The organism is Methanoculleus sediminis, from assembly GCF_001017125.1.
Classification (GTDB): Archaea; Halobacteriota; Methanomicrobia; order Methanomicrobiales; family Methanoculleaceae; genus Methanoculleus; species Methanoculleus sediminis.
This window is the reverse complement of the sequence record NZ_JXOJ01000007.1, coordinates 1-54,898: the sequence shown is the minus strand read 5'-3', so window position 1 is coordinate 54,898 and position 54,898 is coordinate 1. Positions and strand designations below refer to the sequence as shown.

The following is a 54,898-nucleotide window of genomic DNA, read 5'->3' as shown; positions in this document are numbered from 1 at the left end:
CGTTCCTCCATACCATCGGGATGAACGTCGCGCAGATAGCGGACGTGTTCGCGCGGGCTCCCGACTTCGACCCGGACATGACGATGTACCAGGTGGAGCACATCTCCGGCCGGGGCGGCACCGAGTATACCCCGCCGTCGTGCGCCACCATGCGCACGTTCGGGCTCTGCGCCAACCGGGACAGGGACTGCGAACGGGTCAACCACCCGCTGAGTTACTACCGGCTCAAGAAAAATATCAAGAAGAAGCGGAGTTAAGCGGCCTTTTTATCGATCAGGTAGCCGGCGATACTGAGCACGGCGATGAAGACGACCAGTGCGACGACGTATGCAAGCCCTTCCATCCCATTCATAAGTTCGGGCAGCGCCACCAGCAGCACGACAAACAGTGCGAGGCACCCGAATGCGGCCAGCACCTCAAGAACCCGTAGATTCATGTAAACAGGTGGGGTACGTGCAGGTATATCTCTATCCATAGGGCGGTGGCGACCCACACGCTTATCCGGGACGACCGACAATTCCACACACATGGAGAGAGACGAGGCACCGGCTCTGCTCCGGCGTTATGTGACATCGCCGTCCCACATCATTCAAGTCGCACCTGCGGTGCTGCTGCTACGGCCCTTCGCACCTAACGGTGCTCACGTTCCCGCCCTTCGGCCGGTCGCGTTCGGCCCGACGCACAGCCATGCCACGGCCGCCATCATGAGGAAGGTTGCGGAGCATCTCGGCGAGGATGCCGGGACGTGGGAGATCATCGGGCTTCTGCACGACATCGACTACGACATCGTCTGCGGGGATATGGAGCGGCACGGTGTCGAAGGTTACCGGATTCTCATCGAGAACGGTGTCTCTGAAGAGATCGCGGATATCGTCAGGCGCCACAACCACCTGCTCTTTGGGGACTACGTCCGGCCGGTCGAGGTTGCGCTCCAGGCGGCGGACAGCGTCTCGGGCCTGATCATCGCCTGCGCCCTGGTGAAGGGCGGGGCGATCGACGAGGTCAGCCCCCGCACGGTGAAGAAGAAGTTCAAGGAGAAGTCGTTTGCCGCCGGTTGCGAGCGCGAGAGGATCCGGATGATCGAATCCCTGATGGACATGGAGACGTTCTACCGCCTCGCGATCGAGGGGCTCGCGGAAGCCCGCGGCGATCTCGGTCTCGGCTGAGCGCAACCCATATATGGCTCCCTGACCGAGGATAGAAGGCATGATGCAAGAGCGCGGGAAGGTGATCGATCGCGTGGAAGAGGCCGTAGGGCTTCTCGTCGAGCGGATGGACGCCCGGCTCATCCCGGAGGTCGGGATGAACATCGTCTACGCCCTGCCCGATGCGCGGAGCAAAGACGACGTGGCGGGAGTCCCCGGCCGGATCGTCAGGCTCGCAGATAAGGTGCACCCCGTCGGGGGGATCGCGTTCGGGGCAAGCGACCACGTGGCCCGGATCGTCATTACGGCCATGCGTTTCGACCCGCGGATCAGGAGCGCGGCGAACATCCGCTTCTCGGAAGCAATCCTCCCGGAACTCGAGAACCTTCTCTTCGAGGTCTGCTCGTTCGACCGGGAGAACGAACCGGTGGGCATGCAGACGATGGACTGGGGCGTCGCCTCCTGCTGCAGGGAGGGCGTGCCCGACGTCATCTACGACCGGGGGGCCGTGGGGAAAGAGCCGATGATCCGGGTTCTCGGGGAAGATCCGGTTACGGTCGCACAAAATATTCTTAAACTGTCAAATCGCATTACCTATGCACAATTGTAAGGGTAGGTCCACATGGGAATCAAACCGTCATATATCAAGAACCTCGGCGAAGAACTCATCGTCAAGCACCGCAGCAGGTTCAGTGGAGACTTTGAAGAGAATAAGCACGCTGTCGCCGAAGTCGCCATGATCGACAGCAAGGCCGTCAGGAACCGGGTTGCCGGGTACATCTCAAGAAAGATAAATACAAAGAAGCGGTAAACCAAACTGTATGTTTGAGGGAATCCTTCCGGCGATCATTACCCCTTTTTACCGGGACTCGAGAGCGAGTCTCGATATTGAAGGATTACAGTCCAACATAGAATCACTCCTGCAGCGCGGGGTTCACGGCATCGTGCCCTGCGGGTCGACCGGCGAGTCCGCGACGCTCACGTTCGAGGAGCACGAACAGGTGATCGGCAAGACCGTCGAGGTCGTCGACGGACGGGTGCCGGTGCTTGCCGGGACGGGATCGAACAACACGGAGGAGGCCGTTCGCCTGACCCGGTCCGCGAAGGACGCGGGTGCGGACGGCGCGCTCGTCATCAGCCCGTACTACAACAAGCCGAACCGTTCCGGACTCGTCAAGCACTTCACGAAACTTGCCGACCTCGATATTCCGATCGTCCTCTACAACGTCCCCGGCCGGACGGGGCAGAACCTCCAGCCCGACCTGGTGGCCGAGCTCGCGAGGCACCCGAACATCGTCGGGATCAAGGAGGCAAGCGGCGACATCACCCAGATCTCCCGCATCATCGAGGAGACACGGGACGAGGAGTTCAGCGTGATCTCCGGGGACGACGCAATGACCCTCCCCGTCCTCGCCGTAGGGGGTGCTGGCGTGATATCGGTAGCGGCAAACGTCGACCCCGGCCGGATGGTCGGGATGTACGAGGCTTTCCGGGCCGGCGACCTTGCCCGCGCACGGGTTCTGCACTACGAACTTGCTGTGCTCATGCGGGCGATGTTCATCGACACGAACCCCATCCCCGTGAAGAAGGCGGTGGAACTCCTCGGGATGGCTGCGGGACCGGTCAGGCTGCCGCTCGACGAGCTCGACGAAGCAAAGACGGAACAACTGAGGAAGGTGCTGGTAAATCATGGTTAAGGTAGTCGTATCCGGTGCCCTGGGACGTATGGGAACCAATATCGGCCGGATCGTCGACGAGGCCCCCGACATGGAACTGGTCGGCGGCATCGACGTGCGGGAGGGGACGCTTTTTAAGACCGAGGTCGTCCCGGCGGCGAAGATCGACGCGTTCCTGAACGAGAAGAAGCCCGACGTCCTGATCGACTTCACCGTCGCGGCCGCTGCGGTCGAGAACATCAAAGCAGCCGCCCGAAACGATGTGGCGCTCATCGTCGGGACGACGGGGTTCTCCCCCGAGCAGCGGGAGACGATCGCGAGCGCCGTCGAAGGAACCGTCCCGGCGGTGATCTCGAGCAACTTTTCCGTCGGCGTCAACATCTTCTGGAAACTCGTGCGGGAAGCGGCACGCGAGCTCGGCGACTACGATATCGAGGTCACCGAAGCCCATCACCGCTACAAGAAGGATGCCCCGAGCGGCACGGCGAAGACCATCCTCGAGATCCTGGACCGGGAACTCGGGGGCCGCGAGAAGGTCTACGGCCGTGTCGGCGAGACCGAGCGGAAAGGCGAGATCGGTGTCCACGTCATCCGCGGCGGCGATATCGTCGGCGATCACTCCGTTCTCTTTGCCGGGAACTTCGAGTGCATCGAGGTCTCTCACCGGGCCTACGACCGGGCGGTCTTCGCCCAGGGCGCCGTCCGGGCCGCACGCTGGGTCGTCGGCAGGGAGCCGCGCATCTACGGGATGCAGGATGTCCTCGGGCTGTGATAGGGAAAGCGAAATTTATTTTTGGTGCAGTCATAAACTATGTACGTTCGGAGGAACCAAATTGGCAGCAGTTGTTGATATTGAGAAGTGTACCGGCTGTGAAACCTGTGTGGACGTCTGCCCGGCTTCCGCCATCACCATGGAAGACGGCAAGGCAAAAGTCGACGTTGACCTCTGTGTTGATTGCGAAACCTGCGTCGACGAGTGCCCGTCGGAAGCAATCTCCATGGAATAAAGAAACCAACTCTTTTAATACCACCTACACTACAGATATTTTTGTCTATGATAAACGTAGGAGTGCTTGGTGCCACAGGAGCGGTGGGACAGCGCTTCGTCCAGTTGCTGGCGGATCATCCCTGGTTTAATCTCCAGACCCTGACCGCATCTGAGCGGAGTGCGGGAAAACCGTACGGCAAGGTGGTCAACTGGCGCCTCGATGCGCCGTACCCGGACAACGTCAGTGATATCGTCGTCACTCCCACAACCGTCGAGAGCCTGAAGGACTGCGATCTTGTCTTCTCGGCACTGCCCGCCGAAGTGGCGACGTCCCTTGAGACGGAGATCGCCGAAGCGGGTATCGGTGTCTGCAGCAACGCCCGCTCGCACCGCATGGACGCGGATGTTCCGCTGGTGATCCCGGAAGTCAACCCGGATCACCTCGGCCTGATCGACGTCCAGCGGGATCTTGGACGTGAGGGATTCATCGTGACGAACCCGAACTGCTCGACGATCGTCCTTGCGCTGGCCCTTGCACCCCTCCGGTCGTTCGAGTTCCATGACGTCCGCGTGGCGACCATGCAGGCAATCTCGGGAGGCGGATTTGCCGGCGTCTCCGCCATGGACATCTACGACAATGTCGTCCCCTACATCGGCTCCGAAGAGGAGAAGATGGAGAGCGAGACGCTGAAGATCATGGGGTCGTTCGACGGTTCCGCGGTAACTCCGGCTCCGTTCAGCGTGAGCGCAAGCTGTCACCGGGTCCCCGTCATCGACGGGCACACCATTGCGGTCTGGGTCGACGTAAAGGAGCCGGTTGCCGAGGTGAAAAAAGTTTACGCAAACTTTAAGTCCCCCTTAAGCAATCTACCCTTACAGCCGGAGAAGGCCGTTGAGCTCCTCGACCCGTCCGACCGTCCGCAGCCACGGCTCGACCGTAACCGCGGGCGGGGCATGACTGTCTCCGTCGGGAGGATCCGCGAAGGATTACGGTTTGTTGCGCTCGGCCACAACACCATCCGTGGGGCCGCAGGCGCATCCGTCCTCAACGCAGAACTGATATGCTCGAGGAAGTACCTTTAGACGAGGTGGGCTAATGATAAAGGACAACACAGTATTCGTGGGAAACAAACCGGTCATGAACTACGTGCTTGCGGTGGTCACCCAGTTCAATAACGGAGCGGAGGAAGTCGCGATTAAGGCCCGGGGGAAGGCAATTTCACGTGCGGTCGATACGGCGGAGATCGCACTCAACCGGTTCCTTGCAAACGTGGACAAAAAAGAGATCTTCACGTCGACCGAGATGATCGACACCGATACCGGGAAGACGAACGTATCAAGCATCGAGATTGTCCTCGCTCATGCGAAGTGAGATCCCGAAGCACTTTTTTGATACCGGTCAATAGAGCGTAGCGGCTGGCTGTCGGCGGAACTCCTCCGTTCGAACGGCTTTTCTCGTGGCGGCGTTCCTGCACGGTGCGCCGGAGATCTTCGGCGCTCCGGAAAAATCTGTCTGGCGCGCCCTATCCGTCAGACGGTCGCGTATACGGCCGGTTTGGCGCGGCTCGACCATAAAGGCTTTAAGAACCGCACCATATACGCTATACTATGAAACGGTTGGCGGTCGGCATGGCGCTGATGCTGGTTGCTGCTCTCATTGCTCCCGCGATGGCGGCGGGCGAGGAGCGGTACAGTTACATCACCGTCAAAGACGTCACCGTCCGGCTGGAGAAGGCGGATGCCGTCGTCACCATGAACTATACGATAGACGACGGCATCGGGTTCCTCGTTCTCCTCCTTGGGAAATCCGATCTGAGGCAGAAGGCACTCGATATACTGAACTTCGACAACGTCAGCGTTCGGCACCTCGACCTCGAGCGTATCGAGGTGCGCGTGAAGGACGCGTCGAACGACTACGGGCAGGGATCGTACTGGTTCCCCGCGCACGGCTTCGGCGTGGTGGTGCCCTCGCTCACCGTCATCACCCCCCAGGACGTCAAACACTACGAGAACGTCAGCGAGTTCCCCGAAGGACTCGGCTATTTTGCGTAACCGCCGGTAAGCCGGATGCGGTGCCGATCTTTAGACGCTACCTGCAGGTCTTCCGGGTACGGTGCTACGGCCGCCGCCCGATCTCCGCCAGGGCACGGCGGGTATGGCGGGCGAAATCGGATCCTTTCGAGGATGCCGCTACCTCGCGGCAGAGGCGATCCAGGTCGGCCGCCGTGTCGACGTCGTACCAGGGCTCGAGCAGGGAGACCGAGAGATCCAGGCGCTCGGCGATCCTGACCGTCCGTTGCGTCACGCGGGCCGAACTCCAGGGAATGCCCTCAAAGAGGCGGGGGACATGCTTCCGCATCCCGATCAGGTAGTAGCCGCCGTCGTCGCACGGCCCGATGACGACATCGGCTTCATCGAGCCTGCCAAATGCTTCCTCGAGGCACCGGCCGGGAAGGGTCGGGCTGTCGCTGTCGCAGAGCACGGCCGCCGTTGCCCCCCGCGAAAAGAGTGTGGCCGTAACGTTGTCAAGGCGCTCGCCGAGATCCTTTCCTGCCTGGGGAAGGATGGAGAACCCGGGAGGAACGATCCCGGAGAAAAAGCCGTCCGCACCATGAGGCGTGTAGGCCACGAACGGACGGATCCCCTCGAGGGAGGCGAGGAGCCCGATCGTGTCCCGCAGGAATCCGGCATACAGCCGTGCCGCCTCCGCTGGCGTGAGCGGCGGGACGAGCCGTGTCTTCACCTCTCCCGGAACCGGCATCCGGGCCATAACGGCAGCCGCCCGCATCACGACTTCCGGCCCACGAACCGGCCTCTCCCTACCTTCCCCTCGTCGGCGGCTTCTACCCAGAGGCCGATGCCGCGTTCCATAGCCCGGAAGGTATCCGTCCCGAAACGTTCGACGATCCGGCCCTTCAGGCCGCCGGCGAGGGCATCCCGGTAGCGGTGCATCTGCGACGCGAAATCCTCGCTGATATCCTCGCACTCCCTCACGGCAAACCCGTGCCGCCGGAGCAGGGTCTCATACCCTCCCATGGTCTCCAGGTACGGGAAGAGCATGAAGGCGTTGAGATTGCAGCGTTCTTCAGCGCTCATGGCTCCGGTCTCTATCCAGTCGGTGAAGGCGATCGTGCCGCCGGGCATCGCCACGCGGCGGCATTCGCGTATCAGCCGGTCCTTATCGGTGACGTAGCACCAGGAGTCCTGTCCCCAGACGACGTCGAAGATCCCCGATCTGAAGGGCATATCGAGAGCGTTACCGGGCCGGAAGGTGACGCGATCGTGAAGACCGGCGCGCTTTGTGCGCAATACCGCCTCATTCACCATCCGCTCCGTCGCGTCGAGACCCGTCACCGTCGCGCCGTAAGTGCGTGCAAGGTGCCGTGCCGGGCCTCCGAGACCGGAGAGGACGTCCAGCACCCGTGTGCCTGCGCCCACACCCGCTAACTCCGCGAGGATATCGGTCTCCCGCTCGCCGCCGACGTGGATCTGCTCCCCCATCAGCATCTCCCAGATGACGCCGACCGCCCCTTCGTAGGCGGCCGTGACGTCGCCGATGTTTATGTCGAGCATACTTGCTTCACCTCTCCGGCGCCGCCCGCCAGCACTTCGGGTCGGGGCCCAGGAGGTCTCCGGTCTCGTAGTATGCCGTCGCCCGGCACCCCCAGCAGACGGCGTTCTGCCCGCACCGGGTGCAGGAGGACGGGCCCGGCTGCCGCATCCCCGAAAAGAGCAGCTCGTTCCGGTGCTTCTCGACGATCTCAGAGAGCGGCTGCTCCCTGATGTTCCCGAACCCCTTCCTGATGACCGAACAGGGCGTAACGTCGCCGTTCGCCGTCAGGCAGATCATGCTGCCGCAGTAGAACTTGTTGACGTCCATCGTCCCGAACGAGCAGGAGGAACCCGGATAACAGATCGCGTCCCGTGCCCGGCAGGCGTCCCGGATCTCCCCGGGTGCCGGCACCCATTCCGGATGGCGGCATGCCCTGCCGACCGTGCAGATCTGCGTCAGGCAGATCCCCATCCCGACCTCCTCGCAGAAGTACCGCATCGTCTTAATAAGGTCTTCCCCGGCCAGCGGCCGCGTGAACGTGATGCAGTTGACGAGTTCGCCCGCAGGTTTGCCGAGGGCGACAAGGTTCTCGATGCCGCGGAGGATGGCCCGGATCTTTTCTCCGGCATCCCCGTCGTGGAGTCGGGCGTAAACGGCCGGGTCGAGGGTGTCCAGGTGCACGGAGATGAAACCCCCTTCCGCTATGGCGACGGCGCGCTCCGCGACTCCCGGGTCGGCAAGCGGGATGCCGCTCGACCAGATGTTGTTGACGAAACCGAGGTCGCGGGCGTGTTCTGCGAGATCGTACCAGCCCTTGCGGATCAGCGGGTCGCCCCCCAGCCAGTCGACGGCTTTCACGTCCATATCCGCCGCAGAGGAGAGAGCGGCGGCGATATCTTCGGCGGGGAGCTCCCCGGCCCCGGCGGCATCGGCCGGAGCGTAGCAGTAGCGGCATCCCTGCGGGCAGGCAAGGGTCGACTCTACCTGCAGCGAGTAGACCCGCTCCTCATCGAAATACCGCACCGCCTCATCCGTAGCAGGATGAAGGCAGCCCCGGGCGATGACCGTATTGAGATTTTGTCCTCCCGCATCCATGGCAGCGGCCCCAGCACAGCCTACCATAAGCATCATCATATAAGTGGGTGACGGAGATGCGGTCTTTGTGAGAGGAGGTTTTCGCGCATGCTCTCGATCATCACGCCGGTGCTCAACGAAGAAGAGAACATTCCTGCGTTTCTGGCGCATATCGATGATCTCGCGGGTCCGCTCGAGTTAATCGTCGTCGACGGCGGGAGCACGGACGGCACGTGCAGAGCACTCGAAGCGGGAGCGGGATCGTTCTCTCACAGACTCGCCGTGCTCTCCTCGCCGCGAGGGCGGGGCGTTCAGATGAACGCCGGAGCCCGGCATGCCATGGGAACTGCTCTGCTCTTTCTCCACGCCGACTGCAGGATACCTCCGGATGCCCCGGGCGCGATCGGCCGGGCACTGGAGCGTGAGGGGGTCATCGGCGGGGGCTTTTTACACACGTTCGCGAGCCGCGACCCCCTGCTCTCCCTGACGAGCAGGTTCGGGAACCTGCTGGCGGCGAGAACGCAGACATTCTTCGGGGATTTCGGTATATTCGTGGGAAGAGAAGCCTTCTTTGAGATCGGCGGATACGAGCCGCTCCCCTACCTGGAGGACGTGGAATTCTCGCGGGCGGCACGCCGGCACGGGAGGCTTGTCCAGCTCGACCTCCCCATCGTTGTATCGCCGCGGCGATACCTTCTGATGGGGAAATACCGCCTGAGTGCCGTTTATATCCTGGTTATGCTCCTCAATACGGTCGGCATCAGGCCGAAACGCTTCATCCGCTACGTCGTCGAGAAGTGAGAGTGGCCCTGCGAGACGGCCCCGCCTCGGAAGGGCGCCTCTACGCCTCCCTCTTCAGTGCGACCGGTTCCCGCTCGTCGACCCACCGGCCCAGGAACGACTGGAGGTAAACGCCGAAAAAGGCACAGAAGAGGCCTCCGATTATCGCGAAGACGATATACAGCGCACCGCCCGTACTCGTTACGGGGAACCCGGAGATCTCGCTGCTGATCGAGAGGATGTAGGTGCTTGCCCCGTAGGCGATGGCCCCGATCGCCAGGACAAAGAACGGCAGGGCGACCACCCGCTGGATCGTCTCGCGCTCGTTTAAGAAGACGTCGATGATCTTTCCCACCGATGCGACGAGGGCGGCGGCGGTGAACCAGGCGACGGCACCGTAGATGAACGCGAGCATCTGGATGACGATGCCGAACGGGGAGTAGTATTCGAGGAGGCTTATGAGCCCGAGGATAATTCCGACGATACCGAGCAGTATCGCTGCGATGTAGGATACGAACGTGAACCTCCCGCCGTGGAGCGATGTTTTCAGCGAGGAGATCAGGTAACCGAAGACCTCGTCTATCCCGACGCCCTTGAAGAGCAGGTAGGTGCCGATGACGCCGACGACGACGATGGTCGCGCCCTCGGGGTACCCGAGCAGGTATCCCACGGCATAGAGGAGCATCGCGAGACCGAGCGGGACGAGCACGATCTTCGAGACCTTCGGGTCGTCGAGAAGGCGTCGTAAGATGTAGTACGTCCCTTCGAGGTTCGGCATCTGGTTGACCACGACCCGCCGCACGCTGCTGACCGGCACCCGGGACTGGATGATAGGGAGGACATACTCGTCCTCGGCACCGTCCGTCACGATGATGCAGGATGTAGAACCCGTTGCGGAGAGAATTGCATCGAGACCGGACGCTACCCGCCGATCGCCTTCGAGCAGATTCATGTGGTTGCCGCAGATGACGGCGACGGCGACCTCTTCCCCTTTTTTGGTGAGTTCGTCGTAGAGCCGGATCGTCTCGAAGATCGCGTTGACGTCGGAGTCCTCGGGATCGATCAGGGCGAGCGCGGTCGCCGCGTGGAGGCATGCCTCTCTGCCCACGGTGGGACCATCGATCCCGGCCTTGAACCCGAGATCGTCATCGCGATCGACACAGAGGACGAGCGTCCGCTCTTTTGCCATTCAATAGAACATCGCCTCTGATCTATTAAATGATTTGCAGCGCGGTAAAAAAGTATTAGATGAGTTTTGCACGCTGAAGCAGGAGCAGATCGTCGGTGGTGATCTTCTCGCCGTCACGGAACTGCTGGAAGACACGTTCCGCCTCTTTCCGGACGGCCTTCTGCTCTTTGGTGACTTTGGTCTTCTTGGTCTTCTTCCGGAGACCCGAGATAACCTTGTCGTAGTCGCGGAGTTCCTTCTGGCAGGCGATGAACTGCTTGTGCTCCTCGTCCGCAGCCTCCTGGGCTTCGACGAACTGCTGGTGGGACTGATCGGCCTCCTCGCGGGACTTGTCGGCCTTCCTGTAGGACTCCACCATCAGGTCGTGGTGCTGCTGTGCGGCCTCGGCCTTCTCGGTTACGTCCTTGTGGATCTCGGACGCCAGCCGGCGAAACTCGCGGGCATCGGTGAGTTTCGTCCGCATCTCCTTGTTCTGCTCGAGCTCGGCCTCCTGGTCCTTTGCCGCCGCCTTGAGCTGCTTGATCTTCTCGATCAGTTCGCGCTCCTTATCGGTGCTGTAGACCTCGGTCTGCTGCTTGAACTCCAGGTGCTCGATCTGCTTCTGCAGTTCCTTGATGCCCCGGTTCTGGAGGTTGCCGTGCTCTCTCTTGAAGGACTCGATCTCTTCGAAGAGCGCGTTTGCCTTGTCGTTATATTCGTTCCTCTGGTCTTTCAGCGCCTGGACTTCCTCGTTGATCTTATCCCGCTGCTCCTTGTGCTGCTGCGCCTCCTCGACGAACTCGCGGGTCTGGGCATTCAACGTGTTGCGTTCCCGGGCGTTTTTGCTGGCAAGCGCGTTCAACTCGTTGCGCCGGTCTTTGTGCTGTTCAGACTCCGCAAGGACTTTTTTTCTCTTTTCAATCAGATCGTTCAGCATTCTTTACCAATCCTCGACATTCGGTACCTGTCTCATATCCCCGCCAGCAAAAGGCCGCTCCCGTGTGCTGCAGGATGCCGGAGGCTCGTGTAGCGGCTACACCACAAGAAAAGACGTTTCCGGACTCGGCAATCGAGACCGTCGTTCATCTGTCTGCTCATGTGTTCAACCCCGGTACTCTGGCAATCGCAGACCCGTTGGATCTGTGCCCTGCACAATACACCCCGTGCTGGAGGGATTATACAAGAACGTCTATAATTCAAACGTCATCTGTACTCTTAAGTATTTCGTAGGAGCACGGAGCACGCCTCCGCGGAACGATTCCGATTTAAAAAAGGTATGAAAGAGGGTAGAGGATTTCAGAGGAAGTCGATGAGGTGCCCGCTCGGCGAGTCCCCTGCTATGCGCCTGCCGGCAGGTGCACCGGACCGCTGCGTTGCCGGTTCGTAGGTGCGGTGGCTTCCGAGGATCTGTGCGCTTTTTACGCCGGTCATGACCGCCATGACGCGAACTCTTCCTTCGTACTCGCTGTTCACCCGCGCTCCCCAGATGACGTCCGCGTGGGGGTCGAGTTCGTAAGTCAGGGAGCTTGCGATCTCCTCGGCGTCCTGGAGGGTCAGGTCGTTCCCGCCCGTGATGTGGATGAGGCTTCCCGTGGCTCCGCGGTAGTCGATGTCCAGCAGGGGGTGGTTGAGACACTCGTGAACGACGCTCTCGGCCTTGTTCTGCTGTTTGCTCTCGCCGACGAGCATAACGGCGACGCCGCCCTTGCTCATGATGGCACGCACGTCGGCGTAGTCGATGTTGATGAGCGAAGGCTCCGTGATCGTCTCGCTGATGCCCTTGACGGTCTCCGCGATGAGCTGATCCATGACCGAGAACGCCTGGCCGAGCGGGAGGTTCGGCACGTACTTGATGAGGCGGTTGTTATCGAGCACGATCACCGAGTCGGCGGAGGCCGAGAGCTGTTCAAGCCCTTCTTCCGCACGGAGGAGCCGGGCCTTTTCGACCTGGAAGGGGTAGCTGACCATGCCGACGACGATAGCGCCCTGCTCCTTTGCGATCTGCGCGACGACCGGGGCGGTGCCCGTACCGGTGCCTCCGCCCATGCCGGCGGTGATGAAGACAAGGTCGGCGTCGCAGAGGAGGCTCTCCAGGGTCGGCCGGGCCATCTCGGCTGCACGCCTGCCGACGTCGGGGAATCCGCCGGCTCCAAGGCCTTTGGTGAGCGACTTGCCGACAAGAACTCTCTTGTCGGCCTGGATCATGTCCAGGTGCTGCTTGTCCGTGTTGATCGCGATCGTTTCCGCACCGCTGACCTGCATGTGGTACAGCCGGTTGACGGTGTTGTTGCCCGCACCGCCGCATCCTACGATGACAATGCGCGGCTGGCCGATGATGTCGTCTTCGCCGTCGGCCATGTCCGTCTTTACGTACTTCTCACGTTCCGCGTGTTTTAACGCCTCGTTGATGATCGTCTGCATCAATAATACCTCCTAAACTTTGAATGAAATCTGGTCGGCCTCACGTAAAACACGGTTTCCATGCCTTTCAAGAAGCGCCCTGACCGAATACCGCACGGCCTCCGATACCGTGGGGAATTCGCCAGCCTCCACCAGCTTCTCGAGCATCTCGACCTGTTGCCGTGGCAATCTGATTGTAATCCGATCCATCATTTCAATCACTCATATCTGACATGTGGCTGCCCCTTGTCGGCCATTTGTCAGACAATCATAACCTTTTCGTCTGACTGCATCAGATAAGGCATAATAATATTCGGATGGTATATATACCTGTCGATATGCAATCCTGCCCGACATAACGGTTTTATGGATAGCAGCCGACAACGTATCCTCAAAGAGTTGCCACGAATATGAGAGATAATCTCCCTAAAAGGGCGGAACATGGCGGTCGGGTGCGCTGGCACCGCACCCGGAAGAGGGGCGAGGTGCTTGATTTCAGTGCCAACGTGAATCCGTATCCTCCGGCGTTCCCCTGGATTCCGGACGCTTCGGCGCTGAAAGATTACCCGGACGACCGTTATGAGACGCTCAAAGAGGAAATCGGCAGAACATTCGGGCGCGATGCCGCAGAAGTCGCCGTCGGCAACGGATCCGTCGAGTTGATCCGCGCGTTCTGTTCTGCCGTGCTCGGGCCCGGCGATACCGCCCGTATCGAGTCGCCGACGTTCGCCGAGTACGGGATGGCGGTGAGACTTGCCGGTGCCCGGTGCACCGCCGGTGACGGCAGGGCTGCCGTCCGGTTCCTCTGCAATCCGAACAACCCCACCGGGAAACTCTATTCCCGCGAGGAAGTCCTCCGGGTGCTTGATGCGGCCGCCGGACAGGGGACGTGCCTCTTCCTCGACGAAGCGTTCATCGAACTCTCCGACCCGCGCGAGAGCGTTGTCGACGTCTCGGACGAGAACCTCTTTCTGCTGCGTTCCCTGACAAAGAGCTTCGCCGTGCCGGGCATCCGGTTCGGCTACGCCTTCGGCACGCCCGAGCTCATCGAGAAGGTCGAGACGGTGCGCCTTCCCTGGACGGTGAACACGTTCGCCGAATCCTTCGCGATCGAGGCTTTCCGGCACTACGATCTGCTCGAGGAGTCGCGGGAGCGGATTGCCCGTGAGCGGGCCTGGCTCTGCAGCCGTCTGGACGCTCTCGGTCTCGTCTATGCGCCCCCGTCCGCGAACTATATCCTTATCGAAGTCCCGGTGGAGGCGGAAGTGCTCGTTGAGCGGCTCCTCTCCCGCGGCATCCTGGTGCGGGACTGCCGGTCTTTCGGGCTTCCCCGTCACATCCGCGTGGCCGTGCGGACGCATGAAGAGAACAGGCAACTCATCGAGGCGCTCGAAGCATGCTTGCCCTGATCATGGCCGGGGGAGAGGGTACCCGTCTCCGCCTGGGTGAGAAGCCCCTGGTCACCATCTGCGGACGGCCGATGCTCTCCTACGTCACCGGCGCCTTCACGGCCGCCGGCCACGAGGTGGTCGTGGTCGCCTCGCACAAAACGCCGTTCACCAAGAACTGGTGCCGGGCGCAGGGGGTCGCCCTGTACGAAGCGGAAGGGCTCGGCTACGTCGAGGATATCAACGCCGCTGCGGCGGACCTGAAGGAAGAAGGCACACCCTTCTTCACCTGCGTATCCGACCTCCCCTGCCTTGCACCCGACATCGTCGCCGATATAGAGGACGCCTGGCGCCGGGCGGGAACACCGGCATGCTCGACGTGGGTGCCCCGCGACCTCTGCGAGGAGCACGGCTGCCGCACGCGGTACACGGAAGAAGTCGACGGCGTCCCGGCCTGCCCTGCCGGGATCAACATCCTGACGGCGGGCGGTTCCGGTGCGGCCCAGGACGAGCTGCAACTTCTCCTGCACGACAGGCGGCTTGCCTTCAACGTCAACACCCGCGAGGAACTGGCGCTGGTGCAGGAATACCTCTGCCGGAAGCGGAGTACGTAGGCCTCCGGTTGTGCCGGGGTCATACTGCACGATTGAATACTATCAGCGCCGTTGAACGGAATTTGAGCCCCGGAGGCTTCCCACTATCAGGACCGGTGCGCGGCGGCGCTCGGCCGGGAGGGCATCGTTACGGACGGGCGGCAGGCGCACTGTTCCGGGGGGAGAGACGGGCGGGGAAACTGTATTATCGGACAATCACCAACTCTTATATATGGAATCCTGCCGGGAAATCGAACTAGAGGGCCATATCATCGATTCGGGCGTCATGACCCTGGTGTTTGACAGGATCATGGATATGGGGGGAGAATTCGAGATCCTCACGTTCAATGTCGGGAAGCTGAAGACGGACACGAGTTACGCACGGCTGCGCGTGACGGCGCCCGGCGATCACCAGCTCGACGCCATCCTCTCCGAACTGCACCGGCTCGGCGCACGCGCCCCCGAGATCGGCGACGTCACCCTCGTACCGGCAGAGGGCGACCGGATCCTGCCGAAGGGGTTCTACTCGACCACCAATCACCCGACCTTCGTAAAATACCGGGGCGAATGGCTGCCCGTCGAGCGCATCGAGATGGACTGCCATATCGTGGTCGACGAGAAGAAGAAACGGGCGTTCTGCACCCCGATCTCGAAGATCAAGGCAGGGGATGCCGTCGTCGTCAGCGAGACCGGGGTCCGCGTGGTCTACCCCGAGCGGCCGAGGAAGGTCAGCACGTTCGAGTTCATGCACGGAACCGTCTCGTCCGAGCGGCCGAGCGAGGCGATCATCGCAAAGATCGCCCGCGAGATCCTGAAATCGAAGAAGAAAGGCGAGAAGATCGCGCTCGTCGGCGGCCCCGCCATCGTCCACACCGGAGCGGCCGACGCCCTCGCGAAGATGATCCGTGCGGGCTACATCGACGTGCTCTTTGCGGGGAACGCGCTCGCCACCCACGATATCGAGTCCAACCTCTTCGGCACATCGCTCGGGATGGACGTCAAGACGGGCACGCTCGTCACCGGCGGGCACAAGCACCACATCCGCGCCATCAGCGAGATCATGCGGGCGGGCTCCATCAGGAACGCGGTCGACCAGGGGGTCGTCACCGGCGGGATCATGTACGAGTGCGTGAAGAAGGGCGTCCCGTTCGTGCTCGCCGGGTCCATCAGGGACGACGGGCCGCTCCCCGACACGATCACGGACGTCGTCGAGGCGCAGGACGCCATGCGCCGCCATATCCACGATCTCGGGATGGTGGTGATGGTGGGAACGCTTCTGCACTCGATCGCCGTCGGGAACTGCCTCCCGTCATACGTCAAGACCGTCTGCGTCGACATCAACCCTGCATCGGTGACGAAACTGATGGACCGGGGCACGACGCAGGCGATCGGCGTCGTGAGCGACGCGGGGACGTTCCTCCCGCTGCTCTGCGAGCAGCTTGAAAAACAGGAGAAGTGCTAACGGGTGAGCGGCATACAGAACGGCTCTTCCCCGTCCAGCACGAACTCCCACTCTTCTTTGCACCCGCACTCCGTCTCCGCAAGGGCACGCAGGAGCCCGACGTCGCCGGAGAGCGAGTAGTCGGCGATCCCCTTCACGATCGGGCCGTCGCAGGCACCGCAGTTATGCGGCCCCCGCATCTGTCCGCCGCCGACGGGGTCGCAGAGGATATGCACCGGGGAACTTATCAGCACATCAAGGACGCTCCAGAGGTACGGCGGCCGGTATGCGTGCTGCTTCCAGAGGTGTTCGACCTCGGTCCTGCTCTGGACGGTGCAGAGGTTCATGGAGATGCTGTCCGCGACGGGAGCGACGTCTCTGATCGAGCGTATCATGTCGTCGCGTGCCTCGCGTTCGGTCAGGAACGGCGGTTTCATCAGCAGGTAGGCCTTCATGCCCGCGCCGGCGGCGTGAGCGGCCTCTGCGGCGCGGAGGAAGTCGGCGTACGAGAACCCCTTGTCGATGCTCCTCTCCCTGATGAGATCGTTCGTGGTCTCGAGGCCCACGGCGACGTGGAGCGGCTTGTCCCAGTCGCCGCTATCGATGCCTTCCCGGAACTCGCGGACCGCATCGGCGTCGACGTACTCGGGCCGCGTCTCGGCGATCACGGCCTTGCCCCGGAACGCCTCCGCGACTGCGCGCCTGACGGCAGGGGGAACCTCGTCGGGGTCGAAGAAACTCCCCGACGTGAAGATCTTGAGCACCTGGTAGTCCTCGTCGCGGAAGTTCTCTTTCACCCAGCGGACCTGGCGTATCAGCCGTTCGGCGAGTTCGTCCCGGGGGAGGTCCGGGTAGCGCTCATGCCGGTAGCCGCACATCCGGCACCGGTTCCAGGAACATCCGCCGCTTCGAAAGATTACCGTCAGCGTATCGAGGATCCGCCCTTCATAGCGGTCTTTCCCCCGCCAGGACGCCAGCGGCTTCTCGGTTAATTTGGATACCATTATACCTCATATTCGAGGATGTAATGATATGAAAAGGATCGCATGGCTGACGATCATCGTCGCGATGATGCTCGTCGGCACGGCATCGGCCGCGTACGTTTCAATCAGTGCCCCGCAGACGGTATACGTCGGCGACCCGCTCAAAGTCACGGGTACCACAACCGTGGAGGGGCTTCCCAAGCCGACGGTCAATCCCGGATTCAGCACGGAGATTATACTCTACCGTGCCCAGTACATGAAGCACGAGATTGCCCGCAAAACGATCGTCGTCCAGGCGGACGGGACGTTCTCCGCGACGTTCGAGACGGACGGTCTTGAGCCGGGGCAGTATTCGATCGAGATCGTCGATCCCACGCTCTCCACGTTCGGAGGCAGTTCGACAAAACAGCGGACGGTCATTCTGGTCGATCGATCGGGTAGTCTCAAGATCGACTCCCCGCTCAACCAGAACTTCGACGGCACCCTCGATCTCCGGGGTGAGATCGCCGACATCGGTAGTGCGGGAGTGCGGGTTCTGGTCGAACGAGACGGCTTTGTCGTTTACGGGCCGGAGTTTGTCGCGACCGACAAGAACGGGGCGTTCTCCGTTGAGGTCCCCATCTCCGAAGGCGGCTCGTACGAGGTCACCTTCTCTGATACCAAAGGCTACATCGGCAAAGCCGTCTTCGTGGTAGCCGGGACACCCGGCCCGACGCCGACGGAGGCGATGATATCCGCGAGTTCTCCCGCCAGCCGGTCCGCCCCTGCCTACTTCGAGGTCGACACCAAAAGCGGTATCGTGACGATCGCAACCTCGGCCGGGATCGATTGGGTGGTCGAATACATCGATGAGGATGGGGAATCCCATAAAGTTAACAACAAGGGCATGCTCGAGCCCGAGACCGTAGAGGTTGCCGCAAAGGGAGGCCCGGTCTACGTCAAGGTCTACCCCATGAGCTTCAACGACAGCGGCACCGTGCAGGTCTCGGCAACGAACGCTGATTCGGTCAGGGTGAGCCAGACCGCGCCCGGTCTCTTCGGGGACGCGACCCCCACCCCTGCACAGGCCGCACCGCTCCCGGCGGCCCTGGCACTCCTCGCGCTTCTTGCCGTTGTCTTCGCGCGCAGGGGATGAACAACCTTTTTTTGTCCGGTGATCAATAGGTTAAGGCGAGCCGGGATAGTCTAGTCCGGGAAGGCGGTGGCCTTGAAAGCCACTGGTGCCTGGCACCTCGGGAGTTCAAATCTCCCTCCCGGCGTATCTAATTAAGAACGGAACTGTTTTTTTACGGCGAAGCCTCGCCGGTCACTTTATTCCTCCCCGATCCAGCCCTCCCGCACCCACCGTTCGTACTCGTCGGTCCGCCAGTCCCGGTTCGCCCGGACTATCCCGGCGAAATACTGCCGGTTCTCCGCCATCCCGGCCTCCTGATCGGGATAGCGCGGCCGATCCCTGACGGCGAGGACGAGCCGGCGCCCGAGCTCGCGTGCCGCCGGCTCCGCCCGGTCGAGCGCCTCCGGGTCGTTACCGGGTGTGACGCTCATCCCCCTGACCGTCGTCACCCCGAGGTAGTTGAGCACGTGGTTCAGGTAGCCGACGACCGCGTCGCCTCCCGAGACCTCGGTGGTCGCGACGCTGCAGCCGTATTTCCCGGCGAAGTTCTGGTAACGCATCGCGTCCGCCAGCCGGTCGATGAAGACCTTCATCTGCCCGCTGACGTTGTCGACGTAGACCGGCGAGGCGAGCACCAGCCCGTCGGCATCCCGCATCCGGTCGTACGCGGCGGGGAGATCGTCGGCAAAGACGCACGTCCCGTCCAGGCTGCAACTCTCGCAGGCGGTGCAGGGCGTGACCTGCAGGTCGGCGAGATCGATGAGGTCGACCTCAGCACCAGCATCTTTCGCCCCGGCAAGCACGAAGTTCACAACTCTTCTCGTCCTGCTCCGCATCCCCCGCGGGCTTCCCACAACTGCCGTTATCTTCACTCTTCCGTCACATCCGGAAGGAAGGGTTGGCGGCGGTGCGGGAAAATAGTTTAGAACCCGGAAGGCAGTCCCCTTTGTGAGGCGGTGCGCGAACGTATGGAAGATGGTTGGTTGATCCTGGCCTCTTTAGGTGATCGCCAGAACCGTTTGGGTTCGTGAAAAGTCCCGTACAGTGGATCATGGGGATATCGCCATGCACTGCCCCCGCCCCGAGGTGTGGGGTGCGACGGGCCGTAGGGCCGGAGCATGAGCACCGCAGGTGCGAATGAGGAGGCCGAAGGCCGGGTGGGGTGGGGGTTGTAGACATCAGTTTAGGAGTGGAGACAGGGGAGGGGGATGCTCCCCCCGCCCCACCTGACGGTGGTCGAGCTCCGTTCCTATCGGAATGTCGCACTCCCCGCGAGCCGCCTCCCCCAGTGGCAATGGCCAACGGAAATCCGTGTATGGATAGGCTACCTGCGGCAAAAGAGAACCCGGGAGAAGGCCGTGGATATTGTGCATGGCAGATTCCGACAGGGATTCCGCAGAAAAAAGTTAGAGAATCTTTTCCCCCGCTTTCGGTCCGGGGGAGCACTCGTAGATCTCCCGGATCTTCATGATGAGAAGGGTCTTTGCCGGGGCCTTCGCCATCTTTGCCCGGACGGTGAACTGCATCTTCTCGAACTCCGGGCCGCTCGACCGGATCTCGACGTCGCCCTTGACCTGGAAGCAGCCCTTCGTCTCGGGCCCCCAGACGTAGATGGAGATCTTCGGGTTCTCCTGGACGTTCGCGAGCGTCTTCTTCATGAAGTTGTCGGCGATCCAGATCGTCTCGTCGTCGGCGATCTCGACAAACGCGATCGGCACCACGTTCGGCCAGCCGTCCTTCGAGGCCGTTGCGACCGGGAAAGCCTTCATCGTGCGAAACGCCGTCTTCATCTCTTCAGTAAGTGCAACCATCGGTTTCACCGGTATAATCTCTCGATTGCAGGTTTAAAAAGATCCTGGAGGAAAACAGCGGCTGCGGTGAAGCCGGCAGGGCTTGTGCAGAGGTGAGGTGCGGGCCGTTCACGGCATAGGCCCGCACCCGCTCACGGCTCGAAGTCCATCACGACGGCGGAGTGATCGCTCAACCCCTGCCCCCGCAGGTCGTGGAGGTACCAGCACGCCGTCGGGTTGAGGCGCACGGACGCGAAGATGTGGTCGTAGCGTTTGCACTTCGGCACGTCCTCGGGCCCGCGGTCGGGACACCAGCTGTACTCCCTCGCCTGGTAGCCGTGCAGTCTCCGGAAGACGTCGGGAAGGTCGTACTCCGCGAGACCGGGAAGGACGTTCATCTCGGCGTTGTACCACCACTTTCTCGGGCGGCCGAGGTACTCGTCGCTCTCGGAGATCGTGGTGTTGTAGTTTTTGTCCGGGATGATGTCGCGGTAGAAGGGAACGATCGTCCCGTCGGGGAGCTCCGCCTCCGGGATGTGGAGATCGCCGCAGAGGATCCGGGGCCGTTCCGATCTGGCGGCGAGGTGCCGGTATATCCCCACCAGCGTCTCGGCCTTGGCAATCTCGTTCCTCCGGCTTCCTATGGCCGTCGGCACATGGGCGTTATGAATCTCGAACTCGCCCGCCGGTGCGCTGACGACGGCAGAGACCACCCGCTGTTTCCACGGGATATCGAAGTCGAGCGGGTTTAGCGGTGTGAGAGGGTACCTGCTCGCGATCAGGCATCCGCAGTTTTTTGCCTCGCCGGGAGGAGAGTACTGCTCCGAGAGCCGGGAGACATTATACGCGAACTGAAACGGATCGTTCGCGCCCCGTTCGCGAAGGTCGTTCAGTCGCTCGGCCATGTAGGCCACCCGCGCGATCTCCACCAGCGCAAGGCTGTCGACGGAGTGGAGCAACCCGAACTTCTCCAGTTCTTCCCGGAAGAGCGGCAGCGCCCGGTCCGTAACCTCCTGGAAGGCGACGATATCAGGCGAATACTGGCAGACTGCTTCGACTTTCTTCTCCACGCTCTTCAGACCGGAGCGGAAGAGATCTATGTTCCATGAAATGAGCCGCATATGCCTTGTACATGGCATATTGGCGTTCCTTGTTCATTAATACATCGAGTTGAGGGCAATTCGAGGTGTTTGCGCGTGCCGGGGTCACCCGCTCCGCCGCTCCGGCCCGATCCCGTGCTCGGCGCAGTGCTTGTCGATGGCGTCGAGGAACCTCCTGCCGTAACGCTTCAGTTTCGCCTCGCTGACGCCGTAGATCCCGAGGAGGGCAACGCCGGTGCCCGGGTAGGACGTCGCCATCTCCTTGAGGGTTCGGTCGTGGAAGACGACGAACGGCGGCACGCGGTCGAGGTCGGCGACGACTTTCCGGAGCCGGCGAAGCCGGAGGAAGAGGGCCTCGTCGTAGTCCTTCTCTCCGACTTCCGGCGCCACGACCCCCTCCGGACGCGGCTCTGTGAGCGGCACCGGGATCTTTCCTGCGAGCACTGCCCGGCTCCGGTCGTTTGAAACGAGGACGGGGTACCGCCCGCCGGTCGACGCGACGAACCCCTTCCCGACCATTTCCTGGATGAAGAGGAGCCACTGGTCGCGGGTGTAGCCCCTGCCGGAGCCGTAGGCGGCAAGCCGGTCGTGCCCGTTCTCGTGGAGCCTCGCGCTCTTCGAACCGGCGAGCACGTCGGCGATGTAAGATGCGCCGAACCGCTCCCCGGTCTCCCGGATGCAGGAGATGACCGCTGCCGCGACCTCCGTCCCATCGAAGACCTTCACCGGCGTCTCGCAGCGGTCGCATGCCCCGCACCGCTCTTCCGGGTAAGACTCGCCGAAGTAGGCGAGCAGGAACTTCCTCCGGCACCCGGTGGTCTCGCAGTAGTCGAGCATCGCCCCGGCCTTTCGGTAGGCGACGTCCTTCTGCGTCGCATCGCCGCCCTCCTTCTCGATGATGTAGCGGATCGTGCCGTAGTCGCCCCGGGAATAGAAGAGGATGCAGTCGCTGTCCTCCCCATCCCTCCCCGCTCTGCCGGTCTCCTGGTAGTAAGACTCGATATCCTTCGGGAGGTCGGTGTGGATGACGAACCGCACGTCCGGTTTGTCGATGCCCATCCCGAAGGCGACGGTGGCGCAGATGATCGCGGTGTCGCCGCGGGAGAAGGCCTCCTGGTGCTCCGCGCGGACGCTGTCGGGGAGGCCCGCATGGTAGGGGAGCGCCGAGAAACCCTTCTCCTGCAGTTTCTTCGCGAGTTCCTCCGTCGCCTTCTGGGAGAAGCAGTAGATGATCCCGGCGTTGTCCGGGTGCTCGGCGAGATAGGCGACCAGCCGCGGGAAGTAGCGGGCCTTCGGCACCACCCGGTAGGTGAGGTTTTTGCGGTTGAAACTCCCGACGAACCGGGCCGGGTTCGAAAGATTGAGCTGCACCGCGATGTCGTTCTGGACGGCGGGGATGGCGGTCGCGGTCAGGGCGATGACGGGAACCGCGGGGAACCGCTCTTTGAGCACCCGGAGCCGGCGGTATTCGGGGCGGAAGTTGTGGCCCCACATGGAGATGCAGTGCGCCTCGTCGATGGCGATGAGCCGGACGTCCGCTTTTGCGATGAGCGAGAGGAAGAACGGCTGCACCGCCCGTTCCGGCGAGACGTAGAGGACCCGGATGCGGCCTTCGAGGATCACCCGCTCGACGATCTTCTGCTCCCCGTAGCCGAGCGAGCTGTTGATCGTCGCCGCCGGAATGCCGTTTGCCCGGAGACCGTCGACCTGGTCCTTCATCAGGGCGATGAGCGGCGAGACGACGACCGTAAGCCCGCCGAAGACGAGGGCGGGGAGCTGGTAGCAGAGGGATTTGCCGCCCCCGGTCGCCATGACGGCGAGGACGTCGCGCCCGGCGAGCACGGCGTCGACGATCTCTTCCTGGTGGGGGAGGAACGACGTGTAGCCGAAATATTTCTCCAGAATACTGTATTTATCATTCATTGCTTCATCGGGCCCGGTGTGCGGGTACGGTTGGACGGGAACCGGGATAGGGTTTGTCGTTCCGGGACGGAAAAAAGGATTATTTGAAGATGAGCATCGTCGAGGTCTGGTTGATGTGTCCGATATACTCCTCGCCGTAGGTGGAGAACCCGATCGTCGGGATATCGGCAAAGAGCGACCCGTACTCCGCGGACTGCCCCTTCTCCTCGAGTTCGAGCGCCCGGAGGATGCAGTGGAAGTTGATGAGGGCAGAGGCTCTGCCGAGCTGACGGACCTTTTCTTCAACGGCGTTATGGGTATCCTCGATGATATCAGTCGACTCCAGCAGCGCGAGTTCCATCCCTTCCTTGACCATGCAGTAGAAGAAGATGCTGTCGCCTTCGATCTGCCTGGGGCTCCGGACGAAGAAGTCGTCGCCGGTCACGAGCCCGACAGGGTTGTGCATGAACCTCTTCGGCGCCTCCTTGACGGATACGCCGACCGCCCGGGCATATGCGAGTGCCGCGGGCATGTTATTGAACTCGAGGACCTCCCGCCGTTCTTCGTTCACCTTTGTCGGCACGAGGACGGTATCCAGGGTCCGGAAACTCTGGGTCTTGATGATGTCGAACTCGCCGACGGGTTTCAAGAGCGCAAGCACGGCTGCGTTGGTGTATGCCGCGCCGTCCAGGTAGACATAGGTCGATTGGAAGTTGAGGTCGTCGCCTGCGGAGCCGCCGATGAACGTCACGTCGGTCAGATCCCCGAGCCTGTCCATCACCCGCTCCTCGGAACCGCTCAGTCCGTCGATCAGGATGATTCCCACGTATTTCTGGAAGTCGAGATCCCGGAGCGGTGTGCCGATCTTTTCTTCAAGGTCCCGAACCGCATCTGCAAGTGAATCGGGAGAGGCCACGTCGGTGACGACACTGCATGCGACGCTTTCGATGGTGCGGTCGTCGAACGCCATGGCAACGATCGAGTCCTTCATGACCCGGCCGCTGACGATCTCCCCGGCGGTCGAACAGCCGATGACCTGCGCCCCAGAAAAGGCGTCGTGCATCGCCCTGCTGATCGACGCGGGGTCGTACCGGGAGGATGCAAAGAAAAGCACCGTATTTGGGGAGATTCCGCCGCATTGCTTGATAATGTCATCGACTGCTCTCTCGATCGATGATGCCGCCGTAGAAGCAACAGTAACGCTCATAAAAGACTCCTAAAGGTTTACGCCCATGTCCCGGGCAATCTGCTTGAGTTCTGCAATCTTTGTTGGATCGTCTTCGGACCGCGATGTCCAGGTATCCGGGTTGTATCCTTTTATAATCAATTTTGTTCGAGTGGTGCTCTTTAATACTTCGTTTCCATTCGAACGTTCTTCGATGATCTTCTCGATCATCTGCTTGATTTTGCCTGCCATATCAGAAATAAAGAAATGATAAACACATATTTAATGATATTTATTTTAAACGAGATAAATTCCAGTGATTTGAAAAAAATCGTTTGTATCCTGACTCCCTTTTAACCATCTGTTTACAATGGACCGCTGCACGGATTCGGAACAGCCCGGATCGCCTTCGCGATCCGCACCTCCCGGCCCCGTACCGATCTGCATATTCCCCAAAGATGCACACAGGTACGCATGAAGAACGTCGATATGACTGTCGAGAAGAACATCCTCACCATACGGGTGGATCTCGCAAAGGAGTTCGGGGAGTCCAAGAGCGGGAAGTCGATCACGATCGCCTCCACCGAGGGTAACGTCTCGGTGCCGGGGCACGAGGAGATCAGGATCGGGCTGAACATCTACCGGAAGAAGTGAGCGGGAGGTTACGTCCGCCCCACGGCGCACCGGAGCGTCCCGTTGACCTCCCGGATGGGACAGCGATCGCAGAGCGGGGATTTTCTGCAGATGGTATTACCCAGGCGCACGATCTGGGCGTGGTAGTCGTTGAAGAGTTCCGCGTCCGGCTCAAGATTCTCCGCAAAGAGCCGCTGTGTCAGGTCGTAGGACGCCCCTTCGGGGAGGAAACCGTAGCGCGAGAATATCCGCCGGGTGTAGGCGTCGACGACGAAGACCGGCTTTTCGCAGACATACAGCAGGATGGTGTCCGCCGTCTCCTTCCCGAACCCGCGGAGGGCGAGCAGCCGCTCGCGAAGTTCGCCGGTCTCCACGGTCGCCATCGCCGCCGGGTCCGCCCCGAACTCGGCGACGTAGACCCTGGCGAACTCACGGATCCGCTCCGCCTTCTGGTTATAGTACCGGGAAGGGACGATCAGGGGAGCGATCTCGGCGGTATCGGCCGCGGCGAGGAGATGGGGATCGAGTATCCCGGCGTCTTCGAGGCTGCGGACGGCCTGGGCCGCGTTCGTCCAGGAGACGTTCTGGGTGAGGATCGCGCCGATCATCGTCTCGAACGGCGTCCTTGCGGGCCACCAGTGCTGGTGGCCGAATGCCGCGAAGAGGGCTTCGTAGATCTGAATGAGATCGCCGGTGAGGGTCGCCGCCATCACTCCCACCAGGGTCTCGCGGCGATCGGCATGTGCCAGTCGGTAGAAAACGCCCTGCCGGTCACTTTTATCCCGGGCGGGGCCTGCCTGCGCTTGAACTCCGAGCGCTCGACCATTCCCGCGACCTCCCGGACGGTCTCTTCGGGATACCCGGCGGCGATGATCTCGCCCGGGGACTCGAAACAGTCGACGTAACGGTGGAGGACCGCGTCGAGAAGATCGTAGGGAGGAAGGATCTCCTGGTCGGTCTGGCCCGGCCGGAGCTCCGCGGAAGGAGGCTTTTCCAGCACCCTCTCGGGAATGACGGGCTGCTTCGCGTTCAGCCACCGGGCTATCCGGTAGACCATCCCCTTCGGGACGTCGGCGATCACGGACAGCCCCCCCGCCGCATCCCCGTAAAGGGTGGAGTAGCCGACCGCGACCTCCGATTTGTTCCCGGTCGAGAGGAGCATGGAGCCGAACTTGTTCGCAAGGGCCATCAGGACGGTCGCCCGGATCCTGGCCTGCAGGTTCTCCTCGGTGATGTCGCGGGGGAGTCCGGAGAAGACTCCCGCGAGGGCTCCGTCGAACGCTTCCATCATCGGAGCGATCGGGATCTGCTGCACCCGGATACCGAGGTTCGCCGCAAGTCTCCGGGCGTCCTCGATGCTCTCCGCGGAGGTGTGGGGTGAGGGGAGGAGCACCCCGAGGACGTTCTCCGGCCCGAGCGCCCGGGCTGCGACGGCGGCCACGAGCGAGGAGTCGATCCCGCCGGAGATGCCGAGATGGACGGACGTGAATCCGCACTTACGGACGTAATCCCGGGTCCCGAGCACCAGCGCCCGCCATATCTCGGATTCGGGGCCCTGGTCGTCGGGAGCGGCCGCCTGCGGGACGGGGCGGGCGAGATCGACGGTTACGATCTCCTCGGCAAAGGCCGCACCGCGGGCGACGAGGGTTCCGTCGGCGGAGAAAACAGTACTCCGGCCGTCGAAGACCAGGTCGTCGTTCCCGCCGACGAGGTTTGCCGAGACGATTGCGGCCCCATACTCCTTCGCAAGCCCCGAGAGCGTCTCCTCGCGCAGGCGCTGTCGGCCTGCGGCGAACGGCGATGCCGAGAGGTTCACGATCACATCCGGCACCTCTCCGCTCCACCGGATCTCCTCGCCGATGGAGACCCCGACCGTTCTCTCGCCGAGGCGGAATGACCGGGGGCTTTCTGCCGGCGGCTCGAAGTAGCGGCCTTCGTCGAAGATGCCGGAGATGGGATCTTTCCGGAACGTCCCCCGCACCTCCCCCTCCCGGAGGAGGGCGGCGGCGTTGAAGAGCGGCCGGCCGGTTCCTGCGCGGTTCGGTTCGGCGAAACCGACGAGCACCGGCGGGGCATCGGCGAGCCCGGCGGCCAGGTCGTCCAGAACGGCGAGGCTCCGGGTTATGAACCCCGCCTGCAGGAGCAGATCCCGGGGAGAGCAGCCGGTCAGGGAGAGTTCCGGAGCGACGATCAGGTCCGGCCGGTGGCGGGACGCTTCCCTGACACCCGCCGCAATCCGGTCGGCGTTGCCGGCGAGGTCGCCGACGACCGTGTTCACCTGGAGGAGCGAGATCTTCATGGTCATTCCCTGGTTATCCTGATCATTAATGGCGGAACGGATGGCATATGCCTTTGCATGACCCTGTTCTCGCGGGACGGGAGCCTCCCGGCACCCGGCTTCCCACCCCCGCCGACCATATCCCTTTTAAAGGCCAAAAGTCAATGCGCCTTATAACTATGCAAAGAGCATGCCGTGGAGCGATCCCTCCCGTCCGAAGTTCCGGCGGATCGGTTGCGTGGCGCACCAGCGTCCGGGGGCGGGCAGCCTGATCCCGCGCCGCCGCCGATCCGCAAGGCAGGATACCCGGCTCCTCCTGCTTGCTGCATCGGTTTTAATCGCCTTCATCGCAAACGCCGCCGGTCTTCTTGCCGGCGTCACCATCGTCCTCCCGCACCTGTTCTACCTGCCGATCATCCTTGCCGCCTACTGGTTCCCCCGCCGGGGAATCGTCTTCTCGCTTGCCCTGGCTCTCGGGTACCTGGCGTTGATCCTGCCCTTCACCGGTGGAGATGCCGGAGCGGTCGTCTCGGCGCTCTCGCGGGCGGGGGTCTTCGCCGCCGTCGGCGCCGTCGTATCGTTCCTTTCGATCCGGCTGCGGGAGCAGGAAGAGCGGTACCGGGGGATCTTCGATAACTCGGAGGCGGGAACGTTCATCGTTGCCCCCGGCGCGTCCGGGCCGCGCATCGAGGAGGCAAATTACGTGGGCGCCGCGCTCCTCGGCTTCACGGCGAAGAATCTTGCCGGGAAGCACGTCGCCGGGTTCTTTGAAGACCCCGGTGCCTGGGAGGCGCTGGCGGCAGATATCGACCGGGATGGTACCGTCTACGAGTACGAGACGACCCTTTGCCGTATCGACGGAACGGCCGTCCTGGTCCTCGTATCGGCCGGCCGCCTCCCGGACGGGAGGATCGTCCTCACGCTCGTCGATATCACCGCCCGGAAGAACGCCGAGGACGCACTTCGACGGACGAACGCCAAGCTGAATATGCTGGGACACCTCACCCGGAGCGATCTCGCGGCGGCGGTATCGGGACTCCTCGGGCGGATCACCGTGGGGATGCGGGAGTTCGACGATCCCGCCGTTCGCAATTACCTCGAAAGCCTGGAAGAGAATGCCCGGGTGGTGCAGCGCCGCGCGGAGATCACCCGGGATTACCAGGATCTCGGCGTCCGGCCGCCGGACTGGCAGCCGGTTCAGAGGGTGATCCGGGAGGTGACATCGTGTCTGCTGCTCCCCGGGATATCGGTCCGCGCCTGGGTCGAGCGGCTCGAGGTCTTCGCCGACCCGATGCTCGACCGGGTTTTTTCGAACCTGATCGAGAACGCCGCCCGACACGGGAAGACCGTATCGTCGGTTGTCATCACCTACCGGATCCTGGACGACGGGCTCTCGATCTCCATCGAGGACGACGGCGTGGGAATCCCTGAGGTGGAGAAAGAGCGGATATTCGATTACGGCGTCGGCATCGAAGGCGGGCTCGGGCTCTTCCTCGTCCGGGAGATCCTTGCCATCACGAACATGACGATCCGGGAGACCGGGACGCCCGGCAGGGGGGCGCGGTTCGAGATACATGTGCCCCCGGGCGGATACCGGATAATTTGAGGCAGAAGAATGTTTGCAAAGGTGGTTATTCCAACGGACCTCTCCGAGGCCTCCTTCACCATGGCGGAGCGGGTCGGCGAGGTTCCGGGCGTCCGCGAGGTCGTCCTCATCCACGTCCGGATATCGGCAGGCTCCTCGCCAGCCGGTGAAGATGCGCTCCGCCGGATGCAGGAACTGGTGCAGGGGCAGGGATACCCCGTCGAGGTGGTGGTTGCGGAGGACGACGGGACACCGGTCCCCGAGAGGATACTCCGGACCGCCGCAGAATTAGGGGCGAACCTGATCGCGATGGGAGTCCGGGAGCAGGGTCTTCTCCGGAACCTCTTCTCCGGCAACGTTGCGGCCACCGTGCTCCGGGATGCCCGGGTGCATGTCCTGATCGTACCGCAGTCGGCAGGAGACGGATCGGCGCTCTTTTCACGGCTGCTGGTGCCGACCGATCTCGCTGACCCGGCACCCGAAGTCCGCTCGCTCCTTAAGGGTGCTGCCGGGGACGGGGCGGCGGTGCTCCTGCACGTCATCGAACCCGGGCGTTCGGAGACGAAACAGGGGGCCGGCGACCGGCTCGCTGCACTGAAAGATGAACTGTCACCCGCAGGGCAAGAACTCGAACCGCTGGTACGGGCCGGGGATCCGGCGCGCACCATCTGCACCGTGGCGGACGAGACCGGCGCATCCCTGGTTGCCATCCCGCGCATCGGGAAACGTGACGCTGCGGGAGCCGCCCCGCTCGGGAGCGTTACGAGCGCCGTTATGGGGTGCGTAAAACAGCCGGTACTGGTGCTGGCGGTCTCGATCCGCCTGGTGATCGAGACCCGGGAACTGCGGAGCGAAGAGTTCGGGCTCGCAGAAGAGATCTGGATCGATTACCACGAGTTGAAGGCAGACCCGAAGACGGATCGGATATTCGGCGTCTTTGCGGACGGCATGCTTGTCTCCGTCGCCCGGTGCCGCCGGCACCCGGACGGCTACGAGGTGGACGGCGTCTTCACTCCGGTCAGGTTCAGGGGCCGTGGATATGCCCGGCGGGCGATGGATGCACTCGTCGAGGCGTGCCAGCACGACACCCTGTATATGCACGCGGTCAGGGACCTTGTCGATTTCTACGGGGAGTATGGATTCATATCGATACCGGAGAGCGACCTCCCGCCGACGATCCGGGCGAGATTCGCATTTGCTCTCGGCGAGATGGAGGGGGCGAACGTCCAGCCGATGCGCCGGGCCGCAGGCTGGTTCCGGCGGTTTCAGTCGTCGTAGAGGTCCGGGAAATCCGTATCGTCATCGATATCGTCGGGGTACGGGACATCGATGACGACCGAGCCGTCTTCAAGGATGTCGCCGATCTCGATATATACCCCTGCAGGAAACTCCCGCTCCTCTGTTCTGCCATCAGAGTACTTGATATATGCCCACATGCTGTCACTCTGCAGATCCATTCTTTCGATGCCCCGGCGCAATCCCGTGGGCGTGCTCCATTCCAGTATCTGAAGGTTGTTTTATATAGATTTTCCTCTTTAAAAAGCCGGATTACGCGGTAATATTCCTGATTTACAGGGAGTTATGAACAATAGCGCATCCCGGAGCGCCGTGTTGGATGGATGCGTTTTCCGGAAATCCGCGGGGATGGACAGCCATATATATCGTGACAGTGCCCAAGGATGCATACATGCGCATCGGGATCCTCTCCGACACACACGACTGCCTCGAGATGGTGGACGCAGCCGTAAAACAGCTGAACGAGGAACGGGTAGATCTGGTGCTTCACGCCGGGGATTACGTCTCGCCGTTCGTCATCCCCCGGCTTGCGAACCTGCAGTCCCCCATGATCGGTGTCCTCGGGAACAATGACGGCGACCTCCGTCTCCTCTCGGCCCGGTTCGCCGAGCACGAACGGCTCAGCCTGCGGGGCACGTTTGCCGCAGTTACCGCGGGCGGCATGACGATAGGGCTGCTCCACGGTGATGATCGCGAACTCCTGCAGGCGCTCATCGTACGAAAGGCCTTCGACGTCGTGGTTCACGGCCATACCCACCAGGCGCAGGTTCGAACGCTCTGCGGGACGCTGGTCGTCAACCCCGGGGAGGCCTGCGGTTACCTGACCGGGCGGCCGACCGTTGCCGTGCTGGATACGGGAACCCGGAACGTGGAACTGCTCTCACTCTGATCCGGAAAGAAATGGGGAGACCGGTGCGGGTTATACCGCACCCGCATCGTCGGGTTTTTCGTCGAGTCTCCAGGCCGGAGTGCCGGCATACCCGAGATCCGCCCTGAGCGTCGCCCCGGAGGCCTCGAACGTCTCCGGGACGTCGAAGTAGAGGTATCCTTTCAGTGATTCATACCGTTCAACCGGCTTTTTGTCGAACGATTCCCCGAGCGTGGTGAAGGGCGGGACTTTCAGGGGCGCAAACGTGGTCCCCTCGTATTCGAGGACGAACGCGTCCCTTGCAGGCGTCTCGATGGTGTAGAGATCGGAGTCGCCCTTGTGTCCGAGGTTGGTCGACTTGACGGTAACGAGGAGGAACATGCGCCCTTCGCCCGCCTCGACGGCCGGTGTCGACTCGTTTCCGGGAACCTCCCGGTATGCCGTTGCGGTTCGGGTGGACTCGGCGAGCACCGAGACCATATTCTCGCCGCCCGGATCGTCGTAAGTATGGCGATCCAGGAGATGGAGCATCTTTTGTGGGGGTGGAATTACGGCGGGCCCGGTGCCGGCCGGGCTGCCGGGTGCCCCCGCGGCGACGTTCACCACGGATGCACGGGATTGTATCTCGCCGGCCTCACGGCTGACCGTCTCAAGGTTTTCCGAGGCCGCTGCCAGATCATTGAAGGCCGCCGGAACGGCATCATCGCCGGCATCGGTCGAGCCGAGAAGTTTCGAGCTTGCCAGGGAGTATGCCTCGAGCGACCGGACGAACTCGTCCTTGAAAGGCTGCCGTTCCGGGGAGACCTGGAGCGGCTGCACCTCGCGGAGCAGCCTGACGGAGAATGCATGCAGGGCGTCCGCCGCCGTAGCGGCGGCATCTGCATCCTGCAGGTAGAGGGCGTGGGCGTGCTCCATCGAGAGTCGCATCAGGCGTATGCTGGCGGTCTCGACCAACCCCGCCAGCCGTTCGTCGTCGTAACTGCCGATTTCACCGGCAGGCATCGTCGGCTCCGTGCCGACTTCGGCACCGGTCGGGGCGGGAACCGCGCCGGTGGTGTTACCCTCGTCGGGGGCACCCTCCTGCTCGGGGGTTGCCGCGGGCTTGTCGGGGTCAGCGTTGTCTTCGGGAGGCGCCGGGGCAGCATCGGGGGTATCGCTCTCGTCCGGGAGTACAGGATCACCGGATAGCTCCGATCCGTTCTCTGCCGCCGGAGACTCCTTGAGCGAGAACGGCAGCAGTTCTCCCGACTCCAGGACCGCGAGCCCCTGGCCGGGGCCGGCAGCGGCCGGTGCGAAGAGGAGGAATCCCGCGCAGGCGGCAATTCCAAGGAGAATCAGAGCGTTCTGGTGGTGCTTGCTCATGCGCATTTTTCTTTCAGTTGATAAATATAAATATTATTATATTTTCTTTTTGAAAAAATGAGTTCTCCGGCAAAACCGTTTTCGGTACAGGCGCATCTCCGGCATCCGCGAGCCTGTATATCCGGCAGCACGGGCCGGGTCGCTCAGGGCCGTGGCCCGGAACAGCCGGCAAAAGACTCGCAAACAGCTCATGGTGCAGCGAAATCCTGCAGGGAATGGGGGATAATCCCGGCTGCGGGAGAGGCATTGGCAGGGCTCCCGGCCGTTAAAATGGACATTCCGGGGATTGGTCGGATGTTTGCCGGAGGCACTGCGCCTTCTTGTGGGAAACTTATATGTACTCTCACGGGTTACCGGCATAGGAGGATGCCCGATGGAGATCGTGAAGATCCCGAATATGGACAAGGCGGAGTACGACAAGCTCATCGAGGAAGGATTTCTCAGCCGTATCGCATTCCAGGGCGGTAAATATCCGTATATCGCCCCGTTCCTGTACGTCTTCGACGGAAAGTTTCTCTACTTCCTGGCAACCAAATACGGCAGGAAGAACGATCTCTTCCGACAGCACCCGTATGTCTCCGTTGAGGTCGAGCGGTATTCCGGTGACCTCTCCTGCTACACCTTCGTGACGATGCAGGGGTACCTGGTGCAGCTTGAGGACGCGATCGAGAAGAAGATCATCCGGGAGAAGTTCGTGAGTATGATCAAGGCGCACAATCTCTCGAAGAACATCCTCGCAGCGCTCGGCCACAAGCCGGAGGAGCCGATCGAGGCGATCGCCTCCGAAGAGCGTTCGAACATCTGGAAGCTTACCGGCGTGACCGATATCGTTGCCTTAAAGAATCTCTGACTTCTTTTTTGACGGAACCCTTATGAGCCGGGAAGACACCTGACGGGTATGACCCCCGGATGCCGTCCGGCGTTCCTGGTTCTTCTTATCGCACTGCTGGTCGCGACCCCCGCCCTTGCTCACGTTCCGCTCTTCGCCCGGAACGGATCGTCGCCTGATGCGGCGTTCGTCGTCGAAGACCCGGCGAAATCGTGGGTGATCTACGACACCCTGCCGGACGGCCCCGCCGCCCGGTACTATCGGTTCCGGATGGAGGAAGGAGAGCGGATCTACGCAACGCTCCAGGTCCCTTATGCAGGCGGGTTCGTGCCCGGCATGGTGCTCACGGGGCCGGGAATCGGGAATGCGGGCACCGTTCCGCCCTACGTCGCTGTCCCGGAAGGCTCCGGCGCGACGGCGGTGCCGGGGCGTCTTCCGGAACAGCCGGAGTACGAACCGTTCACGCCGTCGAAACTCTATGAACTCGCCCGGATCGATACGGCGGCGCCGCAGGCCGGCGACTATACCCTCGTGGTCTACACCCCCGGAGAGGGTGGGAACTACGCTCTCGCGCTCGGCTACGTCGAGTCTTACACCCCCGGAGAATGGGTTCGGGTTCCGATCGACGTCGCCGCCATCCACCGGCACGAGGGGCAGCCTCTCCTCCTGATCTTCGCACCGATGATCGCCGTCCTTGCCATAGGAGCCGCCCTGCTCCTCCGGCGCCGCCAATCCCTCTCCCCCTTCGCGGTCTCCGGAGCGATTGCCGGTCTCCTCTTCATCGGGAGCGGCGCGATGACCCTGATGCAGATGGTCATCGCGGCCGTGGGGACGGACGTCGGGGCCGCTCTCCTCCTGACCCTTGTCTTCGCGGTCATCCCCGTTCTCCTCGGGGTCTGGGCGCTCCTGGTGGCCTTCCGCAGGCAGATCGGGGCCGGGGAGCAGATCGCCATGGCGGCACTCGGGGCTCTTGCCCTCGTCGCCTGGGCGGGGCTCGTGATCGGCCCCGTGCTTGCTTTCATCGCCGCTATCCTGCCGGCCCGCCGCCCGCCGCCGTGAGTTACGTAAGAAGCGGTTCGAGCATCGTTCCGGCGGTATCGAGCAGGTCGGCGAGCCCTTCCGGCGTTGCGGTCCCTTTCTCCATCCAGCGGATGATCCCGCGCCCGTCCAGGAGGTAGATGTAGGCGAGCGAGGGGTCGCCGATCGCGTAGGCCCGCCGGCACCGCTCGATATCCTCCGGGAAGATCAGCACCCGGTCGTGCTCTGCGGGCGAGGTGCCGCCCGCGAGTCCCTGCCGGATGCGATCGGCGAGGGAACTCCCGATGAGGCTGTCGCCGACGACCAGAGCGAGGTAGGTCTTCACCCGGGGATTCCCGGTGAACGCTCCGGAGAACGGGCCGCTCCAGGACTCCGCCATCGGCCCGGCGGACTCGAGGAAGACGAGGACGACGAGCGAGACGTCGCCTCCCGCGTCATCGGGGAGGGTGACGACCCTGCCTGAGAGGGACGCTGCCATGAGGGTGGGAAACGTCCTGCCGAGGGCTGCGGGCACCGGTTCGGTGGTTGCTGGCGTTCTGTCCATGGCCTGCGGGTAGGGACACCCTCAAGATAAAGCCTCTCCCGGGTGGGATGCGGCCTTCGTGCGGGGCGTTGCGCCAAGCACTATAACTCTCGAGCGCAACAGTTCCTCCAGGGAGGCGTACCGGTTTGATCAGCATCGGGGAAGGATGGGAAGACCTCGCCGCGGCGCTCCGGGGGTCGGATGCCGGGGAGCGCGTATACGTCGTCGGATCGACGGACAGCGGGAAGACAACGCTCTGCCGGTATCTCGTCGATACGGCGGCGCAGACGAGGACGGCATACGTGGACTGCGACACAGGGCAGTCCCGGATCGGTCCGCCGACGACCGAGGGGATGGCCGCCTATCCCGGCCCGTCGGACCCCTATCTCCGGTTCGTCGGTTCGACGTCCCCGGGCGGACACTTCGTCCAGACCATCACGGGAGCAAAACGCCTCGTCGAGAAGGCCGACGAATGTGGGGCTCGCGTCACCGTCATCGACTCGCCCGGGCTCGTCTCCGGCGGGGTGGGGATCGAGTTCCAGTTCCAGATGATCGATCTCCTCCGTCCCACCCGTATCGTCGCGCTCCAGCGCGGCCGGGAGCTCGAACGGCTGCTCGCGAACTTTTCCCGCCGCCCGGGGGTTGCAGTCCACCGGATGGCTGTCTCCCCTGCGGTCGTCGTCCGGCCTGCCGCCGCCCGGCGGCGTTACCGCGAGGAACGGTTCTTATCCTATTTTGCCGACGCAAACGTGCAGGAGATCCCGCTCCGCGGTCTCGGGCTCCAGGGCAGGGTGCCCGACATGAGAAACCCCCGCGGTGTCGCCGGGCGTCTGGTCTCCTTGAACGATCCCGAGAACTTCGTCGTCGCCCTCGGCATCGTCGAGGACCTGCATCCCGGAGGGCGGCGGCTCGAAGTCTTCGCCCCGCCCTTCGACCCGGCCGCCGCCGCGTCCGTCCGGTTCGGCTCGATATACCTGGATCTCGGGGCGGTTCCGGGGTCGATGGAGTCGTTTGGGCCCTGACCTCCCCTCACGCCGGGATGAGCGAGAGCCAGACCACGTAAACGACTGCCTGGGCGAGGGTGAGCGGGACGCCGACCCGCGCAAACTCGGCGAATGTCAGCGTCTCGCCCTCCTTCTCCGCACCCTGGATGACGATGACGTTGCTTGCCGCGCCGAGGATCAGCATGTTCCCGGCGATGGTGCTGCCGGCCGCAAGCGCCATCAACCCGACGGTGGACGTCCCGATGTGGGAGAGGACGGGGAGGAAGAGGGCGACGAAGGGGACGTTCGAGATGAACTGGGAGACGACGACGCCTGTTGCGACGATGACGGTGACGGCGCCGGGATCGAGCGAACTCCCTTCGATGAGCGGCTGGACGAATCCCGACTGCCAGACACTCGCCATGAGGACGAAGAGGGAGGCGAAAAAGACCAGTGTCGGCCAGTCGATCCGGCGGAGGATCTCGAACCGCCGCCCGCTCCCGGCAAGGATGGGGATTGCCGCAACGGCCGCGATCCCGGTCAGCGGGATATCGATGCCCGGGACGAGCATCACCGCCGCTATTCTAACTGCGATCATGATGACGAGCAGGATGAGCGAGAGGCGGGCGAGGGCCGCGAGGGCGGGATCACAGATCGTCTCCTCGCGGTGAACCAGCGGAACGGTGGAGTTGAGTTCGGCCGGGAACGCCCGGCAGAGGAAGGCGTAAGCGAGCAGGAGGGAGATCGCCGTCGGGACGGCGAGGTAGAGGGGGAACGTGATGAACGGGTTTGCAATGTCGCCCGAGAGCGCGATGAGAAGGTTCTGCGGGTTCCCGATGGGGCTTAAGACGCTTCCCGTCGTGACGGCGAACGCAAGAGCGAGCAGCAGGAGTTTTGGGGAGATGCCGTGCCGCCGGGCGAAGTAGAGCATCAGCGGGGTGCCGACGACCGCGAGCGTGTCGTTCATCAGGAGCGCCGAGAGGACGCCTGCGCCGATGAGGATGAGGACGACCAGATGCCGGACCGACCCCGCCCGCGAGAAGAGGCGAAAGGAGAGGTGGTAGAGGTAGCCGCTCGACGCGAGCGCCTCCCCGATCACGAACATGAAGAAGAGGAAGAGCATCACGTCGAGGTTGATCGACGCGAGCGCATCGAGCGGCGCGATCGATCCCGTCGCGAGGACGGCCGCCGCGCCGAGGAGCATCACCTGCCAGATGCGGAAGTCGACGTTCCCGATCTTTCTGATCGCGATCAGGAGGAAGACGATGACAAGAACGACGAGCGGGATGAGTGTGCCCATGATATCGCCGGTGAAGATACTTGCGTGCAATCGATTGGTTTGCTCTCTGCCCGAAAAAAGGAACTGCCGGGGCCGACGGACCTTCAGGCCGTCTGCCCGACGGTATAGTTGATGACGCTCTCACAGATGTCGCCGGAATATTCTCCGATCCGCCGGATGCTGTCTGCAATCTGCCCCGTCGGGATTGCCGTCACCGCATCGAACCGGAGCACCCGGGCATTGATATCGCGGGTCATCTCCTCGAGGTCGCGCACCCTCTGAAGCGTCGTGTTCGCCTTTGCGACGTCCCCCGCGTGAAACGCCTCCATGCTCCACGAAAAGATCTGCAGGGCAAGCGCGCTTGATTCGTCCATGAGGTCGAGCGTTGCCGCCTCGATCTCCCGGTCGATCAGGAGGAGGGCATTGTGCGCGACCCGGGTGGCGTGGTCGGCAATCCGCTCGATGATCCTGCTTACCTGGAAGCAGTACGCCGCCCGGGTTACCGGGATCCCCATCCGGCGCGCGAGTGTGGCGTCGTTCGCGATGAGATTGTCCTGCCGCGCGATGAGCCAGTGCAGCCGGTCGACCTCCGTGTCCCTTACGATGACGTCGCCCGCAAGAGCCGTATCATGCCCCCGTATCGCGGCCATCGCGTCCTGCTGCATGCCTCGCGCCAAGAGGTGCATCCTTTTGATGGTGTTCTCGAACGGCATCTCTGCGGGGTTGAGGAGATCCTTGATCGTTATCGAGGAATCCGTCTCGCCGACCACCTCCTGCCCGATCGCCATCTGCGTGAACTCCCGGACGAGCTGCAGGATGAACGGCGGCATCCTTCCTTTCGCCTCAAGACGGATGGTCGTGAATCCGGCAATGTACGCCCCTACAAGGAGGCGGAGCAGGTAGGTGCGGTCGGTCGCGGCTCCTACCTCGAAGACCCTGGTCCGGTGGGCCGACTCGCCGCTGATCTTCGGGGTGATCAGGAGCGATCCGTCGGGCTGCACGACCAGCCCGACCGGATCGTTCTTCTGGATGTTCGCGGACCGGATCCACTGTTTCGGCAGGGATACGATGTACGACGAACCGCCGGTGATCTGGACTTTTCTGATCTCCATGGGTTGGTAGGCGTTGGTGCCGGTAGGATATATGCGTTCTGCGGAGTATATATGCCGCCGGTATTTTCAGGGGGCAACTATATCTGTATAGATTTTTCGGGAGCGCCCTATCGCACGGTTGTCGGCGGACGAATACCGTGGTTACATCCACATGAGCGCCGTGATCCAGAGAAGCAGGGTGAAGAGGATCACGGTCGTTACGATCGACCCGATCCGGTATCGCCGTGCGGCGGCCTTGTCCTGGGGAGCCCGGGGCTCTATCTTCATCAGGACCACGGCGACGAGCGCGCCCGCTATCAGCCCGACGATCTGTCCGGCAACCAGCACCCCGGACGTGATCAGGCTCATCGGCTGGAGCACCAGGACGAGGCCGGACACCACCGTCGGCGGGATGATGGCGGCGGCGATGGCGACGCCGGCGATCACCTCCGTCGTGCCCTTGCTGAACGCCAGCGCCGCCGCGAAGCCGAGGAAGACCGCCATCAGGCTGTAGATGGGGTTCAACACGAGGCGCGTGGCGATCTCTTCGGTCATCGTGAGCGGTATGATGAGGTTGATCAGGAAACTGGCGATCGCGGAGAGGATGAAGACGCCCAGGAGCAGCGCCGCGAGCACGCCGAGGCAGCGCGTGGCGTTCTGGATATTGCCGAGGGCGGCATAGACGGAGAACCCGTAGATCGGGCCCATGATCGGGGAGAGGAGCATCGCCCCGATGATGATCGTCTGGTTGTCGAGCAGCAGGCCGGAGAGGGCCACCAGCCCGGCGATGGACGTCAGCGCGAGTTTTTCGAGATCGAGTTCGCTGTAACCCTTGACCTGGTCGACCAGCTTTTCGACCGGCGTCTTCTCTTCCTTCTCCTCGACCTTTTTTTCGGCACGTTTCAGGAGCGACGAGATGACGAACTCGGGTTTCGAGACCTCGATCATGTTCTCGTTGTACCGGAGATCGAGCACGCTCTGGAGCTTCTCGATCAGCTCGTCGAGGTTCTCGTCCGGCGTGTATATGGTGATCTGGTAGACGTCCTGAACGAGCGATACCGTATAGTGAAGCCCCTCGAGAACCGCTTCTATCTTTTCGTGCCCGTCTTCGCGCACGTGAACGACGATCTTCTTCATGTCTCCACCCGGCCGTCGGCGGCTCCGCCGATACGCGTAAGTTCCCACGCCTCCCGGTCCGTTTCATACCGTGTGCCCGGCCGCAGACTCTCCCCGGGAGCCGATCCTGCAGAGGCGGGTGCTGCACCATAATAGTCGGCAGGCGCACGGAGGCAGTGCTCCGCTACGTGGCAATACGGATGTTCCAGGATGAAAAATGTCGCCACGGCGCCCTCCGTCGCGTTATCGCCGGGATCTTCGTCGTCCATGGGATCGATCCCGGCGATAGTACTATCCACGAAGAGTGTAATGGCGGCGGGTGAACATAAATGTTGCCTGGATACGGGAGATGTCGGGTTATCAAAGAATCGGCGGTCCTGAAGACGTTCTTGCTCGGTAAAACGCGGTGGTGCGTCGCGGAGACCTGCCTGCCGGTGGACGGTAATCCCGGAAGAAATGCGGTTTCGTGCCTGCGGTGATCCGACCCGTCGCAAGTCGCACCTAATGGTGCTCCTGCTCGGTTCCTGCGGAACCTCGCAACTCGAAAACACTTCGTGTTTTCTCGAGCTCCGGTCCTTCGGACCGTCGCATTTAGAGAGAAGAGGATACACGAAAAGACGACGTCAAGGGGGGAAGTGTCTTGTGTGGATCCAAATCTCTCTAGGTCTATCTAGTGCAGTCTAATATTTAATGATTTCTGTTTGGGAAATGTAGAAAATAAAGGTTTTGGCCGGTTGCCCGGGCATTTAAGGATTACCGTGCAGGAGCCGTCTCGACTCTCGCCCCTCGGGGATCCGGCCCCTCTACGACGGGGTTGTCCGGATAGGTAACCCACTCGGTGAACGATCCCTCGTAGATCCGAACGTTCGGGTAGAGGTAGAGCCACTTTAAGAGGACGAACTCGTTCGTGGCCTCCCGTCCGGTTCCGCACGAGCAGATGACCGTCTTGCTCCGGTCGACGCCGTGCTCTTCCAGGATCATGTCGAGTTCGTCGTTGGACTTGAGCCGTGCCGGGTTCGCCTCGTGCATCAGGCTCTTCCAGGGCAGGTTGACGGCACCGGGGATATGCCCGGCCTTCCGCCAGGGTCCCTTCCCTTCATAGACCTTTGCCGGGCGTGCGTCGAGCACGACCACATCGTCGTTGTCCTTGATCCGCACGAACTCCTCGTACCCGATGGGGTAGTCGTCCCGGACCTCGACGGTGAAGCTGGACGGCTCGACCGCAGGATAGTCCTGCGAGAGTTCCCGCCCCTCGCTCTTCCATGCGTCAATTCCCCCGTCGAGGACGTACACGGCGTTGTGGCCGTATTTCGCCAGGGTGTAGGCCATCATCGTCTGCCCGAGTCCGTCCCCCGCGCCGGAGAACGCGCCTTTCCCGGTATAGACGACGACCGGGGAGTCGGCCTCGATACCCGCACGCCGGAACGACTCCTGCAGGCAGGCGTTCGGGCTGTACGACCCCGGGAAGCCGCGGTTTGACACCCGCAGGACGCCTTCGGTCAGGTAGACGGCACCGGGGACATGCTCCTGGATGTAGTCGTGTATGTTCGGCTGAACGTCGATGACCGACAGGTTTGTGTCGGTTAAGTGACGCTCCAGCCACTCCGAGTTCACCAGTTTGACCTTCCCGTCTCCACGGGGATACGGGATATTCTCCCGGTCGCTCGTGGCCTGCAGGCGCTCCATGCCGCCGGGAGTAAACATCTTCTCTTCCATTTTCCCTCACCTCATGCTGGATACTCTCACCGGGGGCCGGTGAGCCCGCGTCACTCCAGGCGTGAGAGCACATATATCTTTGTGCAGGATCGAGTGGGGGGCGGGGTCTGGGAGCCCGGGGCGTTGCGTTCCGGTGAGCACGTTTGCTAAAGCGGCGAGCTCTGGAGGTTTTCGCGCTGATTCAATAGGTGCCGGTGGGGGTTTGGGTGTGTGAAGGGTGTTCGTGGGTTGCTCATGGGGAGACGACGTTGCACCTCTGGCAACCTCCGATCTGCTGTTGCTCGGAGTCCGATGGTGCTTACGGTCACTGCCATCGCGGCTCGAAGACCTTCGGTCTTCTCGTATGCCACTTATGCTCGCATTTCGAAGCCCGATGTCTTCTTGAACTCTGTCGCAAAGCCCGTGCACGGATTTCCACTGGGAGCCGCACCTTTGGTGCTCCAACTCCGTTCCTGCCGGAACGTCGCATTCCCATGGAACGTCGTTCCTACCGCTGCTCCAGCTCCGTTCCAGAGGAACATCGCACCTCCGGCCAGTCGCCTATCGCCACGCACTGCCCGCCCCCCTGGGGGGCGGGAGGAGCGCGAAGCGCGGGCGGTGGGGGTCACAGGTAGAGCCTTATGCGGTAGAGACAGGGGAGGGGGGCAAGCCCCCCTCCCCGTCAGCCCCTCCCCAAATGGCGATATCCGATGGAAATCCGTGCACGGGACTTGAGATGTCCCAAAATGTGGCCGGAGGAGCGCGAGCACCGAAAGTATGGGTTGATCTTCCTCAACCCTCGGTCACACATGCCACCGAAACAACATCACCCGGGCATACGGGCATACGCTCTCTGTAACCGCAAAACGGGGTGTGGGTTCCCTCACTCCCCGGCCCCTTCCGGGCCGACCTCGATGCTCTCCCCCGGCGAGAGCAGCGCGACCCGGATCGACGTCGTCCGCTCGATCGTCCGCTTGAAATCCTCCAGGTTCTGCCGGATGGCGGGGAAGGTGTCGTAGTGCATCGGAATCACGAGCGGTGCGCCGACGTACCGCGCCGCGATCATCGCCTCGTCAGGCCCCATCGTATAGCACCCGCCTACGGGGAGGAGCGCCACGTCCGGCCGGTAGAGGTCGCGGATGAGCTGCATGTCGGAGAAGAGCGCCGTGTCGCCGGCGTGGTAGACGCTGACCCCGTCCATCGTGATGACGAATCCGGCGGCCACACCGCCGTAGAACCCCGCTCCCTCGTCTTCCAGCCACGAGGAGTGAAGGGCGGGCGTCATCGTGAACCGGACGCCGTCGACGGTGATTGTGCCGCCGAGGTTCATCGGTTCGGCGGGGACGCCCTTTGCTTTCAGGTACTTCGCCACCTCGTTGACGGCGACCGTCTTCTTCCGGAGCGCTGCGGCAATGCCCAGGTGGTCGGCGTGGGCGTGCGTCACGGCAACGATGTCGGGCTCCACGGCAAGGGATCCCTCCGGGATGAAGGGATCGATGAGGACCGTCTGCGATCCGGAAAGCAAGAAACACGCGTGGCCAAGCCAGGTCAACCTCATGAAGAAGAGATCGGCACGAATACTAAAAAAGTGTTCAGTGGATTATGAGGATGGACCGGGGTTCAGAACTCCCCCATGTCGATCGCTTCGGTGATGTCGATTGCCTCGGCGAGGCCGTCGTTCGCGACACCGCGCGTCATCATCTCGGAGAGATCGCGGTCCTCCATGACGTCCCTGATCCGTTCCAGGAACGGGTCGAGCGTGGTGTCTCTCTGCTGCTCGATCACGTGGCGGTACTCACGAAGTGTCGAGGGACTGATATCGAGTTCCTCGCTGATCTCCTTCATGGTCTTCCCCGAATCAAGAAGTTCCCCCATCGCCGCCTGGTCGAACGGCATCTTGAAATCGAGCTCCCTGAAGAGTTTGAGGCGGACCCGGGCACGTGCCACGGTCTTGCTCAGCTTCTCATCGCCGAGCGCCCTCGCGATTTCGGTGTCGTTCTTGCCGTCGTAGTACGCAACCACGAGTTTCGCGAGCTGCCGCGGGGCGAGTTTGGTCTTGAAATACCCCCGATCGAGGATCTCCCGCATGATCAGGGCAATCTCGCGCTCCACAGCGTCGCGATCCCGGAGCGTACCGTGAACCTTTCTCATCGGTTCGACGATCGTCTTCTTGTTCGTGATGGTCGTGAACAGCTCGAGGAGCTGCTGCTTGCGGGTATCTTCTGCCATGTCCGTCTCTCTCAGTTCTGTATTCCACCGTCTGGTTCTGTGGGTCACCCAGGGCGACCCTGTATATAAAGATTTTCCCCCGACCGGGGCGTAACGTTCCCTACATTACAACCGCTAACATTTAAACTTTACCATATAATCTCTCAAAACAGAAGGATCGTTTCAGTGGATGTAACCATATCTTCCGGGATCTTGCCCGCCGTGAAAAAACCCTTTGTCACACCGCTCATTTCTCGAAGGATCGTGATCCCGCGCGAGGTGGGGACTATTCTTTATTAGCACCGCCGCTCAACTGTACTGCAAGACTATGGCCGAGACGAGCGATATTTACGAGAAAGTCATGGAAGTAGCCAGAAGACGGGGTTTCGTCTGGCCCTCATCCGAGATATACGGGTCGATCGCCGGATTCATCGATTACGGCCCCCTCGGAGCGATGCTGAAGCGAAACGTCGAGAACCTCTGGCGGTCGTTCTACGTCTTCCAGGAAGGCTACTACGAGATCGAATGCCCCACCGTCGGAAACGAAGCGATCTTCATTGCATCCGGCCATGTGAAAGAGTTCGCCGACAAGATGGTGCAGTGCCCGCACTGCGGCGAGTACCTCCGCGCCGATCATATCGCGGAGGAGAACGGCATCGAGAACGCGGGCACGCTCTCGGCGGAAGCGCTCCAGACGGCGCTCCATGAACTCCCCTGCCCGTCGTGCAAGGAACCCCTGGGCGAAGCGGGCGTCTTTGCGTTCAACCTGATGTTTCAGACGACCATCGGTCCCGGCTCGCAACGGAAGGGCTACCTGCGTCCCGAGACCGCCCAGGGCATATTCACCGACTTCTCCCGGCTCCTGCGCTTTTACCGGGACAAACTTCCCTTCGGCGCCGTTCAGATCGGGAAGTCCTACAGAAACGAGATCTCCCCCCGCCAGGGCATGATCCGGCTGCGGGAATTCTCCCAGGCGGAGGCCGAGATCTTCGTCCATCCCGACCGGAAGGATCATCCTGCGTTCCACCGCTACACGGACTACACGGCCCCGCTCCTCACCATCGCGCGGCAGCTCGACGGCCAGGAGCCCGCCGCAATGACGATGCGCGCCGCCGTGGACGAGGGGGTTATCGCGAACGAGTACGTCGCCTACTACATCGCGCTGACGCACCGGATCCTGACCGCCATCGGTGTCGATCCGGCAAAACTCCGGTTCCGCCAGCACCTGACCGACGAGCGGGCGCACTACGCGGCCGACTGCTGGGACGCCGAGGTCTACTCCGGCCGGTTCGGGTGGGTGGAGATCGTCGGCATCGCCGACCGTACCAACTACGACCTTCGTTCGCACGCCGCGCACTCCGGCACCTCGATGACGGTCTTCATACCCTACGACGAGCCGAAACGGGTCGTGAAGCGGCGGATTGTCGCCGATATGGGGGTGCTCGGCCCACGGTACCGCGGCAAGGCGAAGGCAATCGCGGACGCTCTCTCCGCATCCGAGCCGGGTGAGGACGGTGCGCGGGTCACCGTCGACGGCGAGGAGTTCTTCATCCCTGCCGACCTCTACCAGGTCCGGGAAGAGGAAGTCGAAGTCCGCGGCGAAGAGGTGATGCCCCACGTCATCGAGCCGTCATACGGCATCGATAGGATGATCTATGTCGCCCTCGAGCACAGTTACGCCGAGGAAGAGGTCGAAGGCGAGATCCGGAAAGTGCTCCGGCTCCCGCCGGCGGTTGCGCCGATCCAGGTCGCCGTCTTCCCGCTGATGAGCCGCGATGGTCTCGACGATATCGCGCAGACGATCACGGAGAGGCTCACGCAGTGCCGCATCCTCGCCCAGTACGACGACTCCGGCGCCATCGGCAGGCGTTACCGGAGACAGGACGAGGTCGGGACGCCCTTTGCCGTCACCGTCGACTATGATACGCTCGAGGACAACACCGTGACCGTGAGAGACCGCGACAGCATGGAGCAGGTTCGCGTACCGATCGAGCGGTTGCCGGAGGTTCTCTCCGCACTTGTCTCCGGCGCCGTCACGTTTCGTGAAATAAAGGTATGAACTACGTCTCGCACCCGCTGATCCGATCGGAGAGCATCGAGGAACGGCGGTATCAACTCTCCATCGCGCTCCGGGCGCTTGACGCGAACACGATGGTCGTCCTCCCGACAGGGCTCGGGAAGACGGCCGTCGCGCTCATCGTCGCGGCGTCCCGCCTCTATTCTCACCGGGGGAGAGTGCTCGTGCTTGCGCCCACGAAACCCCTGGTCGAGCAGCATCTCCGTTTCTTCAAACAGTTCCTGCTCATCCGGGACGGCTCCGGGCCGGATGAGTCCGATTTTGCCATGTTCACCGGCGACACCTCGCCGGAGGAGCGGGCGCGGGCCTGGGAGGCGTGCCGGATCTGCTTCGCCACCCCGCAGGTGATCAAGAACGACTGCCTGGCCGGAAGGTACAGCCTCGCCGACGTCGCACTGCTGGTCGTGGACGAGTGCCACCGGGCGGTGGGGAACTACGCCTACGTCTTCCTTGCCGGGCACTATTGCACCGCGGCGAAAGACCCCCTGCTGCTCGCGATGACCGCCTCGCCCGGCGGGGACCCGGCGAAGGTGCAGGAGGTCTGCGACAACCTGCACATCGCGGCGGTCGAGACGAGGGTGGAGACCGACGAAGATGTCCGGCCCTACATCCACGAGCGCGATATCCAGTACGTCGACGTCTACCTGCCCGAAGAACTGCAGGCGGCGATCGTCGTTCTCAGGGGGCTCGTGGAGTCGCGTCTTGCCCGGCTCGCGAAACTCAACTTCCGTGTCCCGAAACCGGACAAACTCTCGATGAAGGCGCTTAATGCCTTGAACGCCCAGATCCAGCAGCGTATACGAACGCGCGATCCGTCGGCGTTCATCGCGGCGTCCCTGCACGCCGAGTGCATGAAACTCCGGCACGCCGTATCGCTTGCCGAGACGCAAGGGAGCGAGGCGCTCAAACTCTATCTCGCCCGGCTCGGCGCGGAAGGAGCCTCGAGCGCAGGAAGCAAGGCGAGCAAGCGCCTCGTCGCCGACCCCGCCTACAAAAGCCTCGTCGAGGCCGCCGCCGGCTGGAAGGAAGAACTGCACCCCAAGGCTTCGATCGTCCGCGAACTGGTGCGGGCGCAGCTTGCGGCGCACCCCGAGAGCCGGATCATCGTCTTCGCCACCTACCGCGACACCGTCCAGACGCTCGTCGATACGCTTTCCAGCGCCGGAATCACCTGCGAGCGGTTCGTCGGCCAGGCGTCCCGTGACGCGGAGCGGGGACTCTCGCAGAAGGAGCAGATCGCGAGCCTCGCCCGGTTCCGGGAAGGCGAGTTCAAGTGCCTGATCGCGACCTCCGTGGGCGAGGAGGGGCTCGACGTTCCCTCGACGGATATGGTGATCTTTTACGAGGCCGTCCCCTCGGAGATCCGGAGCATCCAGCGGAAGGGACGGACCGGGAGAAGCGGCAGCGGCACGATCGTCGTGCTGGTGACGAAAGGCACGTCCGATGAGACGTTCCGGTACGTGAGCCAGAGCCGGGAGCGGGCGATGGTGACGGGGATCAAGGGCATGAGCTCGGCACCCGCTCCCGCCCCGGCCCCCGCCCCGACCGTTCCGTCCGCCACCCGGCAGGCGGACATCCTTTCGTTTGCCCCGGCGGGGCCGGCGATCACCGTCGACGACCGCGAGACGTCATCGAGGGTCGCCGAGCGTCTGCACGAGCTCGGGGCGGCGATCGCGCTGGAACGCCTCGAATTCGGCGACTACGCCGTCGGCGACCGTATCCTCGTGGAGAGAAAGACCGTGCAGGACTTCATGAACACCCTCGTCGAGCGCGATCTCTTCGGACAGATCAAGGCGATGGCCGACGCGGTGCCGCGTCCCGTCCTGATCATCGAAGGAGAGGACGACCTCTACGCGGTGCGAAACATCCACCCGAACGCAATCCGGGGCACGCTTGCGGCCATCACGGTCGATATGGGCGTCGCGCTGATACGCACGCGGGATGCGGACGATACCGCCGAGGTGCTCTACGTGCTTGCACAGCGGGAGGGGAGCGAGCGGGGGGAGCGGAAGGTACACCCGAAGAAGTCGTACCGTTCGGTTCGCGAGGAGCAGGAGTACGCGCTCGCTGCGTTCCCGAACGTCGGTCTGAAAAGCGCACGCCTCCTCCTCGAACACTTCGGATCGCTCAAGGCGATCGTCGATGCCGAACCGGAGGAACTGGCGGCGGTGCACGGGATCGGAGAAAAGACCGCCCGTGCGATCTGGGATCTCGCCCGGAGATCTTACCGCTGACCCAGTCTCGCGAGGGCTCTCGCGCCCCGCTCGACCGCCTTCATCAGGGTCAGGCACTCGTCGGGCCTCTGTTCTTCCCTGATCCGTTCGCAGAGGTGGACGATCGTCCGCTCGATCTCCACGGCAGCCTCACCCTGCGGCTCCTCCCGTGCGGCCGGTGCCGGGGATCGCCCTGATTCCGGGGCCGGTCGAGAAGGCTCCGGTTCGGGAAGAGGTTCTTCTGACGCAGCAAGCGGACAGACGACGCACTGTGTCTCTCCCTTATACTCGAACAGGGGATAGCCGCAGACCTTACAGGATTTAGCGAGCATCTTTCCTCCCTTGAGGAGATACCCGGCCATGACTTCGTCAGCCTGATCAGCCGTCATTTCGTTGAACTCCCTTAATGAACTTATATATGTCTGGATGCCATTAATAATAGAGGGGTAATTCTAATGGCAAGTCCAGACGAAACAATACGGATCTGCATCCAGATGCTGCAAAATATCAGTGAGGATTCTACCATTCCAAGAAATATCCGGCGCGTCGCAGACTCGACCAAATCGGTTCTCCAGGACGAATCGAGAAGCATCGGTCTTCGCGCCGCAACCGCAATCTCCATGATCGACGAGATCAGCAACGACCCGAACATGCCGGTCCACGCACGGACCCGCATCTGGGAACTGGTATCTCAACTGGAAACGGTACCTCTCGATTAAACCACTCATTCTTCCCGAGCGATTCCGGCGAAGACCGGGAGCAGGGCGATACTATCCGGGTTCCCGGCAACAACGTACCTCTTTTACCCGTCGTGCGGCAATCGGACCGTATATCCCACCCTGTCCCCGGCGTTCAGCCCGTGACGGTGACGTATACCGTGCGCTCGCGTTTCGACCGCACGTCGAGTTCCAGGAGGACGATCTGCTGCCAGGTGCCGCACGCGAGCGCACCGGCGATGACCGGGACCGAGAGCGACGGGCCGACGATTGCCGCCCTGACGTGGGAGCGGCCGTTACCGTCGCCCCACGCCGCATCGTGGGCATAGGGGATATCGGCCGGGGCGATGACCGAGAGCGCCCGGGAGAGATCGGAGAGCACCCCGGGCTCGTACTCGATGGTGGTGACGGCGGCGGTCGAGCCCGCGACGAAGACGTTCGCGAGGCCTTCCCGAACACCGCTCTCGGTGACCGCCTGCGCTATTTGGGGCGTGAGGTCGACGATCTCCCCCTCCCTGTGCGTATCTACCCGGATTGTCGTACGAAACATTATGGACACCTCGTCTGAACGTCGTGTTGTCGCCCGGCCGGATAAAACCCACGGAGAGCAGCGGTGGTGCGGCTGCCAGCAGGTGCATCACAGCGGATCATCGCCCGGCCTCCGTATCCTCGTCGTCCTCGAAGCAGAAGACCTCCTCGATGGTAACGTTAAAGGTCTTCGCGATCCTGTAGGCGACCTCGATGGAGGGGTTGTACTTCCCCCGCTCGATGGAGTTGATCGTCCGCCGGGTGACCCGGATCGCATCGGCAAGTTCCTCCTGGGTCATGTCGTGCATCGCGCGAAAGACCTTGATCCTGTTCTTCATCGCCTCTATGCCCCGTATTTTCTGTTGTAATACCACAGGAACGCGCCGTACAGTGCCGTCAGCAGCACCGTGACCGCGCCGAGCGCCGCACCGAACGCACGGGTCGTATCCCGGATGCGGTGGCCTTCGGCAAACATCTCGTCGAAGGCGAGGAGATCGTCGCCGGTCAGGTTCGCCGCGTCGGGGATGAGATAGGAGTTCTCGTAGAGAGGTTTCCAGTCCGGAGGAGCGGAGAGTACCGCATAGGAGACACGGATCGATCCGTTGTCGTAGGTATGCAGGGTCGATCCGGTCCCGCCGGTGAACGAGAAGGTCATCAGCACGGCAAACCCGATCGCGGCGACGATAATGGTCACCTCGAGCGCGCTGAGCGCCGCCTTCCCGTGCAGGATCGTCGAGAGTTCGTCTTCCGTGACCTCCGTCACGCTGCGGCGGCAGAGAGTCAGGATAGCGATGCCGGCAATGACGGCAACGACCGGGACGATCATGTTCGCTGTCGTCAGGCCGAATCCGAGAGCAAGGATCAGGCCGATTGCCACCAGGGCGATGCAGATGAGATACGTTCGTTGCTTCATGCTTCCACTATGTAACGAGTACTTCTCTTATTGTGTAAATAACTTCCTATATGGTGCAACACACTTCTCTATGGGGGCCGGCATCTCCTGGGCATCAAAACGGTCAATCCGGAGGCTGAAGGCTCGCAGGGATCCGAAAAAAGGTGTAAAAAGAGGGGATGAAAAAGGCGTTACGCCTCTTCCCCGGGCTCCTCGGAATCCAGGATCGTGAACCCGATGACGCGGTCGCCGTCGTCGAGTTTCATGACCCGAACACCGCGGGTGCCCCGCTTCTGGATCGAGATCTCCGAGACCTTCGTCCGGATCACGATGCCGGACGCGCTCATCACGATGATCTCGTCGTCGTCGGAGACTGCCATCGACCCGACGACATTGCCCGCCCGGACATCGACGACGATGTTTCTGACGCCGAGCGTGCCCCTGCCGTGGCCGCGGAACTCGTCGAACTCCGTCCGCTTCCCGTAGCCCTGCTCCGTGATGGTGAGGAGATGGTCCTCCTCGACCACCGATACCGCCTGCAGCGCGTCGCCGTGGCGGAGTTTGATCCCCCGCACGCCCATGGCGTTGCGGTGAACCGGGCGGACGGCCTCCTCGTGGAACCGGAGGCTCTGGCCGAACTTCGTCGTCAGGATCAGCTCCTGGTTGCCGTCGGTCGCCTTCACGTCCACCAGCGCATCGCCGTCGCGGAGGTTGATGGCATTGATCCCGGTCTGCCGCGGCCGGGAGAACTCGTCGAGCGCCATCTTCGCGACCGTTCCGCTCCTCGTCGCAAAGAAGAGGTAGTGGTCGGGCCGGTACTCCCGGACCGGGATCACCGTGGTCACCCGCTCTTCGCCGTCGAGGTTCAGGAGATTGACGAGGGCTTTGCCCTTGCTCGCCCGCTGGCCTTCGGGGAGGTCGTAGACCTTCAGCCAGTACATCCTCCCCCTGTCGGTGAAGCAGAGGAGGTTGTCGTGCATGTTCGCGACGAAGACCTTCTCGACGCCGTCGTTGTCTTTGGTCGCCATACCGATGACGCCGCGCCCTCCGCGCCGCTGGTTCCGGTAGGTGTCGAGGTCGATCCTTTTCACGTAATTCGAAGAGGTGAGCGAGACCAGCACCGGTTTGTCCTCGATGAGGTCCTCCTTGTCGAGCGCCTCGACTGCCTGCGCGATCCGGGTCCTCCGTTCATCGCCGTAGCGCGCACCGACGTCGACGAGTTCCTTCTTGATCTCGGCGAGAATGCTCGCCTCGCTTGCGAGGATCGCGGATAACCGCTCGATCTCCGCCGCGATGGCGTCGCGCTCGTCGAGGATCTTCTGCTGCTCGAGCGCCGCAAGCCTCCTGAGTTGCATCTTCAAGATGGCGTCAGCCTGCACCTCATCGAGCGCGAACTTCTCTATCAGGGCCTTCTGGGCTTCTTCGGTCGTCCCGGAACCCCGGATGGTCGCGATGACCGCGTCGATGTTGTCGAGCGCGACGAGGAGGCCGCGGAGGATGTGCATCCGCTCCTCGTTCTTCGCGAGATCGAACTCGGTCCTCCGCCGGACCACGTCCACCCGGTGCTTGAGGAACTCGTGGATGATCTCCTTGAGGTTCAGGGTTCGGGGCTGGCGGTCGACGATTGCGAGGTTGATGATGCCGAAGGAAGACTCGAGCGCCGTGTGCTTGTAGAGGAAGTTCAGGATCACCTGGGGCGCGGCTCCCCTCTTGAGTTCGATCACGATCCGCATCCCGTCGCGGTCGGACTCGTCGCGGATATCGCCGATTCCCTCGATCCTCTTGTCGCGAACAAGGCTTGCGATATGCTCGATCAGGCGCGCCTTGTTCACCTGGAAGGGGATCTCGGTTACGATGATCTGGGGTGTCCGGCCCTCTTCCTCGATCTCCGCGACGCCCCTGACGACGCACTTCCCGCGCCCGGTCAGGTAGGCGTCGCGGATGCCTGCGGTGCCCATCATGATCCCGCCGGTCGGGAAGTCCGGTCCGGGCATGACCCGCATCAGTTCCTCGGTGGATATGCCCGGCTCGTCGATGACGCGGCAGGTCGCCTCGCAGACCTCTCTGATGTTGTGGGGCGGCATGTTCGTCGCCATGCCGACGGCAATCCCGCTCGACCCGTTGACGAGGAGGTTCGGGACCCGGGCGGGGAGGACGTTGGGTTCCTGGAGCGATTCGTCGAAGTTCGGGACGAAGTCGACCGTCTTCTTGTCGATATCGTCGAGCAGTTCCTCCGAGATCTTCGTGAGCCGGGCCTCCGTGTAACGCATGGCGGCTGCGGAGTCGCCGTCGATCGACCCGAAGTTACCCTGGCCGTCAACCAGCGTGTAGCGGTAGGAGAAGGGCTGGGCCATCTTCACCATCGTGTCATAGATGGCCGAATCGCCGTGCGGGTGGTACTTACCCATCACGTCTCCGACAACACGAGCGCTCTTCTTGTAGGGCTTGTCGCTCGTGTTGCCCATCTCCCACATGGCGTAGAGGGTGCGGCGGTGAACCGGTTTCAAACCGTCTCTCGCGTCGGGGATGGCGCGGCCGATGATCACGCTCATCGCGTAGTCGATGTAGCATGATTTCATCTCCTCCTCGATGTTGATCGGGACGACCCCTTCCCCTTCAGATGTCAAGGTTGCTCACCTCCTTTGCGTGCCTGCGGATGAAATCTCTCCGGGCGTCCACGTTCTCTCCCATGAGTTTCTCGAATATGTCGTTTGCATAGACGGCGTCCTCGATCTTCACCCGTTTGAGGATCCGGTTCGCCGGATCCATCGTGGTGCTCCAGAGCTGCCCGGCGTTCATCTCGCCGAGACCCTTGTAGCGCTGGATCGAGACCCCTTTCTCGCCCCACTCGGCGAGGACGTCCCGCATCTCCTCCTCGCGGTAGACGTATCGCTCCTGCTTGCCCCTTGCTATCCGGTAGAGAGGGGGCTGGGCGATGTAGATGTAGCCGCTCTCGACGAGCCCCACCATGTAGCGGTAGAAGAACGTGAGGAGGAGCGTGCGGATGTGCGCTCCGTCGACATCGGCATCCGTCATCAGGATGATCCGGTGGTAACGGGCCCGTTCCGCGTCGAAACTGTCGCCGACTCCGGTGCCGATTGCTGATATCAGCGCCTGGATCTCGGCGTTTTTCAGGATCTTGTGCTCCGACGCCTTTTCGACGTTCAGGATCTTCCCCCGCAGGGGGAGGATCGCCTGGAACTTCCGGTCCCGCCCCTGTTTCGCGGAACCGCCTGCGGAATCTCCCTCCACGATGTAGAGTTCGCTCTTTGCCGGGTCGCGCTCCTGGCAGTCGGCGAGTTTCCCGGGGAGGCCGGTCGACTCCAGCGTGCTCTTCCGCCGGGCGAGTTCGCGTGCGTTCCGGGCGGCTTCTCTTGCCCGGGCGGCCGCCATCGCCTTGTCCACGATCGCCTGGAGGGATTTCGGGTGCTCCTCGAAGTATTCGGTGAGCGACGAGTAGACGAGAGAGTCCACGATGCCCCGGACGTTGCTGTTTCCGAGGCGCATCTTGGTCTGCCCCTCGAACTGCGGGTTCGCCACCCGGGTGCTGATGACGGAGGCGAGCCCTTCCCTGACGTCTTCACCCTTGACCTGCGCATCGTTGTTCTTGAGGAGGTTGTTCCTGCGTGCTGCGTTGTTGATTGCCCGGGTGATGGCGCTCCGGAATCCTTCGAGGTGGGTGCCGCCCTCCCGTGTGTTGACGCTGTTGACGTAGGTGTAGATCGTCTCCGAGTATGAGTTATTGTACTGCAGGGCGACCTCGACCTCGACCATGCTCTCGGGGTCGCGCTTCTGGAAGTAGATGATATCGTCGTGGAGGCTCTCCTTCCCTTCGCCGAGATGAGCGACGAATTGCCGGATCCCGTCCTCATAGCAGTAGGTGGCGCAGTCACCGGTGCGTTCGTCCCGGAGGGCAATGGTGAGGCCGCTGTTTAAGTAGGCGAGCTCGCGGAGGCGGTGATCCAGCACGTCGTAATCGAACTCGACGGTCTCGAAGATAGACCGGTCGGGCTGGAACGTGATCCGGGTTCCCTGGAGCCGTTCGTAGTCGAGCCGCTGTCCGTCCCGGGCGCCGTAGCGCTCCTCGTACCGCGCCTCCATCTCGTGCTCGGTCTCCGGGCGGCTCTCGATCGGTTTTGCGACCAGGCCCTGCCGGAACTGCATCGTATAGATGCTGCCGTCCCGGAAAACCGTCGCATCGAGCCAGCTTGCGAGGGCGTTGACGACCGAGACGCCGACGCCATGCAGCCCGCCGGAGACCTGGTAGGTATTCTTGTCGAACTTTCCGCCGGCGTGGAGCACGGTGAGGACGATCTCGAGAGCGCTTTTGCCGTACTGGGGCATGAGATCAACCGGGATGCCGCGCCCGTTATCGTCTACCGTGACCGAGCCGTCCCGGTTGACGGTCACCTGTATCCGGTCGCAGAATCCGGCGAGAGCCTCGTCTACGGCGTTGTCCACGACCTCGTAGACCAGGTGGTGCAGCCCCCGGCTATCCGTGCTGCCGATGTACATGGCGGGACGCTCCCGCACAGGCCTCAGGCCTTCCAGTACCGTGATGTGTGAAGCATCGTAGGTATCAGTCATCTGTGACCTCCGCTGAGCAAGCGGTGTCCTGAATCGCAGCAAAATTCACAGTATATATTGGTTTTATAAGCACTTATAGTATATGGCCCTGGAAAATTCTCTATTTTGAGGTTATCCTGCCGCTCAACGTTTCGATGGGGCTCCAGCGCAGGCGCGCCCGGAAAGCCCCGGTGTCCCGTCCGATCCCGGTTACGGGGCGGAAAGCATGCGCTCCCCTCAGTCGTACTTTCCCGTATCCGGATCGGGTATGCCGAGTTCTTTATCGACCGCGACCGCGAGCCGGTTGAGGATCCGTTTTACGTCGGCCGCATCTTCTTTGTCCAGGGTGCCCGGCTGGTGCCAGATCACCATCTTGCGGAGCCGTTCGACGAGTTCCTCGATCTCGGTCCCCCGGAACTGTGCTGGCACGATGAAGTCGTTGAGGTGATCCGCGGCGCCATAGAACGCTCGCTCGGGAGGCAGGCCGAAATGCCGTGAAAGCAGCATCAGGGTGACGACGAACCCTCTGCCGAATTCGCTCTTCTGGGGCATACTACCCTATGCACCGCCGGGAGATATGAACGATCTGGTTTCTCGTGTCGGTGGTGCCAAGGAAACGGTTCCGGGTCTGCGATGTTGCTCATGCTTCTGCATTTGCATTCGGTTGTCTCTTTTAATTGCACCTGGCACGGATTTCGAGGGGACTGCCTCCTCGAAGCCTCACGGCCTCTCGTGCTCCCGCCCCCGCACCTGACGGTGCTCAAGCTCCTGTCCTACGCGCAGTCTACATCCCGTGCACGGCTTCCCAGTGACTATCGCCATTTGGGGAGGGGCTGACGGGGAGGGGGGAATATTCCCCCCT

The 54,898-nt window shown here is 62.4% G+C and carries 59 protein-coding genes and 1 tRNA gene (1 of these 60 cut by a window edge); 26 read left to right on the top strand and 34 right to left on the bottom strand.

Annotation, left to right across the window (positions count from 1 at the left end):
• On the top strand, positions 1-257 hold the 3' portion of the coding sequence (gene priL, locus SZ63_RS11100) for a DNA primase regulatory subunit PriL (RefSeq protein WP_048185380.1). It extends 748 nt beyond the left edge of the window; the window shows 257 of its 1,005 coding nt (coding positions 749-1,005); its start codon lies off the left edge, out of view; it ends in the stop codon at positions 255-257.
• Here the strand turns inward: priL and SZ63_RS11095 are convergent.
• Positions 254-436 (bottom strand): hypothetical protein, encoded by a 183-nt coding sequence (locus tag SZ63_RS11095; protein WP_241481333.1) that lies wholly within the window; start codon positions 434-436, stop codon positions 254-256. The genes priL and SZ63_RS11095 overlap by 4 nt on opposite strands.
• Before the next feature lie 91 nt (positions 437-527).
• Between SZ63_RS11095 and SZ63_RS11090 the strand changes: the two genes are divergently transcribed.
• The 9 genes from SZ63_RS11090 to SZ63_RS11050 all read left to right on the top strand — a co-directional run bounded on the left by SZ63_RS11090 (position 528) and on the right by SZ63_RS11050 (position 5,861).
• Entirely contained in the window at positions 528-1,166 is a 639-nt protein-coding gene (locus tag SZ63_RS11090; protein ID WP_048185379.1) for an HD domain-containing protein, read from the top strand.
• Between the two features lie 40 nt (positions 1,167-1,206).
• Positions 1,207-1,755: a thiamine-phosphate synthase family protein gene (locus SZ63_RS11085; RefSeq protein ID WP_048185377.1), complete on the top strand. Its 549-nt coding sequence runs from the start codon at positions 1,207-1,209 to the stop codon at positions 1,753-1,755.
• A 12-nt stretch (positions 1,756-1,767) separates the two neighbouring features.
• The gene (locus tag SZ63_RS11080; protein ID WP_048185375.1) at positions 1,768-1,956 is read left to right on the top strand and encodes a 30S ribosomal protein S17e; all 189 of its coding nucleotides are present in this window, start codon (positions 1,768-1,770) and stop codon (positions 1,954-1,956) included.
• A 10-nt stretch (positions 1,957-1,966) separates the two neighbouring features.
• On the top strand, positions 1,967-2,842 hold the full coding sequence (gene dapA, locus SZ63_RS11075) for a 4-hydroxy-tetrahydrodipicolinate synthase (RefSeq protein WP_048185374.1): 876 nt from the start codon (positions 1,967-1,969) through the stop codon (positions 2,840-2,842).
• Positions 2,835-3,593: a 4-hydroxy-tetrahydrodipicolinate reductase gene (dapB, locus tag SZ63_RS11070; protein WP_048185372.1), complete on the top strand. Its 759-nt coding sequence runs from the start codon at positions 2,835-2,837 to the stop codon at positions 3,591-3,593. Before dapA ends, dapB begins: the two co-directional genes overlap by 8 nt.
• 61 nt (positions 3,594-3,654) lie before the next feature.
• Positions 3,655-3,828, top strand: coding sequence for a 4Fe-4S binding protein (locus tag SZ63_RS11065; RefSeq protein WP_011844296.1), 174 nt, complete (start codon positions 3,655-3,657; stop codon positions 3,826-3,828).
• A gap of 47 nt (positions 3,829-3,875) precedes the next feature.
• Positions 3,876-4,892 (top strand): aspartate-semialdehyde dehydrogenase, encoded by a 1,017-nt coding sequence (gene asd, locus SZ63_RS11060; RefSeq protein ID WP_048185370.1) that lies wholly within the window; start codon positions 3,876-3,878, stop codon positions 4,890-4,892.
• 13 nt (positions 4,893-4,905) lie between these two features.
• Positions 4,906-5,181: a DNA-binding protein Alba gene (gene albA / locus SZ63_RS11055; RefSeq protein ID WP_074369882.1), complete on the top strand. Its 276-nt coding sequence runs from the start codon at positions 4,906-4,908 to the stop codon at positions 5,179-5,181.
• A gap of 236 nt (positions 5,182-5,417) precedes the next feature.
• The gene (locus tag SZ63_RS11050) at positions 5,418-5,861 is read left to right on the top strand and encodes a hypothetical protein (RefSeq protein ID WP_048185368.1); all 444 of its coding nucleotides are present in this window, start codon (positions 5,418-5,420) and stop codon (positions 5,859-5,861) included.
• A 64-nt stretch (positions 5,862-5,925) separates the two neighbouring features.
• Here SZ63_RS11050 and SZ63_RS11045 read toward each other — a convergent pair whose 3' ends face one another.
• The 3 genes from SZ63_RS11045 to SZ63_RS11035 are packed head-to-tail and all read right to left on the bottom strand — an operon-like array spanning position 5,926 to position 8,484.
• Positions 5,926-6,597: a TIGR04282 family arsenosugar biosynthesis glycosyltransferase gene (locus SZ63_RS11045; RefSeq protein ID WP_048185367.1), complete on the bottom strand. Its 672-nt coding sequence runs from the start codon at positions 6,595-6,597 to the stop codon at positions 5,926-5,928.
• Positions 6,597-7,382, bottom strand: coding sequence for a methyltransferase domain-containing protein (locus SZ63_RS11040; RefSeq protein WP_048185365.1), 786 nt, complete (start codon positions 7,380-7,382; stop codon positions 6,597-6,599). Before SZ63_RS11040 ends, SZ63_RS11045 begins: the two co-directional genes overlap by 1 nt.
• A gap of 7 nt (positions 7,383-7,389) precedes the next feature.
• Positions 7,390-8,484: a radical SAM/SPASM domain-containing protein gene (locus SZ63_RS11035; protein ID WP_162199203.1), complete on the bottom strand. Its 1,095-nt coding sequence runs from the start codon at positions 8,482-8,484 to the stop codon at positions 7,390-7,392.
• A 60-nt stretch (positions 8,485-8,544) separates the two neighbouring features.
• On the opposite strand from SZ63_RS11035, the gene SZ63_RS11030 reads away from it, so the two are divergent.
• A complete protein-coding gene (locus SZ63_RS11030) occupies positions 8,545-9,237 on the top strand; it encodes a TIGR04283 family arsenosugar biosynthesis glycosyltransferase (protein ID WP_048185363.1) in 693 nt (230 codons plus the stop codon).
• Positions 9,238-9,277: 40 nt separating this feature from the next.
• On the opposite strand, the gene SZ63_RS11025 is transcribed toward SZ63_RS11030, so the two are convergent.
• The 4 genes from SZ63_RS11025 to SZ63_RS11010 form a co-directional block, all read right to left on the bottom strand.
• On the bottom strand, positions 9,278-10,405 hold the full coding sequence (locus SZ63_RS11025; protein WP_048185361.1) for a DUF373 family protein: 1,128 nt from the start codon (positions 10,403-10,405) through the stop codon (positions 9,278-9,280).
• A 55-nt stretch (positions 10,406-10,460) separates the two neighbouring features.
• Complete coding sequence (locus SZ63_RS11020; RefSeq protein WP_048185359.1) at positions 10,461-11,321, bottom strand: coiled-coil protein; 861 nt, start codon at positions 11,319-11,321, stop codon at positions 10,461-10,463.
• Between the two features lie 359 nt (positions 11,322-11,680).
• Positions 11,681-12,805, bottom strand: coding sequence for a cell division protein FtsZ (gene ftsZ, locus SZ63_RS11015; protein ID WP_048185357.1), 1,125 nt, complete (start codon positions 12,803-12,805; stop codon positions 11,681-11,683).
• A gap of 12 nt (positions 12,806-12,817) precedes the next feature.
• Complete coding sequence (locus tag SZ63_RS11010) at positions 12,818-12,997, bottom strand: ribbon-helix-helix domain-containing protein (protein ID WP_048063790.1); 180 nt, start codon at positions 12,995-12,997, stop codon at positions 12,818-12,820.
• A 272-nt stretch (positions 12,998-13,269) separates the two neighbouring features.
• Here SZ63_RS11010 and SZ63_RS11005 point away from each other — a divergent pair, with 272 nt between their 5' ends.
• The 3 genes from SZ63_RS11005 to SZ63_RS10995 all read left to right on the top strand — a co-directional run bounded on the left by SZ63_RS11005 (position 13,270) and on the right by SZ63_RS10995 (position 16,227).
• On the top strand, positions 13,270-14,193 hold the full coding sequence (locus SZ63_RS11005) for a pyridoxal phosphate-dependent aminotransferase (protein ID WP_241481332.1): 924 nt from the start codon (positions 13,270-13,272) through the stop codon (positions 14,191-14,193).
• On the top strand, positions 14,181-14,786 hold the full coding sequence (locus SZ63_RS11000; RefSeq protein ID WP_048185353.1) for an NTP transferase domain-containing protein: 606 nt from the start codon (positions 14,181-14,183) through the stop codon (positions 14,784-14,786). Before SZ63_RS11005 ends, SZ63_RS11000 begins: the two co-directional genes overlap by 13 nt.
• Positions 14,787-14,997: 211 nt before the next feature.
• Entirely contained in the window at positions 14,998-16,227 is a 1,230-nt protein-coding gene (locus SZ63_RS10995; protein WP_048185352.1) for an ornithine cyclodeaminase, read from the top strand.
• On the opposite strand, the gene SZ63_RS10990 is transcribed toward SZ63_RS10995, so the two are convergent.
• Positions 16,224-17,210, bottom strand: coding sequence for an archaeosine biosynthesis radical SAM protein RaSEA (locus tag SZ63_RS10990; protein WP_048185350.1), 987 nt, complete (start codon positions 17,208-17,210; stop codon positions 16,224-16,226). The genes SZ63_RS10995 and SZ63_RS10990 overlap by 4 nt on opposite strands.
• A 28-nt stretch (positions 17,211-17,238) precedes the next feature.
• Between SZ63_RS10990 and SZ63_RS10985 the strand changes: the two genes are divergently transcribed.
• Positions 17,239-18,324, top strand: a complete 1,086-nt coding sequence (locus SZ63_RS10985) for a hypothetical protein (protein WP_048185347.1) — start codon at positions 17,239-17,241, stop codon at positions 18,322-18,324.
• Positions 18,325-18,363: 39 nt separating this feature from the next.
• Positions 18,364-18,448: transfer RNA gene (locus SZ63_RS10980), tRNA-Ser, on the top strand.
• A 52-nt stretch (positions 18,449-18,500) separates the two neighbouring features.
• Here SZ63_RS10980 and SZ63_RS10975 read toward each other — a convergent pair.
• The 6 genes from SZ63_RS10975 to SZ63_RS10950 form a co-directional block, all read right to left on the bottom strand.
• The gene (locus SZ63_RS10975; RefSeq protein WP_048185345.1) at positions 18,501-19,175 is read right to left on the bottom strand and encodes a flavodoxin family protein; all 675 of its coding nucleotides are present in this window, start codon (positions 19,173-19,175) and stop codon (positions 18,501-18,503) included.
• 534 nt (positions 19,176-19,709) lie between these two features.
• Complete coding sequence (locus tag SZ63_RS10970) at positions 19,710-20,114, bottom strand: pyridoxamine 5'-phosphate oxidase family protein (RefSeq protein ID WP_048185343.1); 405 nt, start codon at positions 20,112-20,114, stop codon at positions 19,710-19,712.
• A gap of 131 nt (positions 20,115-20,245) precedes the next feature.
• Entirely contained in the window at positions 20,246-21,214 is a 969-nt protein-coding gene (locus SZ63_RS10965) for an endonuclease/exonuclease/phosphatase family protein (RefSeq protein WP_277619451.1), read from the bottom strand.
• An 84-nt stretch (positions 21,215-21,298) separates the two neighbouring features.
• Positions 21,299-23,116 carry a DNA helicase RecQ gene (gene recQ, locus SZ63_RS10960; RefSeq protein ID WP_048185340.1) on the bottom strand — a complete coding sequence of 606 codons (1,818 nt, stop codon included), beginning with the start codon at positions 23,114-23,116 and terminating at the stop codon, positions 21,299-21,301.
• 79 nt (positions 23,117-23,195) lie between these two features.
• Positions 23,196-24,302 (bottom strand): FIST signal transduction protein, encoded by a 1,107-nt coding sequence (locus SZ63_RS10955; protein ID WP_048185336.1) that lies wholly within the window; start codon positions 24,300-24,302, stop codon positions 23,196-23,198.
• 9 nt (positions 24,303-24,311) lie between these two features.
• Positions 24,312-24,512, bottom strand: a complete 201-nt coding sequence (locus SZ63_RS10950) for a hypothetical protein (RefSeq protein WP_048185333.1) — start codon at positions 24,510-24,512, stop codon at positions 24,312-24,314.
• 222 nt (positions 24,513-24,734) lie between these two features.
• On the opposite strand from SZ63_RS10950, the gene SZ63_RS10945 reads away from it, so the two are divergent.
• A complete protein-coding gene (locus tag SZ63_RS10945; protein ID WP_048185332.1) occupies positions 24,735-24,914 on the top strand; it encodes a hypothetical protein in 180 nt (59 codons plus the stop codon).
• An 8-nt stretch (positions 24,915-24,922) separates the two neighbouring features.
• On the opposite strand, the gene SZ63_RS10940 is transcribed toward SZ63_RS10945, so the two are convergent.
• Both SZ63_RS10940 and SZ63_RS10935 read right to left on the bottom strand, forming a co-directional pair.
• Complete coding sequence (locus SZ63_RS10940; protein WP_048185330.1) at positions 24,923-25,603, bottom strand: endonuclease III domain-containing protein; 681 nt, start codon at positions 25,601-25,603, stop codon at positions 24,923-24,925.
• A complete protein-coding gene (locus tag SZ63_RS10935) occupies positions 25,603-27,192 on the bottom strand; it encodes an NAD+ synthase (protein ID WP_048185412.1) in 1,590 nt (529 codons plus the stop codon). Before SZ63_RS10935 ends, SZ63_RS10940 begins: the two co-directional genes overlap by 1 nt.
• A gap of 169 nt (positions 27,193-27,361) precedes the next feature.
• Between SZ63_RS10935 and SZ63_RS10930 the strand changes: the two genes are divergently transcribed.
• Complete coding sequence (locus SZ63_RS10930; RefSeq protein WP_052959134.1) at positions 27,362-28,777, top strand: ATP-binding protein; 1,416 nt, start codon at positions 27,362-27,364, stop codon at positions 28,775-28,777.
• 21 nt (positions 28,778-28,798) lie between these two features.
• Positions 28,799-30,034 carry a GNAT family N-acetyltransferase gene (locus SZ63_RS12775; RefSeq protein ID WP_241481330.1) on the top strand — a complete coding sequence of 412 codons (1,236 nt, stop codon included), beginning with the start codon at positions 28,799-28,801 and terminating at the stop codon, positions 30,032-30,034.
• On the opposite strand, the gene SZ63_RS10920 is transcribed toward SZ63_RS12775, so the two are convergent.
• Positions 30,022-30,213 carry a hypothetical protein gene (locus tag SZ63_RS10920; protein ID WP_048185328.1) on the bottom strand — a complete coding sequence of 64 codons (192 nt, stop codon included), beginning with the start codon at positions 30,211-30,213 and terminating at the stop codon, positions 30,022-30,024. The two genes, SZ63_RS12775 and SZ63_RS10920, sit on opposite strands and share 13 nt — an antisense overlap.
• Positions 30,214-30,443: 230 nt before the next feature.
• On the opposite strand from SZ63_RS10920, the gene SZ63_RS10915 reads away from it, so the two are divergent.
• Positions 30,444-30,941: a metallophosphoesterase gene (locus SZ63_RS10915; protein ID WP_048185407.1), complete on the top strand. Its 498-nt coding sequence runs from the start codon at positions 30,444-30,446 to the stop codon at positions 30,939-30,941.
• Positions 30,942-30,971: 30 nt separating this feature from the next.
• On the opposite strand, the gene SZ63_RS10910 is transcribed toward SZ63_RS10915, so the two are convergent.
• Positions 30,972-32,282: a hypothetical protein gene (locus SZ63_RS10910; protein ID WP_241481329.1), complete on the bottom strand. Its 1,311-nt coding sequence runs from the start codon at positions 32,280-32,282 to the stop codon at positions 30,972-30,974.
• Between the two features lie 373 nt (positions 32,283-32,655).
• On the opposite strand from SZ63_RS10910, the gene SZ63_RS10905 reads away from it, so the two are divergent.
• Together SZ63_RS10905 and SZ63_RS10900 are read left to right on the top strand one after the other, a co-directional pair.
• The gene (locus SZ63_RS10905; RefSeq protein ID WP_048185326.1) at positions 32,656-33,132 is read left to right on the top strand and encodes a pyridoxamine 5'-phosphate oxidase family protein; all 477 of its coding nucleotides are present in this window, start codon (positions 32,656-32,658) and stop codon (positions 33,130-33,132) included.
• A gap of 48 nt (positions 33,133-33,180) precedes the next feature.
• Positions 33,181-34,170: a hypothetical protein gene (locus tag SZ63_RS10900; protein WP_048185325.1), complete on the top strand. Its 990-nt coding sequence runs from the start codon at positions 33,181-33,183 to the stop codon at positions 34,168-34,170.
• A gap of 1 nt (position 34,171) precedes the next feature.
• Here SZ63_RS10900 and SZ63_RS10895 read toward each other — a convergent pair whose 3' ends face one another.
• Positions 34,172-34,693 (bottom strand): hypothetical protein, encoded by a 522-nt coding sequence (locus SZ63_RS10895; protein ID WP_082122765.1) that lies wholly within the window; start codon positions 34,691-34,693, stop codon positions 34,172-34,174.
• 125 nt (positions 34,694-34,818) lie between these two features.
• Between SZ63_RS10895 and SZ63_RS10890 the strand changes: the two genes are divergently transcribed.
• Positions 34,819-35,694 carry a Clp1/GlmU family protein gene (locus SZ63_RS10890; RefSeq protein ID WP_048185323.1) on the top strand — a complete coding sequence of 292 codons (876 nt, stop codon included), beginning with the start codon at positions 34,819-34,821 and terminating at the stop codon, positions 35,692-35,694.
• A gap of 7 nt (positions 35,695-35,701) precedes the next feature.
• Here SZ63_RS10890 and SZ63_RS10885 read toward each other — a convergent pair whose 3' ends face one another.
• From SZ63_RS10885 to SZ63_RS10855, 7 genes are all read right to left on the bottom strand, one after another.
• A complete protein-coding gene (locus SZ63_RS10885) occupies positions 35,702-36,985 on the bottom strand; it encodes an SLC13 family permease (RefSeq protein WP_338151822.1) in 1,284 nt (427 codons plus the stop codon).
• 53 nt (positions 36,986-37,038) lie between these two features.
• Complete coding sequence (locus SZ63_RS10880) at positions 37,039-38,046, bottom strand: phosphate uptake regulator PhoU (protein ID WP_048185321.1); 1,008 nt, start codon at positions 38,044-38,046, stop codon at positions 37,039-37,041.
• 141 nt (positions 38,047-38,187) lie between these two features.
• Entirely contained in the window at positions 38,188-39,162 is a 975-nt protein-coding gene (locus SZ63_RS10875) for a TIGR00341 family protein (protein ID WP_048185319.1), read from the bottom strand.
• Positions 39,159-39,440 carry a hypothetical protein gene (locus SZ63_RS10870; RefSeq protein ID WP_156168479.1) on the bottom strand — a complete coding sequence of 94 codons (282 nt, stop codon included), beginning with the start codon at positions 39,438-39,440 and terminating at the stop codon, positions 39,159-39,161. Before SZ63_RS10870 ends, SZ63_RS10875 begins: the two co-directional genes overlap by 4 nt.
• A gap of 454 nt (positions 39,441-39,894) precedes the next feature.
• Complete coding sequence (locus SZ63_RS10865; RefSeq protein WP_082122764.1) at positions 39,895-40,857, bottom strand: sulfurtransferase; 963 nt, start codon at positions 40,855-40,857, stop codon at positions 39,895-39,897.
• An 862-nt stretch (positions 40,858-41,719) separates the two neighbouring features.
• Positions 41,720-42,394, bottom strand: coding sequence for a metal-dependent hydrolase (locus SZ63_RS10860; RefSeq protein ID WP_048185315.1), 675 nt, complete (start codon positions 42,392-42,394; stop codon positions 41,720-41,722).
• 62 nt (positions 42,395-42,456) lie between these two features.
• Complete coding sequence (locus SZ63_RS10855; protein WP_048185313.1) at positions 42,457-43,065, bottom strand: helix-turn-helix domain-containing protein; 609 nt, start codon at positions 43,063-43,065, stop codon at positions 42,457-42,459.
• 307 nt (positions 43,066-43,372) lie between these two features.
• On the opposite strand from SZ63_RS10855, the gene glyS reads away from it, so the two are divergent.
• Together glyS and SZ63_RS10845 are read left to right on the top strand one after the other, a co-directional pair.
• Positions 43,373-45,103, top strand: a complete 1,731-nt coding sequence (gene glyS, locus SZ63_RS10850; protein ID WP_048185311.1) for a glycine--tRNA ligase — start codon at positions 43,373-43,375, stop codon at positions 45,101-45,103.
• The gene (locus SZ63_RS10845) at positions 45,100-47,355 is read left to right on the top strand and encodes a DEAD/DEAH box helicase (RefSeq protein ID WP_048185309.1); all 2,256 of its coding nucleotides are present in this window, start codon (positions 45,100-45,102) and stop codon (positions 47,353-47,355) included. The genes glyS and SZ63_RS10845 overlap by 4 nt, the downstream gene beginning before the upstream one ends.
• On the opposite strand, the gene SZ63_RS10840 is transcribed toward SZ63_RS10845, so the two are convergent.
• Positions 47,346-47,723: an Sjogren's syndrome/scleroderma autoantigen 1 family protein gene (locus tag SZ63_RS10840; protein ID WP_048185307.1), complete on the bottom strand. Its 378-nt coding sequence runs from the start codon at positions 47,721-47,723 to the stop codon at positions 47,346-47,348. The genes SZ63_RS10845 and SZ63_RS10840 overlap by 10 nt on opposite strands.
• A 66-nt stretch (positions 47,724-47,789) precedes the next feature.
• On the opposite strand from SZ63_RS10840, the gene SZ63_RS10835 reads away from it, so the two are divergent.
• Positions 47,790-48,053 carry a UPF0147 family protein gene (locus tag SZ63_RS10835; protein ID WP_048185305.1) on the top strand — a complete coding sequence of 88 codons (264 nt, stop codon included), beginning with the start codon at positions 47,790-47,792 and terminating at the stop codon, positions 48,051-48,053.
• A gap of 133 nt (positions 48,054-48,186) precedes the next feature.
• Here the strand turns inward: SZ63_RS10835 and SZ63_RS10830 are convergent, their stop codons facing one another.
• The 6 genes from SZ63_RS10830 to SZ63_RS10805 all read right to left on the bottom strand — a co-directional run bounded on the left by SZ63_RS10830 (position 48,187) and on the right by SZ63_RS10805 (position 54,588).
• Positions 48,187-48,600 carry a secondary thiamine-phosphate synthase enzyme YjbQ gene (locus SZ63_RS10830; RefSeq protein WP_048185304.1) on the bottom strand — a complete coding sequence of 138 codons (414 nt, stop codon included), beginning with the start codon at positions 48,598-48,600 and terminating at the stop codon, positions 48,187-48,189.
• Between the two features lie 97 nt (positions 48,601-48,697).
• On the bottom strand, positions 48,698-48,916 hold the full coding sequence (locus SZ63_RS10825; protein WP_048185302.1) for a helix-turn-helix transcriptional regulator: 219 nt from the start codon (positions 48,914-48,916) through the stop codon (positions 48,698-48,700).
• A gap of 5 nt (positions 48,917-48,921) precedes the next feature.
• Entirely contained in the window at positions 48,922-49,491 is a 570-nt protein-coding gene (locus tag SZ63_RS10820) for a DUF2178 domain-containing protein (RefSeq protein WP_048185300.1), read from the bottom strand.
• A gap of 170 nt (positions 49,492-49,661) precedes the next feature.
• The gene (gyrA, locus tag SZ63_RS10815) at positions 49,662-52,097 is read right to left on the bottom strand and encodes a DNA gyrase subunit A (RefSeq protein WP_048185298.1); all 2,436 of its coding nucleotides are present in this window, start codon (positions 52,095-52,097) and stop codon (positions 49,662-49,664) included.
• A complete protein-coding gene (gene gyrB / locus SZ63_RS10810) occupies positions 52,087-54,057 on the bottom strand; it encodes a DNA topoisomerase (ATP-hydrolyzing) subunit B (RefSeq protein ID WP_048185296.1) in 1,971 nt (656 codons plus the stop codon). The genes gyrA and gyrB overlap by 11 nt, the downstream gene beginning before the upstream one ends.
• A gap of 216 nt (positions 54,058-54,273) precedes the next feature.
• On the bottom strand, positions 54,274-54,588 hold the full coding sequence (locus tag SZ63_RS10805; RefSeq protein WP_048185294.1) for a hypothetical protein: 315 nt from the start codon (positions 54,586-54,588) through the stop codon (positions 54,274-54,276).
• Positions 54,589-54,898: the final 310 nt, after the last annotated feature.

Bases quoted from the DNA above. Each gene is read 5' to 3' on its own strand.
- SZ63_RS11020 (WP_048185359.1), bottom strand. From the start codon at position 11,321: ATGCTGAACGATCTGATTGAAAAGAGAAAAAAAGTCCTTGCGGAGTCT.
- SZ63_RS11010 (WP_048063790.1), bottom strand. From the start codon at position 12,997: ATGATGGATCGGATTACAATCAGATTGCCACGGCAACAGGTCGAGATG.
- SZ63_RS10830 (WP_048185304.1), bottom strand. From the start codon at position 48,600: ATGTTTCGTACGACAATCCGGGTAGATACGCACAGGGAGGGGGAGATC.
- SZ63_RS11045 (WP_048185367.1), bottom strand. From the start codon at position 6,597: ATGCGGGCGGCTGCCGTTATGGCCCGGATGCCGGTTCCGGGAGAGGTG.
- asd (WP_048185370.1), top strand. From the start codon at position 3,876: ATGATAAACGTAGGAGTGCTTGGTGCCACAGGAGCGGTGGGACAGCGC.
- SZ63_RS11050 (WP_048185368.1), top strand. From the start codon at position 5,418: ATGAAACGGTTGGCGGTCGGCATGGCGCTGATGCTGGTTGCTGCTCTC.
- SZ63_RS10825 (WP_048185302.1), bottom strand. From the start codon at position 48,916: ATGAAGAACAGGATCAAGGTCTTTCGCGCGATGCACGACATGACCCAG.
- SZ63_RS10865 (WP_082122764.1), bottom strand. From the start codon at position 40,857: ATGGAAGAGAAGATGTTTACTCCCGGCGGCATGGAGCGCCTGCAGGCC.
- SZ63_RS10805 (WP_048185294.1), bottom strand. From the start codon at position 54,588: ATGCCCCAGAAGAGCGAATTCGGCAGAGGGTTCGTCGTCACCCTGATG.
- dapA (WP_048185374.1), top strand. From the start codon at position 1,967: ATGTTTGAGGGAATCCTTCCGGCGATCATTACCCCTTTTTACCGGGAC.
- SZ63_RS10820 (WP_048185300.1), bottom strand. From the start codon at position 49,491: ATGAAGCAACGAACGTATCTCATCTGCATCGCCCTGGTGGCAATCGGC.
- SZ63_RS10835 (WP_048185305.1), top strand. From the start codon at position 47,790: ATGGCAAGTCCAGACGAAACAATACGGATCTGCATCCAGATGCTGCAA.
- SZ63_RS11080 (WP_048185375.1), top strand. From the start codon at position 1,768: ATGGGAATCAAACCGTCATATATCAAGAACCTCGGCGAAGAACTCATC.
- dapB (WP_048185372.1), top strand. From the start codon at position 2,835: ATGGTTAAGGTAGTCGTATCCGGTGCCCTGGGACGTATGGGAACCAAT.
- SZ63_RS11030 (WP_048185363.1), top strand. From the start codon at position 8,545: ATGCTCTCGATCATCACGCCGGTGCTCAACGAAGAAGAGAACATTCCT.
- SZ63_RS10845 (WP_048185309.1), top strand. From the start codon at position 45,100: ATGAACTACGTCTCGCACCCGCTGATCCGATCGGAGAGCATCGAGGAA.
- SZ63_RS10915 (WP_048185407.1), top strand. From the start codon at position 30,444: ATGCGCATCGGGATCCTCTCCGACACACACGACTGCCTCGAGATGGTG.
- SZ63_RS10965 (WP_277619451.1), bottom strand. From the start codon at position 21,214: ATGCGGCTCATTTCATGGAACATAGATCTCTTCCGCTCCGGTCTGAAG.
- SZ63_RS10840 (WP_048185307.1), bottom strand. From the start codon at position 47,723: ATGACGGCTGATCAGGCTGACGAAGTCATGGCCGGGTATCTCCTCAAG.
- SZ63_RS10970 (WP_048185343.1), bottom strand. From the start codon at position 20,114: ATGGTTGCACTTACTGAAGAGATGAAGACGGCGTTTCGCACGATGAAG.
- gyrB (WP_048185296.1), bottom strand. From the start codon at position 54,057: ATGACTGATACCTACGATGCTTCACACATCACGGTACTGGAAGGCCTG.
- SZ63_RS10945 (WP_048185332.1), top strand. From the start codon at position 24,735: ATGAAGAACGTCGATATGACTGTCGAGAAGAACATCCTCACCATACGG.
- SZ63_RS10875 (WP_048185319.1), bottom strand. From the start codon at position 39,162: ATGAAGAAGATCGTCGTTCACGTGCGCGAAGACGGGCACGAAAAGATA.
- SZ63_RS11035 (WP_162199203.1), bottom strand. From the start codon at position 8,484: ATGGTAGGCTGTGCTGGGGCCGCTGCCATGGATGCGGGAGGACAAAAT.
- albA (WP_074369882.1), top strand. From the start codon at position 4,906: ATGATAAAGGACAACACAGTATTCGTGGGAAACAAACCGGTCATGAAC.
- recQ (WP_048185340.1), bottom strand. From the start codon at position 23,116: ATGAATGATAAATACAGTATTCTGGAGAAATATTTCGGCTACACGTCG.
- SZ63_RS10955 (WP_048185336.1), bottom strand. From the start codon at position 24,302: ATGAGCGTTACTGTTGCTTCTACGGCGGCATCATCGATCGAGAGAGCA.
- SZ63_RS11095 (WP_241481333.1), bottom strand. From the start codon at position 436: ATGAATCTACGGGTTCTTGAGGTGCTGGCCGCATTCGGGTGCCTCGCA.
- SZ63_RS10905 (WP_048185326.1), top strand. From the start codon at position 32,656: ATGGAGATCGTGAAGATCCCGAATATGGACAAGGCGGAGTACGACAAG.
- glyS (WP_048185311.1), top strand. From the start codon at position 43,373: ATGGCCGAGACGAGCGATATTTACGAGAAAGTCATGGAAGTAGCCAGA.
- SZ63_RS11085 (WP_048185377.1), top strand. From the start codon at position 1,207: ATGATGCAAGAGCGCGGGAAGGTGATCGATCGCGTGGAAGAGGCCGTA.
- SZ63_RS10855 (WP_048185313.1), bottom strand. From the start codon at position 43,065: ATGGCAGAAGATACCCGCAAGCAGCAGCTCCTCGAGCTGTTCACGACC.
- SZ63_RS10935 (WP_048185412.1), bottom strand. From the start codon at position 27,192: ATGAAGATCTCGCTCCTCCAGGTGAACACGGTCGTCGGCGACCTCGCC.
- ftsZ (WP_048185357.1), bottom strand. From the start codon at position 12,805: ATGCAGACGATCATCAACGAGGCGTTAAAACACGCGGAACGTGAGAAG.
- SZ63_RS10995 (WP_048185352.1), top strand. From the start codon at position 14,998: ATGGAATCCTGCCGGGAAATCGAACTAGAGGGCCATATCATCGATTCG.
- SZ63_RS11000 (WP_048185353.1), top strand. From the start codon at position 14,181: ATGCTTGCCCTGATCATGGCCGGGGGAGAGGGTACCCGTCTCCGCCTG.
- SZ63_RS11040 (WP_048185365.1), bottom strand. From the start codon at position 7,382: ATGCTCGACATAAACATCGGCGACGTCACGGCCGCCTACGAAGGGGCG.
- SZ63_RS10895 (WP_082122765.1), bottom strand. From the start codon at position 34,693: ATGGACAGAACGCCAGCAACCACCGAACCGGTGCCCGCAGCCCTCGGC.
- SZ63_RS10950 (WP_048185333.1), bottom strand. From the start codon at position 24,512: ATGGCAGGCAAAATCAAGCAGATGATCGAGAAGATCATCGAAGAACGT.
- SZ63_RS10880 (WP_048185321.1), bottom strand. From the start codon at position 38,046: ATGGAGATCAGAAAAGTCCAGATCACCGGCGGTTCGTCGTACATCGTA.
- SZ63_RS10920 (WP_048185328.1), bottom strand. From the start codon at position 30,213: ATGGATCTGCAGAGTGACAGCATGTGGGCATATATCAAGTACTCTGAT.
- SZ63_RS10990 (WP_048185350.1), bottom strand. From the start codon at position 17,210: ATGGTATCCAAATTAACCGAGAAGCCGCTGGCGTCCTGGCGGGGGAAA.
- SZ63_RS11090 (WP_048185379.1), top strand. From the start codon at position 528: ATGGAGAGAGACGAGGCACCGGCTCTGCTCCGGCGTTATGTGACATCG.
- SZ63_RS10940 (WP_048185330.1), bottom strand. From the start codon at position 25,603: ATGGCGGCGACCCTCACCGGCGATCTCATTCAGATCTACGAAGCCCTC.
- SZ63_RS10910 (WP_241481329.1), bottom strand. From the start codon at position 32,282: ATGAGCAAGCACCACCAGAACGCTCTGATTCTCCTTGGAATTGCCGCC.
- SZ63_RS10900 (WP_048185325.1), top strand. From the start codon at position 33,181: ATGACCCCCGGATGCCGTCCGGCGTTCCTGGTTCTTCTTATCGCACTG.
- SZ63_RS10930 (WP_052959134.1), top strand. From the start codon at position 27,362: ATGCCGTGGAGCGATCCCTCCCGTCCGAAGTTCCGGCGGATCGGTTGC.
- SZ63_RS11025 (WP_048185361.1), bottom strand. From the start codon at position 10,405: ATGGCAAAAGAGCGGACGCTCGTCCTCTGTGTCGATCGCGATGACGAT.
- SZ63_RS10985 (WP_048185347.1), top strand. From the start codon at position 17,239: ATGAAAAGGATCGCATGGCTGACGATCATCGTCGCGATGATGCTCGTC.
- SZ63_RS10860 (WP_048185315.1), bottom strand. From the start codon at position 42,394: ATGAGGTTGACCTGGCTTGGCCACGCGTGTTTCTTGCTTTCCGGATCG.